Origin of the sequence: uncultured Chitinophaga sp. (assembly GCF_902168175.1) — a bacterium.
In the GTDB taxonomy this organism is placed as follows: Bacteria; Bacteroidota; Bacteroidia; order Chitinophagales; family Chitinophagaceae; genus Chitinophaga.
In genome coordinates, this window is the sequence record NZ_CABHOU010000010.1 from 57672 (window position 1) to 115342 (window position 57671).

Genomic DNA, 57671 nt, shown 5'->3' on the forward strand with positions numbered 1-57671 from the left:
AGGCATAAATCCGGCATCGCATTGCGCTTCCCCAGGATCAACCGCTGGCGACAGGATAAAAAGGCAGATGAGATCAACACGCTTGACGATCTACGGGAGATATTAAAACAATATGGATAAGCTTCGCTATTACAGCCATTTGGCCGATGTTATTAGTACACTAAAATGATGGTTTTTATAGAACAACTATATATAAAGAAAAACAACTCTATATCTGTTTAACTCATCTTTATCCCAAAAAATCCTGTTGCCGTACAAATACATAACTCCCTTTACTATCAATGCTTTCAGCTACCCACCACCCTTACAAACGACGCCTGTACATACCGGGATATTAAAAAAAGACTACCTTTACCAGCAGCAAAAAAACTTCATAACTGAATATGAAGTAAAACCAACCATCAGTACGATTTTTTGAACGCAACAGTTACAAGCAACGGCCAAAACAATTTATAACTGCCAGCAATGGTAGTGTTGCCCAATACATCTGCACGGTTTAATTTCGACACTTTTGGGGAAATGACAATTAAGTATAAAGGATAACCAGGCATGACATTGCTTACAGCACTTTTAATGATAGGAATAGGTTTTCTGATCGGCACCTTTGGTACACTCATTGGCGCGGGCGGAGGATTTATACTTATGCCCCTGCTCCTGCTCATGTACCCCGACATGCCGCCGGACGTTCTTACCAGCATCTCACTCTGCGTGGTGTTCCTCAATGCAGCTTCCGGCTCGGCTGCTTATGCCCGCATGAAGCGTATTGATTACAAATCTGCGATCGTATTTGCGCTGGCTACCCTGCCCGGCTCTATTATAGGTGCCCTGGCCACGGGTTATATTTCAAGGCATGTATTTAATATTATTCTCGGCTGCCTGCTGGTGGTTATCGCCGTTTTCCTGATACTGAAACCGCAGCAGGGTGCTTACGCAACAGGTTTTAACAAGGGTAAACTTACAAGCCGCAACCTTACCGATGCCAGCGGGGAAAAATATCAATTCTCTTTCAATCTCTGGAACGGCATCCTGATCAGCTTTTTCGTTGGTTTCCTCTCCAGTTTACTGGGCATAGGTGGCGGTATTATTCACGTACCCGCACTGGTTAGCCTGCTTAACTTCCCCATACATATTGCCACGGCAACATCGCACGCTATCTTAGCCGTGATGGCACTTAGCAGCACGATCGTACATATGATACAGGGCAGTTTCTGGGAAGGATGGCAAACAGCCCTCTGCATTGGAGCAGGTGTGATTGCCGGCGCACAACTTGGCGCAGGCTTATCTCACAAAGTAAAACCTAAAGGGATTATTATTGCCCTTGCGGGCGCTTTGCTGATTGTGGGCGTGAGGTTGTTGTTTACGAAGTAACTGCCGCTTCTTTTCTCCCAACAAAAAATTGATCTACCAGCCGTTACTGCATCTTTATCACCTTCTTTTCTGCCAACACAAACACCGGCTCGCCGGCCTGTGGCTCTATGGTGAACATACCAGTAAAATGGCTGAAAGCTGGTAGTACTGCATACTGCTGCCCAAAATAAAAACAGGGTAAACGAAGACTCTGCCTGCCATAACCATTCATTCGTACCCCCGGATGAATATGGCCTGATAACACATAGTACGCTTTAGAAGGTGGCGCATCAGCGGCATCATGCACAAAATGAATGTTATGCAGGCGTAAGGAATCGTACTGACGTATCTCCAGATCCTGGTATACGCTTTCACCCATGATATCGTGATTACCGGTAATGAGGTCAAATTGCAACTGGGGAAATTGCCTGCGCCAGAGCTTAAAGTAATTCACTTCGTTATTGGCTACGCTATGGAACATATCGCCAACAATAATGAGCTTTTCCGGGTTGTAACGAACAATAAGCTGTTGCAGGCAGAAAAGGTCCTCCTGCACAATATTCCCTGGTATAGCGATGCCTGCTTTCCTGAAGTGTGCCGATTTACCAAGATGGAGGTCTGAAACGATCAGTGCGCGTTCTTCTTCCCAATACAAACCTTTCCCTGCCGAAACACGCCAATGCTGTTCCCTGAAATGAAACGAAATATCTTCCACGCTGCAAAAATAGGGGAGAATAAAGAGATGAAAAAATGAGGTTTAGTCGGCCTCCAGTTGTAACTGCATTTTTTTGATCCTGTCCTCTAACTTTTCGCTGGTAAGGCTCTCCCGCAGGCTATCTACCTTAATAGGGAAACAGAAAGGGGTAAGCCGCTCAGGTCGTGCAATAACGATATCGCCGGCGTTGATACGTTCCAGCATATCGCGCAGCCTGGCTTCTTCCATCTGGTAAAAGAACGCCTCATTAAATGCCTGCCGCAGCAACAGGTTATAAGGATCAAAATCTTTAAACACGTTAAATATGAGTGATGATGAAGCCTGCAGGTGACGGTTGGTTTTGCTCTTGCCCGGGTAACCGGTAAATATGAGCCCGGCAATAACGGCTATATCACGAAACTTACGCTTTGCCATTTCGGTTGCGTTCACACTGCTCTGCAAATCTATATTCAGATTATCAAGGGAGAACAGCTCCTTTGCATTCGTTTCATCAACCGGTATTGGCTGATCGCTCAGTAACTCAAAACCGTAATCGTTCATTGCAATAGAAAATGTAATCGCGTGCCGCTGACTGATCCGCCAGGCGAGCAATGTAGCCATCACCTCATGCACCAGCCTGCCTTCGAAGGGATATACGAACAGGTGATAGCCATCGCGGGTTTGTATATGCTCCATCAGCAATTCATGCTCCGCAGGGATGTACGATAACTGTTGCTGCAATTCAAACAAAGGGCGCAGCACTTTCAGTTCCAGTTCCTCACTGTTGCCGGCAATGGCTTCCTGGAATTTCCGTCGCAGCATTTTTCCCAGATTGGCTGATAATGGCATTCTCCCTCCCATCCAGCTCGGCACGATGCTTCGTTTTGAATTGGATTTTCTAACAAGCGCTGTCATGTCTTTGATCATGATATATTCGAGGTTACGACCTGCGAGACTGAAGGCGTCGCCAGGCTGCAACCTGCTGATGAACGATTCCTCTATAACGCCGATGTAGCCACCACTGATGAACTTCACCTTCATCATGGCGTCGCTTACGATGGTACCGATATGCAGGCGGTGCCGCATCGCGATGGTACGGTTGCGGCAGATGTAGAAGTTCTCGTCGCGTTCCAGTTTTTTGAATTCATCGTAGCTCTGTAATGCCTCTCCGCCGGTAGTGAGGAATGATAACAGCCATTGCCAGTCGTCTTCTGTTAGTTCCCGGAAACAGAACGTTCCTTTCACTTCTTCCCAGATAACATTTGCATCGAAGCCATCCGACACACCGAGTGTCATCAGGTACTGGAGTAATACATCGTAGGCCAGTATCACCGGCATGCGGCTTTCGATCAGTCCTTCCTTCATCGCAGTTTTAAGCGCAGCTGCCTCTACCAGTTCCAGCGAATGTGTTGGAAGGAACCATATATTGCTTACTGCATCCGGCTGGTGCCCGCTACGGCCTGCCCGTTGCAGGAACCTTGCTACACCTTTCGGGCTGCCTACCTGTATTACCGTATCAACCGGTCGGAAGTCTACTCCCAGATCCAGACTACTGGTACAAACCACTGTCTTTAACGTGCCGGTATGCAACGCTTCCTCCACCCATATGCGCAATTCGGAATCGATAGATCCATGGTGTAATGCGATGATACCCGCCAGCTCCGGACTCTCTTTCAGCAATCCATGATACCATATTTCGGATTGTGAGCGGGTATTGGTAAACAGCAGGGTAGTATTGCTATTTTCAATTACTGGTAATGCCTTTTTTACGAGCCGTATCCCTAAATGTCCTGCCCATGGATACTTCTCTATTTCGTCGGGCAATATGCTATGCAGTGCTACCTTCTTATTTAGCTCGGCCCGTATGATCACACCGGCCCAGGTATCTTTGCCCAGCAATACCTCCAGGGCTTCGTCGAGATTACCTATTGTGGCAGATATACCCCATGTTTGCAGCTTCCTTCCCTGCAGTTCCGTGAGTCCTTTTAAACGGGAGATACCCAGCTCGACCATCACGCCACGTTTGCTTCCGAGCAGTTCGTGCCATTCGTCTACAATTACAGAGCGGAGATTTTTAAGCACATTAGCATGTTCCTTTTGGGCCAGCAGAATGTGTAAGCTTTCCGGGGTAATAAGCAATATCTCCGGCATCTGCCTCTTTTGCTGGGCACGTACCGCCGTAGACGTATCACCGCTGCGAATGCCTACCTGCCAGGGAATGTCCAGTTCATCCAAAGCTTCCTGCATGGCCCGCGCAATGTCTTTAGCCAGCGCCCGCAGCGGCGTAATCCACATCATCTGCAGACCGTTCTTCGTTTTGCTTTTGAATTTAGGCTCCCGGTCTATCCACTCTATTACCACTGCCAGGAAAAGCGAGAACGTTTTACCGAACCCGGTAGGTGCGTTCACCAGGCCCGAATGGCCAAGCAGATATTGCTCCCAGGCATCCTCCTGGAAAGCGAACGGCTTTAACCCTTTTTGGGCCAGCCATTCCCGAACAATCTTACCGCCTTTTGATTTTTGCATGAGATGAAATTACTACAATAATCGCTCCGGTGAGTTTGAGCGGCGAGTTTGACGTTCGGCGCTTCAGTATTGGCTGCCTATTTTTATTATTGAATAAAGGCCCAATGATAACACCTGCACAATTTCGCCACCCCTGGCATCATTACAAGCAGCATGAACAATCCAGTTCTGTCTTCACATCAAATAAACCCTGCATCGCATATAAACACAATAATAGAAATACAACCCTTCCGTCATTCGCAAACGCCAGCCACAAGGTGTCTTTACCGGAGCGGATGATTGCTTCACTCCATTTGAAATGACGGGGAGAAAAATGTCACGCTCACGCAAACACCTTATCCTCAAAATACCCGATCTTCCTCATATACTGAACATCTACCGTTATCACCCCAAACTCTTCCATCACTCTCCCTCTCAGGATATAGAAGCCTCCTTTCCTGAACGGGTAGCGTTCAAGACTGGGCGGGAAATGCACCGTATCCATGTACTGCATACGCCTGTCGAGGAAGGTACCGAAACACATTGGATCGCCTTTGCTGGTGCGAACATATTTGAGGGTAACGAGGTAGCCTAAAAGATTTACCTCGGAGCCGACTTTGCTTTCGAGCGACAATGCACTGTCGTAGCTTTCCTGGTTATGATCGAGTACTTCGAACGGAGACTTTAATGGAAAGCCAATTAGTTCGATTTCATCGAATGCATCTTCGTGCGCATGGTAACTAAGCTGGGGAAGTTTCCAATCGCGGGTGGTATCCTGGAACAAAGGCAGGCGGGTATCGTCCGCTACTTTGTTGCGGAGCAGCATAGAACTTTTCCAGAGCAGTTCTTTCTTTGTTTCGCCGGTGAACTTAAAGGCCCCTACCCGGATCAGGATGTCCAGTTGTTCGGGGGCGGGCGACGTTCGCGCAATAAAGTCCTCCAGCCCCTGGTAGGGACCGTCGGCTTTGCGGCATGACAATACTCTTTCGATCCAGTTTTTCTCCACGCGATCAACATGTATAAAACCGGTGTAAACATCATTGTCTTTAAGGTTAGTAGCATACGCGCCATTGTTTACACATGGAGGATGAATGGCTACGCCCGTCCGTGCCAGTTCCCGGAAGTATAGTTCACGGTCGTAAAACCCACCGAAATTATTGATAACGGCTACCATAAATTCGGCTGGGAAATATGTTTTCAGGAACAGGCTCTGGTAACTTTCTACGGCAAAGCTGGCAGAATGCGCTTTCGAAAAAGAGAAGTTGGCAAAGCTGGAAATCTGCCTCCACACCTCTTCGCTCACTGAGCGCTCGCGGCCGAGGCGGTCACAGTTCTCGAAAAACTGGTCCTGGATTTGTTTGAAGCTTGCCCGTTCGCGATATTTGCCTGCCATAGCGCGTCGTAGCGTATCTGCATCTGCCAGTTCCAGGTCGGCGAAATGATGTGCAACCTTAATCACATCTTCCTGGTACACCATTACACCGTACGTTTCTCCAAGCAACTGCTCCATGACAGGGTGCAGGTACTCAATTTTTTCGGAGTGGTGAAAGTTCCATACATATTGCCGCATCATACCGGCCTGCGCTACCCCGGGCCTGATGATCGAACTAGCCGCCACCAGCGTGATGTAGTTATCGCAACGCAATTTTTGCAATAGCTGTCTCATTGCAGGTGATTCTATGTAAAAACAGCCGATCGTATTCACCTGCCGCAGGTTATCCTTCACGTTTTCATCCTGCATGAAATGTTCCACGTCATCGATATCTACTTCTATCTTTTTGTTTTCCCGTATCAGCTCTATCGCATCGCGGATGTGGCCTAATCCACGCTGACTCAATATATCGAACTTATGCAGGTGTATTGTTTCAGCCATGTGCATATCCAGCTGCGCGGTGCTGAAACCTTTGGGTGGCAGATGGGTAGTGCAATATTGATGAATAGGCGCTTCGCTGATCAGTATACCACCGGCATGTATGCTCAGATGATTAGGGAAACCGTCCAGCATATTGCCGTATCGCAAAATACGTTTCTGGATATTATCTGCCTCCAGCGAAGTGTGATAAGGCACTTCGAGAATACGGTCAATTTCGTATTTAGGCAGACCAAATACCTTTCCCAGTTCGCGTACAATGGCATTCGTCTGGAAAGTGTTCACCGTACCTAACAGCGCGGTATAAGCTGCTCCGTGACGTTCAAATACATATTCAATCACCTCGTTACGGTCGCGCCAGGAGAAATCAATATCGAAGTCCGGCGGACTTTTGCGATGTGGATTAAGGAACCTTTCGAAATACAGATTCAGCTTAATGGGGTCAACGTTCGTGATCTCCAGGCAAAAGGCCACAACCGAGTTCGCACCACTGCCTCTTCCCACGTAAAAGAATCCCCTGCTACGCGCAAAACTGGTGATATCCCATGTAATCAGGAAGTAGGCGTTGAAGTCCATCTTGTCAATGATCTCCAATTCCTTGTTGACACGCCGCACCGCCTCCGCATTATCTGCCCCGTAGCGATGCACCATTCCTTCCAGCGCCTTCTCCCGCAATAACTCCCTGTCCCGTACACGGCAACCGGTAAACGATTTTTTATTGTGCTGCTCATTAAAGTCGAACTCAATATTACAGCAGTCCATTACCCGCAACGTATTACGTACGATCGTCGGATACTCCTTAAAACGTTCCAGCAGTTGCCAGGGAGGAATAAAACCTTCATCCCCGCCAGCGGTTTCTTCCGGCGGCAACTGTGTAATCAGCAGGTTTTTATCTACTGCCCTTAACAACTTATGAAGCTGGTAAGCTTCCGCAGAGTTGTACGTGATGGGTTGTAAAATCACCAGTTTATCTGCAAGCGATTTTACATCTAACCTGAACAATTTGTTCAGTTCCCTCGGCCGTACGCCAATCAATTCCTGCGCCGCCAGTGTTGCCGGGTGTTGCGTACCCCACGCGTAGACCACGAAAGTACCCGGCATCAATGGCGCCCGTTGCGGGAAAGGTTTGTCTTCGTGCAGGTGTTCAGACAAAAAACTATTGATATGCAACCATCCTTCCATATCGCGCGCCAGTAGCAGGTAACAGAAAGTTGACCCGTTGCGGCATTCGGTACCGATGATGGGCTTTATACCGGCATCGTAACAATTCTTTACAAAATCCCAGGTGCCGGTAGTACTGTTGATATTGGTAAGCCCCAGCGTTGTGATCCCCCATTCCTTCGCCAGTGCCACCAGTTGTTTATCCTTGATGGTACCGTAACGCAGACTGAACCATGTTTTACAATTCAGGTACATGCTGTAGCCCCCCTCATAATATATTGCCAGCCAAACTGACTTTTAATACTATCAATGGCCTGGTATAACGCGATCATCTCCTGGGTGTCGTCGAACAGGCTTATCTGGTATTTACCGGCTACGAGATGGCTGAGTCGTACGCCCACTAATCGCACCAGCTGACGACGATCATACAAACGGTTAAATAATTCTGTTACTTTTTCCAGCAGTACATGGTCTGATCCCGTGTAAGGGATCACTGCCTGTTTGGTCACCGTATCAAAATCAGCGTACCGTATTTTAACCGTCACGCAACCTGCCAGTTTATCCTGTTGCCGCAATTCGAATCCCACTTTTTCCGTCATGCGTACTAACTCGCGGTGCAGGAACTGCATATCGATCGTATCCGCAGAAAATGTATTTTCTGTACCCACCGATTTCTGTTCATAAAACGGCACTACCGGGCTCTCATCAATGCCATTTGCCCTGTTCCATAAAGAGATCCCGTTTTTGCCCATCCAGGCCTCCAGTAAACCCGGCGGTATTTCACTCAGCGTTTTCACCGTTTCTACCCCGCGGCGTTTCAGTTGTGCCGCCGTTTCCCTGCCTACCATCGGTAGTTTGTCTACCGCCATCGGCGCAAGGAACGATTTTTCGCCGCCGAACTCAATGGCCATTTGTCCGTTCGGTTTTGCTTCATTAGTAGCCACCTTCGATACCATTTTATTAGAAGCCAGTCCAAAGGATATCGGCAGTTTTGTGAGTTTCATGATCTTCTGCCGCAACTCCGACGTCCACTGTAAGGAACCAAAGTATTTATCCATACCGGTGAGGTCCAGGTAAAACTCGTCTATCGATGATTTCTCATACAAAGGCGCCGATTCCGCGATCAGTCCTGTCACCTCCCTCGATAATTCACTGTAAAAGTCCATATCGCCTGACCGCACTATCGCATCCGGACAAAGACGAAGGGCTGTTTTCATGGGCATGGCAGAATGAATGCCGTAACGCCTCGCTTCATAACTACAGGCTGACACCACTGCACGGTCGCTCATTCCGCCTACCAGCAATGGCTTCCCCTTCAGCCGTTGGTCCTTCAGGCATTCGGCCGACACGAAGAAGCAGTCCAGGTCAAAGTGAGCGATCGATCTATGCTGTAAGGAAATCATGATGCGTCTTTTTCTAGACCGAAAATACTAAATTATTTAGTTCTGCTAAAATAATTAGTAAAATGATTTCATAATTTTCCCCGCTTTTAAAACTTATTTGGCCCCATATATGTAAATAATAGTAGTACCTGCTGATTAAAGCCAACGGAAAGTTTTTCTTCACCTTTAAAGGGCCACATATGAAACATCCGGATTATTTAAAAGAGATCTTACTGCTCGTGTTACTGCTTATACCCATGGTTTACCTGGGTATAATCTGGAACAGGCTGCCTTTTCAGTTAGCTACCAACTACACCGTAGACGGCACGCCGGAGTATGTAGGCTACAAAGGCGAATTTTTACTACTGATGATCTTCCTGTTCTTCACCAACCTTTTACTATACTTCCTTTTCCGTTATATCCCCCGAACAGAAGAAGAAACGAATCATTCGCAGGCCCCGCTGCACGCGGGGGAGTACTACCGTATACGTTTTGCGATACATATATACCTGGCCGTGTTCTCTTGTTTCGTGGTGTTGCTGCTTCAACTGGGTTACCAGCGTGGGGCAGAAAAATGGGCATTTGCGGGAATAGGGGTGCTGATAGCAGTACTTGGTTATTACCTGGGGCGGCTGCGCCCTAATAATTTCGTGGGTGTGCGTACCCCATGGACATTATTAAGCGAGGCCGTATGGACACGTACCCACCAGATGGCCGGGCGTTTATGGATTTGGGTAGGCGCAGTTGTTTTTGTAGCCGGTTTCTTTTTACCGATCATGACCGGTGTATTTCTCGTATTCGTGGCCGTTGTACTATTATCGGCCCTACCCTATATATACTCCTTCAGATTATATAACACCGACAAGGGATAAAAGAAACAGGCGGCCGTTTATAGCGGCCGCCTGTTTCAATATTAAAACTTCTTAAAAAACTACGATAAAGAAGGTAGCCAACCTCTTCCTTTGCCGATCACCATTACTACCAGCAGTACTACTACCAGAAACGAAAGACCGTAAAACACGAGCCCCTTTTTGTGTTTCTGAGCATCAGTGCCGGCCTTTTTAACTTTGGAGCGACCAACGTGCGCCAATACGATAGCTATGATAGCCATGGTAAGATGTTCTACCGACCAGAAACGCAGTTCAGGCGTTTTCATCGCCGCGCCCATATCCGACAATGCGGCTTTAGTGAGTACGCTGGTAGCAAAGTAAAGCACCAGGCCCACCAGCAGTTGCACGTCAAGGAAAATCATGTAAAACAGGCCCGCCTTGTTGTCGGAGGCCGTAAATGGTGTTTTGTTGCTAACGCCTTTCCATGCGCGCAGTACGGCCCAGATACCAGCCAGTACGATCACCCATCTTAAGATGGAGTGAATAAATAATAAAGTAGTATGCATAATCAGATTTGTTATAGTGCAGGCAAAAATAAGTTAAGCAAAAGAATATATTTGGTATTTATAAAAAATATTTGCTAATTTTGTTAGTATCATATTACTAAATTATTTAGGGATGTCTATAGTTTGCCAAAACCTGAAGTATTTGCGTAAGCAAAAAAGCTGGACGCAACAGGAATTCGCCGATAAGCTGAACATCAAACGTTCCCTGCTTGGCGCATATGAAGAAGAGCGCGCAGAGCCCCGTACAGAGGTACTGGAGCTGGTTAGCGATATGTTCCGTGTATCCATCGACGATTTACTTCGTCGCAATCTGAGTTCTCCGAAGGAAACGTTCCTGGAAAAACGTCGTCAGCAAAAGATGGGCAGCAGCCGTCAAAACATCACGTTCGTTCCCGTAAAAGCTGCTGCAGGTTATCTTGCCGGTTTTAACGACGACGAATTTATCGATGAACTCAACAGCTTCACCCTCCCGATGATCGGGGCCGGCGACTACCGTGCGTTCGAAATTGCAGGTGATTCCATGCTGCCTACCCCATCCGGCTCTGTGATCGTTTGTCACAAAGTAGAAGGCTGGGAAGACATCAAGAACAACGAAACCCATATCGTTGTGACTGCCCGTGAAGGTATCGTCTATAAACGCCTGATGAAAAGCAACCGTTCCAAAGGCAAGCTCACCCTGGTATCCGACAACCCCCAGTACGAGCCTTACCCGGTAAGTATGGACGATGTCCTGGAAATCTGGCAGACGGATGCTGTTATTCAAAAGATGGCACAGCAGCAACGCGTAAGCGTCAACCACCTCGCAGGTATCGTTACCCATCTGCAGGAGCAGGTAAGCCAGCTTAAAAAGAAGATGAAAGACTAAACACTTTCAAACCTTCCCCCCGGAGATTATTTATGATTATATTCCTTGTACATGAACGTTGGCGTGAAACCAGCGTTTCATGTACAGCGGGATAATTATTATGGGACCAGCAGCAGGGCGCTACTCAGCCGCCGTTGTGTCACTCCCTTCAGCCGCTGGATCATTTATGGGCGTTTCTTACACTCTTGTCGTAAACACACCCGCAGATACTAAAACATACCTAACCGTCCGCTCATCGGCCGCTCACCCTCCGCTCATGTGCCGCTCAGGTTATATCCACGTTACATCTATCCTCAATGCTAGTACCTACGATTAGTGGGCAAACACTGCTTTCGAGCGTCATTTGCCGGAGCTCGAAGATTCACTCAATGTTACTTGCTATTACGGCGGTGTATACACCATATTGCAAATCTGAAGGTCACCCCCCTTCAGCGACTGAACCCTTTACGGGCGTTTTTACACTCTTGTCGTAAACACACCCGCGGATACTAAAACATACCTAACCGTCCGCTCATCGGCCGCTCACCCTCCGCTCATGTGCCGCTCAGGTTATATCCACGTTTACATCTATCCTCAATGCTAGTACCTACGATTAGTGGGCAAACACTGCTTTCGAGCGTCATTTGCGGGAGCTCGAAGATTCACTCAATGTTACTTGCTATTACGGCGGTGTATACACCATATTGCAAATCTGAAGGTCACTCCCTTCAGCGACTGAACCCTTTATGGGCGTTTTTACACTCTTGTCGTAAACACACCCGCGGATACTAAAACATACCTAACCCTCCGCTCATCGTCCGCTCACCCTCCGCTCATGTGCCGCTCAGGTTATATCCACGTTACATCTATCCTCCATGTTAGTACCTACATGAGAAGCAATGGGCCAAACACATCTTTCGAGCGTCACTTACGGTGCGTGAAGATTCTCACGGTGTACAGCTATTACGGCGGTGTACACACCGTATTGTGAATCTTAAGGTTACTCCCTTCCTCCCTTCAGCGACAGTAACAACATTGTGCAAGCGTTCAGTTATCCCTTTCAGGCAGATGTATACACCGTATTGTAAATCTAACAATCACTTACTGCATCAGCAGTAATTAGATTGAACAATGATCAGCTCTTCTATCACGGAAATGTATACACTTACTTTGAAGCTAACGGCAACTCGTATCAGCGTGCCGGAGCCCGGGAGTAACACCATCAATATTTCCAAACTCCACAATATCCGTCATCTCCTTAAAACAAAAATGCCGCAGCAACAACGTCGCTACGGCATCTTCAAAAATATAGATACTGCTATTCCAGTCCGAATAGACCTTTATTCAGCAGTTGCAGTGTTTTCTCTTTATACTGTCCACCCACGAGGATAGAAATATTGTGCCTGCTGCCGCCGTAAGAAATCATACGTAAAGGCACTTCGTTCAGGCATTCGAACAGTTTCTTAAGGATGGAAGGCGTAGCCGCAACTTCGTTACCAACGATAGACACGATTGCCTGATGGTGGTCTAATTCTACAGTACCGAACGGCTGTAGCTCTTTCAATATCTGATCGAGGTGTTGCTGGTTGTCGATAGTAATAGAAACAGCCACTTCCGAAGTAGTGATCATATCGATTGGTGTACGGTATTTCTCGAACACTTCAAATATCTTGCGGAGGAACCCGTAAGCCAGCAGCATACGGCTCGACTTGATCTTGATAGCGATGATACCATCTTTGGCTGCAATGGCTTTAGCACCGTCGCCGCTTGGCATTTCTGTAATAATTGTTCCTTTAGCCTCCGGCTGCATCGTGTTCAGCAACTTAACAGGGATGTTAAAGTGCTGTGCAGGCCAGATAGACGCAGGATGCAGGATCTTAGCACCGAAGTAGGCCAGTTCCGCCGCTTCGTCGAAAGACAACTGCTCGATCGGGAACGTTTTTTTCACGACACGTGGATCGTTATTGTGCATACCGTCGATATCTGTCCAGATCTGTACCTCAGAAGCCTGGATAGCTGCGCCGATAAGAGAAGCAGAATAGTCGCTGCCGCCACGTTTCAGGTTATCTACTTCGCCTCTTGCGTTACGGCAGATGTAACCCTGAGTAACGAAAATCCCTTTGTTACCATGCTTTTCCAGCAGGTTCGATAACTTCACTTTAATACGTGGAATTTCGGGCTCTTCGTACTCGTCGATGCTCATAAAGTCCAGCGCCGGCACCAGGTGTGCTTCCACACCCGTTTCCTGCATATAAACGCAGAACAGTTTAGTAGACAGCAATTCGCCCTGAGCCAGGATATCTTTATTCAGTGCTTCGTTGAAAGAAATTTTGAGGATGATGTTCAGGAACTCAAAATGCTCGTCAATGATCGCTTTGGCGGCTTCCTGGGTTGCAGGTTGTGTTACCAGGTCGTTGCAAAAAGCACGGTAATGTGCTTCCAGCTTGTCGATCTGCTGCTTCGCCTGCTCCTTCTTACCTTCTGACAATGACTGGCCAATTTCTACCAACGAGTTGGTAGTGCCCGACAAGGCAGACAGTACCACGATTTTCGCGTCCTGATCTGCAGTGATCAACTTTGCTACGGCATGCATACGCTCTGGTTTTCCAACCGAGGTACCGCCAAATTTTAAAATTTTCATTTTTTTATTAGCTGTTCTATATTACTTAGAAATCAAGTTCAAATTTAGCTGCTACTTCTTTCAAATCCTTTACCACTGGTAATAATAATGGTATTCCTTCATGAATACGGCTGGCTGCCATCTCCCTTTCAGGATCACCGGGTATTAATACAGGCTGATCTTCACTTATAGGCGTTGTACTCCGGAAACGACTGATCCAGGTATCCATATGCGATTTAAATTCTTCCGCCGGACGGAAGGCGTCTACGCGCATGGCACCGAAGAAATGCCCGAGCCCTTCACCCACAGGATCGGGGGGCAAAGGTAAAAAACTTACGAATGGCGGTGCCCATGGGCCATAATTTGCTCCGGAAAGCACGGCCGAAAATATATCGACGATCGCGCCCAGGCAATAACCTTTATGACTTCCGTGGTCACGATCGCCTCCTAAGGGCAGCAAAGCCCCGCCAGATTTGAGTTCGTTGGCATTTACGGAGGAGTTACCTGCTTTATCCTGCACCCAGCCGGTTGGAGCTTCCTGCTCCTTGCGCTGCAGTATTTCCAGTTTTCCATTAGCCGCAGTTGTAGTGGCAAAGTCTGCCACAAAAGGAGGCTGCTCACCAGCCGGAATAGCCACTGCTATTGGGTTTGTGCCCAACATACGTTCTTTGGCGAACGTAGGGGCTACCAGTGGACTGGCATTCGTCATGGCCATGCCGATCATATCACGGTCCAGCGCCTTCATGGCGTGGTAACCTGCAATACCGAAATGGTTGGAATGTTTTACACTTACCCAGCCAGAGCCAACGTTGGCTGCTTTATCAATAGCCACCTGCATAGCGAAGGGCGCTACTACCAGTCCAAGCCCGCCATCGCCATCAACAACCGCCGTGCTAGGCGTTTCATGAACAATGCGGATATTAGGCTTGGGGTTAATACGGCCTGCTTCCCAAAGGCGGATGTACCCCGACAAACGGGCTACTCCATGGGAATCGACCCCCCGGAGGTCGGCCGACACCAGTACTTCACTGGCCAGTTCGGCATGCACTTCGGAGCAACCCATTTTAAGGAATACGCTGCGGGTAAATGTTCTGAGATGTTCGTAAGAAAAAAGCTGGTCCATCCGGTTGAATAACGTGTATCTTCTTTACTATAAATATTTGATTATCAAGCCTGTGCCGTTGGCCCACCGAAGTTAAGGGGTATAGAAACCTGCTCTTCATCCTGGATAGCACCATGTGCGCTTTCGTACTTCTTTATATTATCCGCCAAAGCTCTCATGAGCCTTTTAGCGTGCTGCGGCGCAAGAATAATACGTGATTTTACCCTTGCCTTAGGCAATCCCGGCATTATATTCACGAAATCTACCACAAATTCTGTAGGTGAATGGTTGATGATGGCCAGGTTTGCATATGATCCATCTGCCACTTCTTCACTCAATTCAATATTCAGCTGCTGCTCATTTTGATTTTCCATCATGTACAGTTTAAAGAAAGCACAAAAGTAAAAAAGAGACCTCGCATTTGAGGCCTCTTTTTTAGAAAGAGATGCTGATGCATTAAAATAGCACCACAGTTTAAGGCTGAATGGGCATTATTAACATCTTTTTGGCTGAACGGAGGCTGGAGAGAACTACAAAAACCGTTTCCTGCAATGATTTTCGGGCCCGACGTGGCCGTTTGTAAGTAAAACACTTATCAAAGGCCACAAATGATTTAGATTTTGGTTGACGTGTTCAATTTAAGCAAAATTTATTGACATCAAAAAAAATAGTTAAACTTTTGTTAACTACATACTGCCAGTATTATAATATGCAGGCGGTGAGCCTTGTCCGGCCTCTGTATAAAATAGCAGGCCCCCGGATGAAGGCCTGCATTAGATGATTAAATAAGTGTCAATCAAAATCTAAATCATCTATACCATCTTAGTGAAAAAAAAGTTTAGAATTTATCCCAGAACAACTTAACCCCTACTTTATCTGAGCCTACGGAAACGGAGGCCTTATCATAATTAAGGGTATTGATATTTTGCTCTGTTACCGGATAAGTGTACCGTAATGGAATATCGGCAGCAGTGAGCCCACTTGGCACATTAAATACAGGGGCATCGAGCCGGCGCCATTCAGTCCAGGCTTCAAAACCACGGTTGTAATAAGCAAGCCATTTCTGTACAGCGATCTTTACCTTGTAATCACCAGCCGCGGTAGCATACGCCACATTTGGCTGCAACAGGTATGTCGCAGCCGCAGCGTCCGTACCACCCCAGTAAGTCACGGATGCAGTAATTGCACTGTTATAGTGAGCTGCCGCAGTTCCGCCAACGTTAAACCCTCTTTCAACGGCTTCCGCCCTGATGAATTCGACTTCCGCAAAATCGAGCAGCAATCCCTCGAAGGCCGGATCTACAATTTTATCGGAAGCATGCGAGTAGGAGTCGTAAGAATTACCGGAACCGTAAATACCACCGACATAATCAGCGCCCACCGCTGAGAAATAAAATTCTCTGCGCGGATCGTTGCGTGCGTTCATAATATCGATAATCGTATTCGCCGCCACGAAGTCGTTACGATTGCTCTGGATTAGTTCCACCCAAACCGGATTGGTATTAGGAGGAGTAGGTAGAAAATCGAACACCGCGTTGTCCGCATTACTGCTGAAAGCCCCGGCAGCAGCGGCCTCAATCACAGTTTTGGCCTTTTGTGCATCTGCATCAACAATCATAATGCCGAGCCTCAACTTCAGCGAGTTCGCGAACTTTTTCCAGGCATTTACATCGCCGCCATAAATAAGGTCGACATCGTCGTAACTACCGGAAGCACCATCCAGAGCGGCGATGGAAGAATCCAGGCGCAAGAAGAGGTCGGCCACGACCGCGTCCTGTTTATCATATTCCGGCGCACCGACCGTGTAATCAAGCGCCTGCGAATAAGGCACATCTCCGAAAGTACCTACCAGTACCGAAAACGTATAGACCTGCAGGATGTCGGCAATCGCCAGTTCGTTGCGTTGTTCCTTTGGATCGTCGTAAGAACCATCTATGAGGATAAGCCGCTTCGCTTCCTGCAGATCACCCAACACATCGCGATACAGCGTATTCCAGAATGTTTGCGGAATATTACGCGTACCCAGATCGTAACGGCTTTCATCGGTATATGTCGTTTGCGCCCATTGTTGCGATACCAGCCGGAAGATATTACGGTTTACGCTCGGTGTTGTCATGATGTCGGCCAGGTTCTTTTCTGCGTTGGAAAACAACGTGTAAGACGGCACATCAGTCGGGTTTTTCGGGTCGTCGTTGAGATTGGTGATATCTTTGCTGCAGGCAGTCATTGCCACCATCCCTATGAAGATTATAAGCTTTTTCATTGTTGTCAGTTTTAGAATCTCAGTTTCAGGTTAAAGCCAATATTTCTGGTGGTGGGATAACTACCAACCTGGTAACCCTGGTAGTTGCCAGAACCCAGGTTATCTTCCGGATCTGCGTAAGGAAGATTTTTGTGAATGATCCAGAGGTTCCTGCCCAGCACAGAAAGATCAATCCCTTTAATCACTTTGATTCTTGCCATTATTGACTGTGGGAATGTGTAGGTGAGTGATAATTCGCGGAGCTTCACGTAACTGGCATCGTACACAAAAGCTGCAGTTGGATTTCTGCTATAACCCAGCGTACCATAGCCTACCGTTACCCTCTTATCATTTGCTTTACCATCTTCCGTATAACCAGGAAAGATAATTCCCCCATCATCGGCCGCCGCGCTACGTATCGGTTTACCCAACTCGTTATTACCCGCCGTTTCGGCTAACAAACCTGTGGCCAAACCGTAGTACATGTCGAGCGAAAATACATCGCCGCCTTTACGCACATCTACCAGCGCACCCAATGAAATCCCTTTATAACGAATAGTGGTACCAATACCGCCGATCCAATCGGGATTTACGTTACCGATAATCTCGTTAGCGCCTGAAGTTCTTTGATAGAAACCATTGTCATCTACCAGTTTTTGTCCCTTGTCGTTGTATACAAAGTTTCTGCCACGAATGGTTCCATATGGCTCATCCAGTGCGGCATTCAGTGTTACACCGCCAGGGAAAGATGCCAACTGAAGGTTTTTGGAATCTTCGAACAGCGACAACACTTTGTTACGGTTGCGCGACCAGTTCAGGTTCAGTGTCCAGGAGAAGTCGGCTGTTTTGATCGGTGTTGCGTAAGCAGAAATTTCCACGCCTTTGTTCTCCACATCGCCTGCGTTTACGAATTTAGATTCATAGCCCGAAGCCGACGAAATTGTAACCGGGAAAATCTGATCGGTGGAGTTTTGCCTGTAATATGTAACGTCAAATCCGTAGCGGTTGTCGAAGAAAGCCATTTCAAGACCAGCCTCGAAACTCTTTGTACGCTCGGGTTTAAGTTCAGGATTATTTTTTCGTAATGGAAGCGAGAACAATGTTTCGGAACCGAAGCTGGTGGGCTTATCGTAAGTATCCTTTAAGCTTTTTGCCGGAGCGGTATTACCAACCTCCGCATAATTGGCGCGTACTTTACCATAACTCATCCAGGTAGCATCCGGCAGAAATTTCGAGAACAGCAAACCGAGGGAGGCAGATGGATAATAGTACACGTTATTATCGTCTGGTAGTGAGGAAGATTCATCTCTCCTGCCGGTGATATCGAGGAAGAGCAACCCTTTGTAACCCAGTCCCACACTGGCGAAAATACCATCTACACCCAGTTCTGAATAATTTTCTACCGGTGCAGCGATATTATTGAGCGAATTAGCGAGTGAGTACAGGCGATCGATTACCAGCCCTCCATTCGTTTCAGCAAAAACAGACTGGATATTGGTACGCCTTACGTTCACGCCGGCCAGCGCTTTCAGGTTAAAATCTTTAGAAAAATCTTTATTCACGTTCAGCATCAGGTCATAGTTAAACTCCCTGAACGTGCGGTTGTAGCGGGAATAGTTGGAAACATCCACGCTGCCTTTCGCCATTCTTTCCTCCTGCTGCTCGTCGTAGGTATCGAGCGACACGCGCCCCAGCACATCGAGCCAATCGAGGATTTTATAGTTGAGGCTTACATTACCGAACGTACGGAACCGATCATCGTTCTCGTAGTTTTCATAGCGAACAAAGTAGTTGTTGTCCCAGTAAATTGGATTAAGGTTTGTAGGACTGGCGAAGTTCCAGGTAGCGTTCCTGCGATCTGCAAAGTACGCCTGTTTCTGTTCCGCGACGTCCACATTTGTTTGCCACCACTGGCGGAAGTTGGTAGCCATATTCTTCGAATCATAACCGGTACCATATCGGCCATGGCCCTTAACACGGGAGAAGTTAACAGATCCCGTAGCAGTAAGTTTTGGTGTAATGTTGTAAGAGGCGCCCAGGTTAAGAATGTCTTTGTTCACCTTACTGTTCGGCAAAATACCTTTCTCTGTGTTTTTAGTGTACCCGAGTTTGAAGTACCCTTTATCGCTTCCTCCATCCACCATTACACTGTTGTTGGTGCCAAAGGCATCTTCGAAGAAAGTAACCGGGTCGTTCTTTCCGGCTATCCATGGACGGGGTTTTCCATAAGAAGGCATACCAGGCGTGAGGCTTGTCCAGTCATACACCATCAGGTTGGGATCAAACTCTTTACCGAACGAAGCGTCTTCGCTCAAAGGCACGACTAAATCCCTGGTGCCATCGCCGTCCATATCGCGCCAGAGGAAGAAACCATCAGGCGATTCATAAAGCGTGACCGGGTTGTAACCTGCACCGTACTTGTTTTGGTACTTTACAAAAGTACTTTTGTCGATGAATCCCCAGTTAACACCCGAGTTAACTGTAACACCAATTCCTTTCGATCCCTTTTTGGTAGTGATCATTACCACACCATTTGCTGCGCGTGAACCATAAAGTGCCGCAGCGGCCGCACCTTTCAACACGTTCAGCGATTCGATGTCATCTGGATTGATGTCAGCAGCAGCATTACCAAAGTCGTAACCACCGCGGCCTGTAGCCTGGTTAGCATCGTTGGTATTCGAGTTATCTACCGGTACACCATCAACTACAAAAAGCGCCTGGTTGCTGTACAGCAATGATTTGGCACCACGTAGTACAATGTTGGTAGAACCGCCAATGCTGTTGTTCTTCCTGATTTCCAACCCGGAAACTTTACCAGAGAGAGAATTCACAAAATTCGCATCACGGGTTTTGCTGATGTCTTCTCCCCGTACGCTTTGGGCGGAGTAAGGAAGTTCATTCTTTTTTCTTTGAATACCCAGGGCCGTTACCACAACTTCCTGGAGGTTTTTGGAATCGGAAATAAGTGTTACAGAAAGCCGCGGGGAAGTGCCAATAGGAATTTCGATGTTAGTGAATCCAACACTTCGAACTATAAGCACAGCATCTGCGGGAGCAGTGATAGTGAATTGGCCATTCTGATTGGCCGTTGTTCCGGTAGTGGTTCCTTTGATTTGAATGGTAGCAAACGGGATGGGGGCTCCATCTTCTCCGAGTACTGTACCTGAGACCTGGCGTTGTTGAGAAAATACCAGGCCGATACCCACCATGAGCATGGTGAAAAGGAGTAACGCCTTTTTCATAAGAGATTCAGATTTTGGATGATATAAAAAATTCAGATTTTGGATGACTGTACACTCAAGTTAACGAAAAATATTATCCCCAAAAAAAATCTGGTTAAACATTTGTTAAAAGCTTGTTTTTCTCAAAACACTTAATTATTTACCTGTTAATTATCTATGAATAATGTATTTATTTAAATAGTCTAATTTTAAAGATTCAAATTTTCTTGATAGTGCTATCAATTTCAATTATTTAGGATGAGTGGACCGGACAAACTAGATAATTTCGAAAAGTTTTTTTTCTGCGCTTTTGAACGCAAACGATTAAATAAACCGCAGATTTGCAGATTACGATAGCATAGTCGCAACGAGATGAAACATCTCATAAAATGAAATATTTGTGTTTTATAAAAGCAAGCCCAGGCATTTTTTTTGCTCATAACCCGCCCAAACATGGGCGTAGCGGGAAACTCGTTATTGAACGCTGCTTTGCTCAGTTCTACTACACTGCATCATTACTGCGATTAGTATTAATCCTGCATCAACCCCACCGCATCGGCACCTCACTATCGGGTAAAAATATCCAACATCGAATGCTTTATCAATGCAGTAAAACCATACAAAAACAATTTGGGCAGCCGATGACACAAAATTCAGATGGCATTGCCACCTTTTCCAGCATCAACTGATTCCGCGTCTACTTATTGTCAAGGGCACAACGAAACTACAAGTAGACGCACACCCAGTCTATTACGACGTGCAGTTACCACTTAGCAATTAGCTGCCACTGTACGAGCAGCTTGTTACCGGACAACTCCTCCCCAACATCCATCTCCTTTTCTGTGCGATGAAACCGTAACCAGCAATTCACTGATTTGGTTAAACGATATTGCAAATTCAGATAGTACTGCCAACCTCTTCCCGAAAACCTGGACATTGCATAGTCATACAACATGCCGTTTTCGGAAGCATACAATCCATTACCCTCGCCACTTACATCAAAGCGTGTCAATCGCCCGGCCAGCCGAAAACGACTGCCGGGAACTTTCGCCTGGAACTCCTGGTAGGCGAGCCAGCCGTGGTTCTTAGCTAACACTTCTACCTGCTTATTCAATTCCAGCCTTGTTCGCATGGATACCGATTCGTTGACTTTAAAATCGCTGAACCATCGGAAATTATACTTCTTCCATTGATGCAAATACGACATCACTTTATCGTCATCTTTCGCATTTAAAGCCTGTAACGCATAAGTAAAGCGCACGCCTGTTTCTGCCTGTTTTGAAGGACGCCAGAGTAACAGCAGCAAAGCATCTCTTCCAAAAGATGGCGCATCTACCCTATACCGCAACCATGGAAACATATATATGTCGGCATAGACGGAGACTTCGATCCGTGGATTAGGTTTTAATGATATGCCGGTGTAAAAACCCTGTTCATTTGCAGGTTTACTGCCTGCTGCAAATGCATTTGTATACAGCGACTGATAGGCTCTTGCAAACTTCCTGTACACCAGCGACAGATCGATTTTGGGGCTGATGCCTGCCAATATGCCCTGCAACACAGCCAGTTGCCCATGATGATCAACGGCTGCTTCTCCGAAGAAGTGAAAATTGCGCCAACCCTTCGCATAATCTGCACTTAGGTTCACGATACTTTTTCCCATAAAAGAGAATTGGCTGTATGGTTCCAGTTGTTTTTCCAATGGCGGCTGTAGCCGGTGCATGACAATGTTCATACCTGCATGCCCCTGTGCTATCCTATACTTTAAATTCGCCCCGGCAGAGAGTTGCCGGACGTTCCCCATTTTGCTTATCTCTATTGCTGTACGATGATACCCTGTTGTAACAAGTGAACTAATGGCGGAAGTGGTGGTATCACTGCCTGCATCTAATTTCCTCAGGGATGCGAAAGCGGTAAGTTCAACCTGCTTATGCTTCAGGGTAATACCGGCACCACGAAAAAAGAAATGCTCGCCGGCAGATGTATATGGCCGCAATACCTCTCCTTCCCGTTTCACATGCATTACCGCTGCCCCTTTTCCCAACGCCATGGAATGCCATTGGATAAGGCCCTGACCGAGATTTACCACGTAATCACCTATCGCCAGCGCATGGATTTTTTTGTAACGCCCCAAAAACAGATGTGCGCTGTAGAAATCAAATCCTTTTCGCTGTGCGCCATTGAAGAATTGCTCACCGGCATCCTTTTCCGCAGTAATGCCCCAGCTGGCATGACGCGGGAAACTATAGCGGTAACGAAACATTATTTTATCCGCGCTTCCGAGATAGTTAGCCTGTTGCCCCAACACCCTGGAATGTCTTAACAATAATGAATGTTCACCTTTTCGCCAGTAATCGGAAAGCGCAATCTGCCCTTCGTTTCCCACGCGGACATAGGGAAGTAAACGGCGTATTAGCGGCAGTTCAAAACCAGGTACAGCCTGCAGCTCAAAGATGCTTAACAATGCACCCAGCGAATCGCGGTACTGCAGGAAACCTGTTATCTCTAAAGGACTTAACAATCCCAATGCCTGCAACGCCTCTTCGTCCGCACTATTTAAATCGAGCGGACGGCTGATGTAAGCTTGCAATTGCTGCCACCACGCATCATCTTCGCTCTCATTGCCTGCTTCTGCCTGCAACTCCATGTTATTAAGCGTTTCACGATGCAACTCCTCCTGTGCATATAAAGGGAAAGTTATCATCACTCCTAACCATATCAAAATTCCTTTCGCTGCCATACAATCATGATATTTGGAGTGAGACCTAATTGCGGATGATAATTGCCAGTAACACCAGCTCTTATCTTTCCCTTTATTAAACTAATACCTGCATAGTTTAACTGCGGACTGGTAGCCGCACCCAGTAAACAGGAGAAATACTTAACCGGCCTGTATTCCAGCACACACAAGGCTTCCGGCGGACTATCATCCATCTTCCTGAACTCCATTGCTATGTTACATTGTGGCGAAGCAGTGTAACCGGCACCGGCCATGTATATCAATGGTAAATGTTTCGCTGAAGGATACTGAATATGAAAACCCGCCTGGAACTTTTCGGTGAGATGATACATCAATCCTCCATTTATCCTTAGTGAATTTTGTTTCCCATATCCGTATACGTTGATAATCTGGTAACCAAACCCTACACCCAGCCTGATTTTACTGCTTAACACACGACCGTACGACACCCCATACTCTTGCTCATTATATAATTTGCCACCGTAGGCATGAAGCATCAAACCGAAGGCCCCTGCAGGCACGGGCATTACCACAGACATGGTGTAGACGCTTATTTCCTTCAACATAAATTTTTGTTCCGCCAGCAATCCTGCCGTAGTGTGTTTGATTTGCGAAAGTGCTGCCGGTCGGACCGAGGCAGAGAACGGGTTAATGAAAGTATTGTTGTAAACTAAAGGCTGCGCACAGCAGTACCTGCCGAATACCAGGCAAGCGAAGAACAGTAACATGTTTTTCATGAGATAAATAAAGTATACTCTTTTGCAGCGGGCTATCTGCGGGTTAAATACAGATGCGAGAGGTTGGGAAACAAACGCATTTATTAAATGTCCTATCGGCTAAACTGGAGAATCAATTTGAGAAAAATTGATTGGGCTAACAACAATTTACAACTAAATATTCTTTCTATCCAAAATCAATTTTTCACTAAAAAAGACCAAACAATTCAGAATCAATACCAGAGATAATTTCACCGAGGTGTTCATCATTTTCCGGGAACTTATTTTTATCCACATCAATAATCAGCAACGGACCTTCTTTATATTTTTCGATCCAGCTGTTATAATATTCGTTGAGTCTTTTCAGGTAATCGAGGCGGATATTTTCTTCGTATTCACGGCCACGTTTCTGTATTTGCGCTACCAGTGTTGGTACGGAAGCCTGCAGATAAATCAGCAGATCGGGTGGTTTCACCATCGACTTCAGCGTAGAAAAAAAGTTGAAGTAGTTGTCGAAATCGCGTTTGGTCATCAGTCCCATTTCATAAAGGTTAGGCGCAAAGATGTGCGCATCTTCATAAATAGTTCTGTCCTGGATAACCACATCTTTGCCATGCTGAATTTCCACCAGCTGTTTAATACGGCTGTGCAGGAAATAGATCTGCAGGTTAAAAGACCAGCGCGGCATGTCTTCATAAAAGTCGTTGAGGTATGGATTATGTTCTACATCCTCGAACTGCGGCGTCCATCTGTAGTGCTTAGCAAGCATTTCAGTGAGCGTGGTTTTACCGGCACCTATGTTACCGGCGATGGCGATATGCCTGATCTTATTTTTTGCCATGCATCTGGGGGAATAATGATTGAATATATCTGTCTTATCCGTAGTAATTAATACCAATTAACCTGCGGGCCTCCTGCAATGTTTTGCTGGCGCTTTCGCGGGCTTTTTCCGCACCTTGTTTTAATACCTTTTGCAGGTATTCACTATCGTTTTGGATGGCTTTTGCTTTTTCACGAATGGGAGCAATAAAGGCTACCATATCCTCGCCCATCTGTTTTTTCATATCACCATAACGTATATTGGCGCCATTATATGCGTCTTCAAAGAATTTAACCGTATCGGGTGCAGATACCAGCTTCATGAGCAGGAACAGGTTCTCTATATAATCGGGCATCGGTGTATTCTCAGCGGTTGGCCCACTATCCGTTTTTGCCTTCATCACTTTTTTACGTATTAGTTCATCGGTGTCGGCCAGGTAGAGCGTGGACATTTCATTTTCACTCTTACTCATTTTTCCGGCTCCGTCGAGGCTGGGTATTTTTACCAGTGTATCACCATAATTAAAGGCTACAGGCTCCGGGAACAGTTCGCCATAGCGGTTATTGAAACGCTGGGCGAAGTTGCGGCTCATTTCCAGGTGTTGCTCCTGATCTTTACCCACGGGCACTTTTACAGCACGTTGCACCAGGATATCGGCCGTCATCAACACCGGGTATGTTAACAGTCCGGCGTTTACATTGTTCGGGTTCTGACGCACCTTATCTTTAAAAGTAGGCACTTTTTCCAGTTCACCCATGTAAGCCAGCATGTTCAGCAAAAGGTACAATTCGGCAATTTCGGGTACATCACTTTGTGCATAGAGGGTACATTTCTCCGGATCCAGGCCCGAAGCCATATTTTCGGCCAGTACACGGTATACGTTACCTCTCAGATCTTTGGGGTCCGGGTGGGTGGTAAGTGAATGCCAGTCTGCTACGAAGAAATAACAGTTAAACTCCTCCTGCATCCGCAAAAAGTTGCGGATAGCGCCGAAATAATTACCGAGATGCAAATAGCCAGTGGAACGGATGCCACTCACTACAATTTCCTTTGCTGTTGCCATAGTGCCGCAAATTAATAAAAAAAGTAGCATGGCCAGCGACTTTAGAAGAGTATATCTGGGAATCTTAAAGTGAGAGAGGGAACTGCATTAACTTTTGAACAACGAGCAACGAGCTTTCGTAAAGGGTTGGCTAATAATTAATTACTGGCAGCCTTATCATATATTGCATTTATATGAATACCGAAGACATAGCTTTACGTGTGCTGGAAATTGCCTTCACAGCTATTGTTAGTAGCAGCGGTGGATACTTTGCAGGTAAAAATGCTTTCGTAAACAAGGAACGCAACATAACATTCCGTGTGGAGAACTTCCCTGCGATTACCCAACAGCAATAAATCAAGCTTCAAGCCGTTCCTTTGTGGAATTAACATTTCTATACATCTTCCATACCAACAACGTCACCGTTTATCCCTATTTTTGAGGAATAAGCATAATTGTCAATAATATTTAAATCTTTTTCTATTTATTTGATTTATGGAAGTGAATGACGAATTGATACAACAGTTATCGACCCTCGCCAGGCTTGAATTTTCGGCTGATGAACGCAATGGTATCCGCGAGGATTTGCAGCGCATGATAACTTTTGTAGAAAAGCTCGGCGAACTGGACACCAAAGATGTTACCCCCCTGTTGCACATGACTTCTGACGTGAACGTGCTGAGGGAAGATGTGGTAAAACCCGTTATAACCCGCGAAGAAGGCCTTAAAAATGCCCCTTCTGCTAACGACCAATATTTTAAAGTACCCAAAGTAATCAAGAAATAACTATGTCACAGGCAGTTATACACCTCGAAAGCATCAGGAAAAGCTATTTTATCGGCAAAAATGAATTGCCTGTACTGAAAGGCGTTACCCTGGACATTCTTAAAAATGAGTACGTAGCGCTCATGGGACCTTCAGGTTCCGGTAAGTCTACGCTCATGAACATCCTGGGCTGCCTGGATACGCCCACCGGCGGGCGCTACGTGTTAAGCGGCCACGATGTTAGTAAAATGGAAGATGATTCCCTTGCCCGCGTACGTAACAAGGAAATAGGCTTCGTTTTCCAGCAATTTAACCTGATGCCCCGCCTCTCCGCCCTTGAAAACGTTGCCGTACCGCTTATTTATGCCGGTATCAGCAAAAAGGACAGGGACGAAAAAGCAATGGCCATGTTAGAAAAAGTGGGACTGGGCCAGCGTTATAAACACAAACCCAACGAACTATCGGGTGGTCAGTGCCAGCGTGTAGCCATTGCCCGCGCCCTGGTAAACGACCCCTCCCTGATACTGGCGGATGAGCCCACGGGTAACCTGGATACCAAAACCTCCATAGAGATCATGGAAATATTCGGCCGCATTCATGATGGCGGTAACACCGTGGTGCTGGTAACACATGAAGAGGACATTGCCGACCACGCCCTGCGTGTAGTGCGCCTCCGCGACGGCCTTATCGAATCTGACAAGCTGAATAACAGAGCTATTGCCGGCGTACATTAATACTAATAAGACATTATATATTGATAAAGGGGAGCAGCGATGTTCCCCTTTTTATATTAGGTTTGCCAGGTAATACGGTTATTATGGCAATGAAGATTTATACCAAAACAGGAGATAAAGGGAAAACATCCCTCATTGGCGGCACAAAAGTGTCTAAAAGTCACATCCGCATTGAAACATACGGTACGGTGGATGAGCTCAACTCCTACATAGGCCTGGTAAACGACCATACCTCCAACCCCCAGACTAAAACACTGCTAAAAGAAATACAGGACCGCCTTTTCACCATCGGCTCCTCCCTGGCCTGCGACCCGGACAAGGAAACCAAAATGAAGATCCCGGACCTGCATGAGGCCGACATCAAACTACTGGAAGATACCATGGATAAGATGGACAGTCAGTTGGAGCCTATGAAGTTTTTCATACTACCGGGCGGACATGTAGCCGTATCGACCTGCCACATTGCGCGTTGTGTATGCCGCAGGGCCGAGCGCCTGTGCGTAAGCATGCAGGACGAAGAGATGTTTGTAGAACCATTAGTGCTGCAATACCTCAACCGCCTTAGCGATTACCTTTTTATGCTGAGCCGCTGGACAGCCCACGAACTGGGTGTGGCGGAAGTACCATGGAAACCAAGGGTATAATTACTTTTTTAGCCCGGTGATGAGCGTAGAACCCGCTGCCTTACCACGCTTATCGGTCGTTTCCGTTTTCACCACGCCAAAGCCGGGTGCAAACCATTCGGTACCGGTAATGGCGAAAGGAGGCATCTTCATGCCCATCATCTGCATTTGCAGACTACCTGAAAAAGTGATCTTGTAGCAGCTCCAGGTGCCTGCAGGACTGGTTACATCTTCTTTACCTTCCACTTTACGGTCGGTAACCGTGTACTCCATACTCATGGGCGCACCGCTCGCGTCGCCTTCCATTTTAAACTTAGCATCGGGCAGGCTTTGCCCTTCCGCCATTTTTGCGGGATAGTTGATGAAGCTTTCGGAAGATTTCATGCTCGCCTTCGTATCTTTATTAGCGCCAGGCATAGCAGGCATCGCCATCTGCATATCGATATCGATACCATCGCCGTTACAGCGGAATTTGCCTTTACCGGAGTTCATGACCTTTCCTTTTTTGTCGGTCATAGTAGTGGTGAGGGAAGATTGAAGACCGCCGGCCGCGTTACTCACCTCATCTATCTTAATTTTATTAATGGCTGTAACTACCCCTTTGCCATCATAAACCGTCATTTCTACCTCCGCATTATTAAGGAGGAGAAAATAACTTTTACAGTCCTGGGAAACGGCGTACAACGTGGTACAGCAGAGCGCTAAGGCTAGAAGTAACTTTCTCATGTAGATGTATTTTGGGATTTAACTCACCGAATTTACGATATGTTTTCCAGATGCGGCCAGGGTGCGGCCGCTGTTATCTTTCGACGAAAAACAGTAGGTTTGCACAAATTTATTTGAACAGATGAACCTGATAGAAGAATTACGCTGGCGGGGCATGATACAGGATATAATGCCTGGAACGGAGGAACAATTGAAAAAAGAGATGACCTCCGCCTATATCGGCTTTGATCCTACAGCTGATTCACTGCACGTGGGCAGCCTGGTGCCCATTATGCTGCTGGTACACCTGCAGAAGGCCGGCCACAAGCCATACGCCCTTGTTGGCGGCGCTACCGGCATGGTAGGCGACCCTTCTTTTAAAGCAGAAGAAAGGAAAATGCTCGATCTGGACACGCTCCAGATCAACCAGCAGGGAATCAAAGCACAGCTTGAACGCTTCCTGGACTTTGATCCGGCGAAACCTAACGCAGCCGAAATGGTTAACAACTTCGACTGGTTTAAGGATTTCACGTTCCTTGACTTTATCCGCGATGTAGGCAAACACATTACCGTCAACTACATGATGGCAAAGGATTCGGTGAAGAAACGCATTGAAGGCGAAAACGGCATGTCGTTTACCGAATTTACTTACCAGCTTATACAGGGCTACGATTTTTACTGGCTCTATAAAAACAAGAACTGTAAGCTGCAGATGGGCGGTTCCGACCAATGGGGTAACATCGTAACAGGCACGGAACTCGTGCGCCGCAAAGCCGGTGGCGAGGCGTTCGCCTTTACCTGCCCGCTGGTGAAAAAGGCTGATGGTACCAAGTTCGGCAAATCCGAGCAGGGCAACATCTGGCTGGATGCTACCAAAACAACACCTTACCAGTTCTATCAGTTCTGGCTGAAAGCCACCGACGACGATGCTAAAAGCTATATTAAGACCTTCACTTTCATTCCTAAAGAGGAAATTGATGCGTTGATAGCTGAGCATGACAAAGCGCCTGAACAACGCCAGCTGCAGAAACGCCTGGCCAAAGAGGTGACTACCTTTATCCATAGTGCAGATGATTACGAGCAGGCCGAACGCACCACGCAAACCCTGTTCGGTAAAGGCCCATCTTCCGAAGCCCTCAAAACCATGAGCGAAGAAGAGCTGCTGCAACTCATGGATGGTGTTCCCCAGGTAGAAGTAACCACCGCAGATATCGAAGCAGCTAAAGATGTAGTTACCTTCCTGGCCGATGCGAAGGTGTTTCCCAGCAAAGGAGAAGCCCGAAAAATGATCCAGGGTGGCGGTGTTAGCATGAACAATACTAAAGTAACCGCTATCGACGTGAAGATTACAGATGAAGCGCTGATTAATGGAAAATATATCCTCTTCCAAAAAGGAAAGAAGAATAACATCCTTGTAAAAGTGGTTTAAATGAAATTTTTATATTGATGAGAACACCGGTCTATATGGGCCGGTGTTTTTTTATAGGAAGCATTCAACAAAAATGCATAAAGCATATTACAAATCGGGTTAAACATATCACCTCAAACACAAACCATATAACAAATTGGGTTAACCATATCACCTCAAAACATAAAGCATATAGCAAATTTGGTTAAGTATATCATCAAATTCATTAAACCACTCGTCCAAATCATAAAATGGAGAATACGAAGCATTAATCGATGAACCTGGCTGGTTAACTGATTACCCCCGGTTAATATATCAACAAAAACATAACCTCAAAAAAAACGCCTGCCATCTCACGATAGCAGGCATTTCATATCTCTAAACATGTAATTACAAACTATACTTGTGCTTATAGCGCTCGTACAGCTGCTTGTGCTTATTATCTAAACTAATTTCACGGCCCTGAATAAATGCGCGGGTTACGTGGTTGGTTTTCATGTCGAGGATGTCACCGAGGCTTACTACTATATTCGCATCTTTACCTACTTCCAGTGTGCCGGTTTTATCGGCTATACCGAGAATTTTAGCGGCATTGAAAGTAACAGCGCTGAGAGCTTCTTCTTTTGTGAGGCCATACGCACCGGCGGTGCCTGCGTTAAAGGTGAGGTTACGCTGCTGCCAGAAGCCTTCATTACCGATACAAAACAGCACCCCGGCTTTCTGTAACTGGGCAGCGGTTTTGTAAGGCTGGTCCACATCATCGTCCTGCGTTACGGGCAGGGCGTGCGGCTGACCAAGGATAACCGGGATATTGTTTTGCTTCAGCAGGTTGGCCACCATCCAGGAATCTGCGCCACCAACAATTACCACATCCAACCCAAACTCTTTCGCCAAATCCATAGCTACCAGTATTTCCTTTACCAGGTCGCAGTGAATGAACAGCTTTTGCTGTTTGGAGAACAGGCCTTTTATCGATTCATACTTCAGGTTAGTTTCGGCATGTTGACCCAGTTCGTTATATGCCTTTGCTTCGCGGAAGAAAGCCTTTACCCCTTCAATTTCTTCGAGCGCAGCCTTTACCGGGTCGGAGCCGGAAAGCGGCATACCTCCCGGGCCGGCGTACGGATTTGTACGGGCCATCAGGCGGGGCATGAAGAAGTGGAAACCGTTGTCTTTTTTATAAGCAGCGTCTTCCCAGTTCCAGGCGTCGAGCTGTACTACGGAAGAGGTACCGGAAATAAGTCCGCCCTGCGGAGTGGTTTGCGCAAGCAAAATACCATTGGAGCGCAGTGTGTTGATCACTTTTGAATCGGTGTTATACGACACCAGTGAACGTACGGATGGATTAATCTCCCCTACTTCTTCATAATCGTTTGTAGAGCGCACCGCTTCTACTTCGGTAAGACCCAGGTTACTATCGGGCACAATTACACCCGGATAAATGTGCTGGCCCTTTACGTCAAACACCTTTACATCGCCCTGCGGGATGGGTACGTTAGCACCCACGGCAACGATCTTTCCATTTTCAAATGCGATGGTACCATCTTCTACCACCAGCCCGTTGCCTACATGTATAGTGGCATGGGTAAGGTAGATGCGGCCCTTCTGAGCCGGTGCGGGATACACGGTTTCCTGCGCTTTCATTTGGGTGGAAGCGAGGGTGAGTCCCATTATATATAAGAATACTTTTTTCATTGATCTTGTTGTTTGCGTTTAAAATGCAGCTTTGCTGTCGCTCAGGATGTGATGCACGTGACCGGCCTGTAAATCCTCGCAATGGTAAATTTCCTCGCGGGTAGGTGTAGGGCGTTGTGTGGGCGCGCCACTTTTTTTATCACCGAGCATTTTGCGGATCAGGCGACTCCTTTCTTCAGCAATTCGGGTGCGGAGCTTCAGGTCCTGTTCACGGTCGAAATATACGATACCGTCTACGATGGTTTTTTCAGCTACCGCGTAAATACTCAGCGGGTGATTATTCCACAGTACCAGGTCGGCATCTTTACCGGTTTTGATACTGCCCGTTTTATCTGCAACATGCAACAGTTTCGCCGGATTAAGCGTCACCAGTTTCAGCGCATCCTGTTCGTCCATATCGCCGTACGTGATACTTTTAGCGGCTTCGTGGTTCAGGCGGCGGGCCATTTCGGCATCGTCAGAGTTAATGGCTACGGTTAAACCTACGCGCTGCATGATATTGGCGTTATAGGGAATTGCATCCTGCACTTCCATTTTATAAGCCCACCAGTCGGCGAAGGTAGAAGCACCGGCGCCATGTTCTTTCATCTTGTCAGCCACCTTATAACCTTCCAGGATGTGCGTAAACGTGTTAATGCGGAAGTTAAAGCGCTCCGCTGTTTTAAGCAGCATGTTTATTTCGCTCTGCACGTAAGAGTGGCAGGTGATGAAACGTTTTTTGTTCAGGATTTCCACCAGTGCATCCAGTTCCAGGTCGCGGCGTTTGCCTGCGCCTTGCTTCTCGTAGTCTTTAGCACGGGTAAACGCATCTGCCAATAACTGTTCTACGCCCATACGGGTTTGCGGGAAACGGGTAGTTTGCCTATCGCCCCAGTTCGATTGTTTTACATTTTCGCCTAATGCAAATTTGATGAACTGGTCGGAGCCCGCGAACTTCAGATCTTCGGCATTAGCGCCCCATCGCAGCTTTATCAGTTGCGACTGACCGCCAATCGTATTAGCAGATCCGTGCAGCAGGTGCGAAGAAGTAACACCGCCGCTCAGTTGGCGGTAGATATTAACATCATCAGGATTTACCACATCGGCTATACGTACTTCCGAAGTAACCGACTGCGTGCCTTCGTTTACACCGCGTGAAATAGCGATATGCGAGTGCTCGTCGATAATACCGGGTGTAAGGTGTTTACCCGTTCCGTCGATCACCCTGGCACCCGAGCCGGAAAGGTTTTTACCGATCTGCGCGATTTTACCACCGCGCACCAGTACGTCCGTATTTTCAAGTTTACCGTCCTTTTCGTTCGTCCATACCGTTGCGTTTTTGATCAACAGTACTTCCTGCTGCGGAGCCGTTTCCCAGCCATAACCAATAAAGGGATAGTATACCGTTCCGAGTTTCGGAGCGTCTTTCTTTTTCGCGGTATCAGCTTTAGACACAAAAGGTTTTGTGAGGGCGGCCGTCCAGGTAACGGGCTTACCTGCTGTATCCTCCCCTGTTCCGCTCCAGCCGCTAATACCGGCAATGCCGCTCAGGCGTAACTGTTGTTTACTGTCTTTCGTAAGTGGCAGTGTTAATTTCACCAACTGACCGGTGAGGCCGATCTTACCATTCACCGTATCTTTCTGCAATAATGCTACTGCGGGAGCGGTGTTGCTGCCTTTGATCTCCATAGTATATTGCTGGCCTGAAGTAAGCGAAAGTGTATAAGTACCGCGTACATCTCTCCATCCATCTGCCTTTACTTCATATTTATTACCCTGCACCCAGTTCTGGTAGATGATCGTATTTTCCGCGAAGATGGGTCCTGATGTAACGAGGAAGTTAGCCAGTTTACCAGCGTCCAGACTGCCCACTTTATCGTTGATCTTTAATAAAGACGCGGGGGTTTTAGTCAGCGATTCCAACGCTTTCTTTTCCGTCAAACCGTACTCGATCGCTTTACGCACCTGGGCCAGGAATTGTTTTACATCGCGCAGGTCGGAGGTGGTCAAACAAAAATTGATATTCGCTTTTTCGAAAGCTGCAGGTTCTGTAGGTGCCAGTTCCCAGTGTTTCATATCACTGAGCGATACAAATCGGGCATCGTTAGGATCTTCCATATCCATAGCCAGTGGAAAGTTTACCGCCAGGATGAAGCTGGCGTTTGTGCCCGCTATCTCTTTTATACGCTGATATTCGTTGTTGCCCGACTTAATAATATATTGAACACCGAATTCGTCACCAATTTTATCGGCACGTAAAACGTTCCATTTATCATTGGCTTCAAATATCTGTGGATACTGCTGTATGTCGTTCCAGGCTTTGAGGCTGAGGTTCACCCCTTCTTTTGCCGGCGCGGTTTTATACCACTGTGCATCCAGGTAAGACTGGCGCAGGAGGGAAATAGTGCCCATCAGCGAGCCTGGATAATCCTGCGTGGATGTGCCTTTATCAAATGAGTAATGTGCAGAAGCTTTCTCCTTCACAATTACTTTATTCTCCCGGTCGTTGGCGAGTGTTACCACCATACCCGTACCGCGTGCAATACCGTCGGTCTGATGTGTTAGCACCGTACCAAACCCTTGTTCGCGGAGCGCTTTGGCTTTATCTTCATTTACAGTAAACAGGTCGATGGCATTTACTTCACTTTTAATAGCCTGGTTCCAGCCATAAGCGCCTTTTGTACCGGAGAGGAATTGCGGTTCCGCGCCTCTGCGACCGCCGCCGCCAGCACGGGAAGGCGCAGTTATACCATAGTCGCTGTAAATATCAACAAAAGAGGGGTAGATGTATTTGCCCTGGCAATCGATCACCACGGCATCTTTGGGGATGGTTGTCCCGGCACCTGCGGCCACGATTTTACCGTTGCGTACCACCAGCGTGGCATTCTGCAGGGTAGTTTGCGCATCTTTCACCAAAGTGGCATGCGTAAAGGCATAACAACCATCTTTGGGTTCGGCCACACCATTTACGGGGTAGGTTACCTGCGCCTGCGCTGCGGTTGCCATCAACAGGCTACAACATCCCACTGCCAGCCAGGCAAAGGAACGTTGCGCGTGCCCAAATACCAGCCGCGTGTTCTCATAAAATAAAGTTCCGGATTTCATGCAGTTATAATTGTTTATTTAGATTTTGTTTTTCTGTCAACTGGTTGATAAATACGGCATTAACACCTCACAGGTATACGACGGCCACTGTAAAACCGTCTTTCTCTGCCGGGAAAGTCACCGGCCTCTCAACTTATGCACTAGAAGTGTTAAATTTAACAAAACATTGAGCGTATCGCATAACGTTTAAGTATAAATTTTACGAATGGTATTAAAGTTGATGCGATATCAGTACATAATAACGCCTTTTATGAAAAAGATACTCTATCCGGGACTGCTTGTGGTTTTCATGCTTGTTTTATCCTCCCTGCCAGGCCAGGCGCAGGACGCTCCAAAAAACAAAGAACACAAGAGCGCCTCCGCCAAAGCAGACAAGTTAAGTGACAAGATCGACAAGGAACTCAATCTCAGCACAGAACAAAACAAAAAGATCCACGCCATTAACCAGGACATCGGCCTGCGCCGCGACGCGATCAAACGTGATTCTACCATCGACAAAAAACAAAGACTAACAAAAGTAAAAACACTGGATGCCGAGCGCAGCCAGCGCTTTAAAACCGTACTAACCGCCGAACAGTATAAAAAGTGGAATGACTGGGAAATGAAGAAGAAGGAAAAGCTGGAAGCCAAAATGGACAAAAAACAGGATAAAAAACTATCCAAGCAGAAATAAGATACAGGCCGCTTTTACCCAAAGGCGGCTTTTCTTTTTTATCGCTGTAACCTTTTAGCGCCAAACAGGCTCTTTAAATACAGGCTACGGTACTTCCAGGCGCCCGCAACATGCCGACAGATATCCTAAAAGCATCTACACAGGCATATGCGCCTGTTTCACGTAGAAGCTCGCTCCCGCAACATCAACATTAAGTGAAACACTTCTCATAAAACACCGATCAGCATCCTTTTTACCAGGATTTAAAATTTTAGGATGAAGGGTAAACAGCCGGCAAAAGATATTTGTATCTTGGCGCGCAGGGTGTTTATCCTTTATTGTGTAATCTATTTCCTAATTCATTTCCAAATATTGCAATGGAATCAAACAACAATTCTTCCAGGAGGTCCTTCCTGAAAAATTCGCTTGGAGCTTTTGCCGCGTTTACGATCGTGCCAAGGCACGTACTCGGCCGTGGTTATATTGCGCCCAGCGACCAGCTTACCAAAGGTATTATTGGCGTTGGCGCCATGGGACGCGGGCATATTAAATATGCAGGCACCCGCGTAGTAGCGATGTGTGATGTAGATCGTAGCCATCTTAACACCGCCCTCGGCATGGTAGAGAAAGGAGTAAAAGCCTTTTCCGACTACCGCGAACTGATCCAGTTGCCGGAAGTAGACATCGTACACATTGCCACTCCTCCACACTGGCATGGTATTATGGCTGCCGATGCCGCCCGTGCCGGTAAAGACATCTGGTGCGAAAAACCAATGACCCGCACCATTGGTGAAGGTAAAAGGGTGCTGGAAGCAGTGCAACAACACGGCCGCATCTTCCGCCTTAATACCTGGTTCCGTTTCGAAGACCGCTTTTACGGAATGGGCACTACTGTTAAACCCATCCGCAAACTGGTAGAAAGTGGTTTACTGGGATGGCCTTTGAAGATCACAGTAGGCAAACACACCGGCTTTGACTGGAAATTTTACTGGGTAGGAAAAACCAATCTTCCAACACAGCCCGTACCGGCCGATCTGGATTATGATATGTGGTTAGGCCCTGCACCCTTCCGCCCGTACACCTCACATCGCGTACACCAAACCTTCCGTGGTTATTGGGACTACGATGGTGGTGGCCTCGGCGATATGGGACAACACTACCTCGACCCGGTTCAGTACATCTTAGGGAAAGATGATGAAAGCCCTGTATCTGTAGAAGTGGATGCACCTGAACAACATACGGATGCCGTTGGCACCTGGAGGAGAATTACCTACACTTATGCAGATGGTTGCCAGATTGTGCTCGACGGAGAAGGTAAAGACGAAAAAGCAGCGTACATAGAAGGTCCTAATGGTAAACTATACCCAGGTTTTAAATCCACCATCCCCGATCTGGAAAAGAAACTGGCCGCCTTCCCGGATCCGCAGCCACAGGTTACAGATTTTGTGGAAGCAGTTAAAGGACGTAAGAAATTTGCTTTAAATGAAGAAAACGGTCACCGCTCCTGCACCATTGTAAATATGGGTAAAATAGCACTTCAACTCGGCCGTTCCCTGAAATTCGATCCCATAAAGCAGGAGTTTGTGGGCGACGAAGGTGCCAACAGGCTTATAGACCAGCCGATGCGTGGTCCCTGGAGCATTTAAAACATCATCAACGTTACATTCTTTTAGCATTCAACGATCATGAAGAGATTATCCACACTTATTATAGCCGGTTTCGCTGCCTTTAGCAGCGTGCAGGCGCAAGCCCCGGCCGACCAGCGTGCAACGTCCACCCGCATAGCGGATGTGTTGCAACAAATGCCGGCGCCAAACAGCACAAAGTTTAACGCCAGCATGAAAGAAATCGCCGCCCTCGGCGAATCCGGTATAAAGGAAATGGTATCGATGCTGTCACCCGAAGGCAAGGGAGACAATACCAACCTGCAATATGCGATTGGAGGTTATTCTGCTTATGTAATGCAGGCAGGCAAAGAGCAGGAACGCAACATTGCCGTGCGGGCTTATGCCGCCGCCCTGCCCTTACTGGCCAACAATGAGCTGCGCGATTTTTTAATAGATCAACTGCGACTTATTGGTAACAATGACGCCGTGCCAGTACTCACCACCTATCTTAAAACAGAACGCCTTACTGATCCTGCTGCAAGAGCGCTGGTAGTGATTAACACGCCCGATGCGCAAAAGGCAATGGCGGATGCGTTGGGAAGTGCAGATGGTAAAGCAAAGATCACCATTATAGAGGCGCTGGGCGACAGTCGCAATAAAACGGCAGCAGCAAATATTCAGCCCACCGCTACTTCCGCCGATCTGTCACTTCGTAAGGCAAGTCTGTACGCCCTTGCCAATATAGGCGACGAGCGTTCGGCTTCCATACTTCGTGATCAGGCGGCTAAAAGCGGCTATACATTTGATGTTACTAACGCTACCTCTTCGTACCTGCTGTATATTAAAACAGTGGCCGCGAATGGCAATGCAACCCTTGCAGCCAACCTGGCCAGTGAGCTATGGAAGAGCGCTAAAACGGTGTATACACGTACAGCCGCCCTCAAATTATTATCCGATATACAGCCAGACAAAAGCGTGAGTCTTCTGACAGCCGCTGCTACCGATAAAGATGCACAATACCGTGCTGCGGCACTGAAGTTCGCTGCTGCAAACACAAGCGATGCCGCGATCGCGCAGTGGACTAAAACCTATGCAAAAGCAGGCAGCGATGCTAAAGCAGGCATACTTGGCTTACTGGGGACCTCTCAGCACAAAGCCGCCCTGCCTGTTATTACTGCTGCTATAAAAGATAAGGATATCAAAGTAAAACTCGCCGCCATTAAAGCTGCGGGGCTTTCTACCGACGGCAGTACTGTACCGGCATTGCTGGATGTAATAAAGAAAGGTGATAGCAGTACAGTGGAGGCAGCACAAAATGCATTGATGGTGATTAAGGGCGAGCAGTTGGCCGCACAGGTAGCTGCAGCTATTCCGCAAGCATCGCCTGCCGCCCAGACTGCGCTCGTTCAAGTACTTGCTGCCCGCAAAGCCAATAACGAGGCCGCAGCAGTATGGCCTTTGCTGAAGAGTAATAACGGTACTGTTAGCAAAGCAGCGTTCGAAGCATTACCTGCCATTGCCGATAAAGACCAGTTACCACAACTCCTCAACTTACTACCTGTCGCAGATGCGGAAGCGTTGCCACATGTACAATCTGCGATCATCGCTGCGCTTAGCAGCACCAGCCAGGCAGATGCAATTAACATAGTACAGACAGAAATGAAGAAAGCACCTGCCGATAAACAGTCCCGCTATTTCAAAGTACTCTCAGGCATTGGTGGAAATGGCGCATTGATCACGATTAAAGATGCATTTGCCAAAAGCACAGATGTAAACGCGAAAGTGGCAGCTATGGCTGCACTCGCGAACTGGAAAGATGCATCCGCTGCCAGCAGTTTGCTTAACATCGCAAAGGAAAACAAAGACTACACGGATGCTGCTTTAACAAGCTACGCAAAAATGGTGGGCAGTTCTGCTTACACAGCCGATCAGAAGTTCCTGCTACTCCGCGACGGAATGGAAGTGGCTACTACCAATGCACAGCAGGCGGCCATATTGAAAGAAATAGAGAAATGCAAAGTATTCCCGGCACTTGTATTTGCCGGTAAATATTTGGACAAAGAAGGTGTACAGCAGGCCGCCGCCAGTGCGGTGGCGAGTATTGCGCTTTCTAATAAAAACTTCAACGGTGCCGAAGTTCGTTCGCTGCTGGAAAAAGTATTAAAGGTGTTGAAAGGGCAGGATAGCGATTACCAGAAAGAAGCGATCCGTAAACACCTGTCAGAAATGCCGGCAGGCGAAGGCTTAGTAGCCATTTTTAATGGTAAAGACCTCAGCGGCTGGAAAGGGCTCGTTGCTAATCCTGTTGCACGCGGTAAAATGGACACTAAACAACTGGCTGCTGCACAAAAGAAAGCAGATAGCGCTATGTTGAAAGGATGGAGTGTTAAAGACGGCCTGCTGGTATTTAATGGTCATGGCGATAACCTTTGCACCGTTAAAAAGTACGGCGACTTCGAAATGTATGTCGACTGGAAAATTACACCGGAAGGCGATGCAGGCATTTACCTGCGCGGTACACCACAGGTGCAAATTTGGGATACCTCCCGCGTGAGCGTTGGCGCACAGGTAGGTTCAGGCGGTTTATACAACAACCAGAAGAACCCTTCTAAACCTCTAGTGGTAGCCGACAATGCAATTGGCGAATGGAACAACTTCCATATCATTATGAAAGGTGACCGTGTAACTGTTTATCTCAACGGTGTACTGGTGACAGACAACGTGATACTCGAAAACTACTGGGACCGCGGCCTTCCCATCTTCCCTGAAGAGCAGTTGGAACTACAGGCACACGGCACGTACGTGGCCTACCGCGACATTTACGTACGTGAAATTCCACGTCCAAAACCATTTACATTAAGCGAACAGGAAAAGAAAGAAGGTTTCCGCGTATTGTTCGACGGTACCAATATGCATAGCTGGACAGGTAACACAACCGACTATGTGATGGAAGATGGCGATATGGTAATTTACCCTTCCAATGGAGGTAAAGGCAACCTTTATACCAAAGACGAGTTCAGCGACTTCGTTTACCGTTTTGAATTCCAGCTTACACCGGGCGCCAACAACGGTTTGGGTATACGCACTCCATTGGAGGGCGATGCAGCTTATGTAGGCATGGAACTACAGATACTCGATAACGATGCAGACATTTATAAGAACCTGCAGATTTACCAGTACCACGGATCTGTGTATGGTATTATCCCTGCGAAAAGAGGTGCGCTTAAACCAATGGGCGAATGGAATTACCAGGAAGTAGTAGCACAGGGTAACAAAATCAAGATCACCCTGAATGGTACGGTTATCCTGGATGGCGACATTGCAGAAGCCAGCAAAAATAACACAGCAACAGCCGACCACAAACCGCATCCGGGCTTACTTAATAAGAAAGGCCATATAGGTTACCTGGGTCATGGTGCAGTGGTACGTTTTAGAAATATCAGGGTGAAAGAGTTGAAATCGAAATAATAGTTTTAAATTAGTAGTGACCGGGCTCGCCTTTTTTTTGCGGGCCCGGTTTTTTTTTGCCATGTATACACCGGGCCACGCACAAGATCCTTTACAGTAAAGCACTTTAAAAAAGTGAACATGGGCCAAATGATGGTATACACACCGCCACTGCCGCAATGAGCTATTGAATTGTCAAACGCTTGCAATATTCTTAACTTTCAGACATGCACCACGCCATATCCATATTTAACGCTGCCATTAAAGCCGTACAGCCACAACAGTTTATTCCCCGCTGCATGCAATGGAAAGATGGTTTATACATTGATGGGAAGAAGATAGATTTTGCCGGGCGGCTGTTAGTAGTCGCTGTGGGTAAGGCTGCTGCCGCCATGGCATCGGAAACGGAAAAGGTATTAAATGAGCATATAAATGGCGGGCTTGTAGTTACCAAGTATAAACACGCGCTGCCGCTGAAACATTTACAGATCATTGAAGCGGGACACCCGTTACCGGATGAGAACAGCGTGTTAGCTGCGACTAAGGTTAAAGAGCTGTTAGATGATTTACAGGAAAACGACCTGGTGATCGTGCTGATATCCGGAGGCGCCTCTGCTTTGCTAACCGATTTACCGGACGGCGTTACGCTGGAGATACTGAAGGAAATAGCGGACAAACTGATCAAAAGTGGAGCTGACATCGCTGAAATAAATACTGTTCGTAAACACCTTTCGGATTTAAAAGGTGGCGGACTGGCCAAAATGGCTTTCCCAGCCAAACTGTACTCCTTGATCCTTTCCGATGTGGTGGGCAACAATCCCGATGTAATCGGATCGGGACTAACCGTTCCGGATACTTCAACAATGGCAGCAGCGCTTAACATCATGGAGAAACATCAGCTTGCAACTTACCAGCACCTTATTAAGGAAACACCCAAACCCGGCGAAGAAATATTCCACAACAGTCATTATTTACTGGCAGCCACCAACGAAGTAGCGCTGGATGCAGCGAAGCGCGAGGCCGAAAAATTGGGGTATCATACAATCATATTAACCAGCGCCGCCAGCGGTTTGGTGCAAGACCTGAGCATGGAACTAGTGCAGCAGGCTATCCAGTATAAAGGCCCAATGCCCGCCTGCCTGCTCATGGGAGGCGAAAGCACTGTACAGGTTACTGGTAAGGGAAAAGGAGGACGCAACCAGCAATTTGCACTACAGGCAGGCATTGCACTTCAGGGTCATCCTGGCATCACTATTTTATCCGGCGGCACCGACGGTACAGACGGCCCTACCGATGCCGCAGGAGCCATGATGAACACTGTTATTATGCAGGAAGCTGCTGCGTTGAGAAGGGATGCAGCGACCTGTCTTGCCAACAATAACGCCTATCACTTCTTTGAAAATACCAGCGGCCATATCATGACAGGACCAACGCAGACCAATGTAATGGATGTGATGCTCGCCCTTATTAAATCGTAAACTACTTGCGGCCATTAACAGCCTTTTTACGTTTTGGCACTTGGTATTACCAGTTTTGATTCTATTTTTGGGGTTCGAAGCCTTTTTTAAAGCGTTAAACTGTTTTTTAGCATGTTGAGAATGGAACAAACCTGGCGCTGGTTCGGCCCTAAAGACCCTGTTAGCTTGGCAGACATCAGGCAGGCAGGGGCTACCGGCATCGTAACCGCGCTCCACCATATACCTAACGGAACCGTATGGACGAAAGAAGAAATTACCAAACGTAAACAGGATGTGGAAGCGGCCGGCCTTACCTGGTCGGTAGTAGAAAGCATACCGGTACACGAAGACATTAAAACACAAACCGGCAAATTCAAGGAATATATTAAAGTATACCAGCAAAGCATCCGCAACCTGGCGGCTTGCGGTATCAATATAGTTACTTACAACTTCATGCCCGTATTGGACTGGACGCGTACCGACCTGGCCTTTGAGGTGGAAGATGGCTCTAAAGCACTGCGTTTCGACAAAGCAGCTTTTATGGCCTTCGACCTGTTTATGTTGCAACGCCCAGGTGCAGAGAATGATTATCCGGAAGAGGAGATTTCCCGGGCGAAAGAGCTGTTCGACAGTATGGCGGATGAGGACAAACAGAAACTACAGTCTAATATCATCGCCGGCCTGCCTGGCTCTGAGGAAAGCTTTACCCTGCAACAATTCCAGGCTGCACTGGATAAATATAAAGACATCGACGCTATCAAATTAAAACTCCACCTCTTCTACTTCCTGCAACAGATCGTGCCGGTAGCGGAAGAAGTAGGCGTAAAACTGGCTATACATCCCGACGATCCTCCGTTCCCTATCCTTGGTTTGCCAAGGGTGGTAAGCACCGAGCAGGATGCCCGGGAACTGCTGGGTACGATCATCTCCCCTGCTAATGGTCTTTGCTTCTGCACCGGCTCTTATGGCGTGCGTGAAGATAACGACCTGCCAGGTATGGTAGAACGCCTCGGCGAGCATATACACTTTATTCACCTGCGCGCTACTAAACGTGATGCACTGGGCAACTTCTATGAAGCCAACCACCTGGAGGGCGATGTAGATATGTACGCGGTTATAAAAGCCATCGTCCAAACCATGAACAAACGCCAGGTATCCATCCCTATGCGGCCCGATCATGGTCACCAGATGCTGGATGATCTGAATAAAAAGACCAACCCTGGTTATAGCGCTATCGGCCGCCTGCGTGGCCTCGCCGAGTTGCGTGGACTGGAGCTGGGTATCGTAAGAAGTCTAGGTAAATAAATAAACGAGTTATATCAGGAAGCCCGTGAATTAGTGTTCACGGGCTTTCTTATGCCCTTAAAAGAAATGTGGCGATGTATTCCGTTGGCAAGCTTTAAGCGGACTTGCTCTATGGCATTTTTAACTGGGCACAAAGAAGCCCCGGCATAGAAACACCGGGGCCATAAAACACACTACGAAAACAAAAACAAATCCTATTTCCAGAATTGATTGCCGTTCAGATGTAACAACTCCAGGCTAGAGGCCGATAACTGATATTGATATTGAATCTTTGACAACTGAGCTTCCAGTAATGAAGTTTGTGCGTTCTGCAGATCGAGATATGTGATCACCCCGTTCTTGTAACGCGATTGTGCAAGCTGCAGCGCTCTATCCGCCTGTTTCAACAACACATCTGCAGTTTGCAATTTTTCGCGGTTCGTTTGAATATCGGAGTTCTGCTGAGCAATCTCTTTCCTCACATTATCCATTACACCTTCCGTATTCCACTTAGCCACTTCCACCTGCTTACTAGCGATATTCTCCTGAAGTTTGTTTCTTTTACCATTAAATATGGGCACCGCCAGGCTAACACCTGCGTTATAGTTCCATTTCGGTGTATTCACATCTGGCAAAAAGCCATTCTTTACACCTGTTTGCGCATCGAGGTACAGTGAGGGCGTGAAATCTCTTTTTACAGATTTGAGTTCCAGCTCGGCCACTCGTTCTCTTTCCAATGATGTTTTGATAGCAGCATTATTGGTCAGCGCAATAGTATCTGCAACCAGTACCGGCTGTGATTCGGGCCATCTGAAATCGGCTTTGATGCCTGACTGATCTTTAGCACCGGTTAGGTATTGCATATTCGCCACCTGTTTTTCCAGTGCGTTGCGGTAGTCGATTTTACGATTGCGGTAAGTTTCCAGTTTAACCTGGGTGTTCAGCAATTCAAGATCAATCGCATCGCCATTCTTTAATCGTTGCTGCACAATTTTTTCTGTTTCTTCCAGCAGTTTGATGTTTGCATCCTGCACATCAATGTTGTTACGCAGGTAGGCAATGTTAAGGTATACGCCCGCTACCTGGTAAGCCAGTTGTTCCCGGGCCTCGTCGGTTTGCATGTTCAGCAGGTTCTGCTCGCCTCTGGATTTTGAAATTTCGGCACCGGTTTTACCAAAGTCGAGTAACAGCTGGCGGCCACTTACACCTACGTTTACATTCTCTGAAGGAAAAGGCTGAAAAGAGGCGTCGCCCAGACTGAGTTTTGGTGCCGGGTAAAGGTGCGTGTAAGAAGCAACACCATTTACCTGTGGCATACGTTCTGTTTTGGTAAGATCGGTCCTGTCGGCCGCAATACGCTGCTGCGTTGCCAGCGCTTTAATTTGCGCATAGTGTTCGAACGACAGGTTTACCAGCGTTTGCAGATCTGCAGGGGCCTGTTGGGCGTGCAGTGCGGAGTAGCTGGCAAGTATGAGTATAGAAAGAAATATCTTTTTCATTTTTTATTCAGTTTTCGCCCTTCGGCGGATTTAAGGTTAGTGTGCGTGTTCGCTCGCCTCTTTCATGGCAGCGGCGCTTACACTTTTCTTTTTCACGAAGAACATAATCGGCAGGATGCATACGAAGAAGAATCCTACAAAACGGAACGCATCCAGGTAGGTGAGAATGTAGGCGTGTTTTTCAACGGTACTATTCAACATTCCCCATCCTGCCTTCATCGCGTCTATTGCATTTACACCTTTGGCGATTAACGCGTTGGCGTACTGGTTCACTCGCTCTGTAGCTACCGGGTTGTCGGCATTTACATAAGTGCGAAGCTGTTCACGGTGTACGGCAAAGTTGTTGGCTACGTACGTGTTCATATAAGCAATACCGAAAGCGCCACCCAGCTGCCTAAGCATGTTATTGATGGCAATACCCTGTGGCATTTCACGCGGCGTAAGTCCAGACACTGCCTGGTTAGTTAACGGTACGCTTAAGGTAGCAGAACCAAGCCCCCTGAGCAATAAAGGCCAGAAGAAGAAGGCAACACCTGCCTCGGGACTTGCAGTTGACATCCAGAAACAGAAGATCGCGAACATGATAAAACCAGCTGTGATCAGGTATTTCGGAGGCACACCGCGTTGTATCTGTTTACCAACGATGGGCATTGCTATAGCTGCCAGTAAGGCACCCGGTAACAGCGATTCACCTGTAAGTACCGCCGTAAAGCCCATCACACGCTGCATCCAAACCGGGTACACGAACATCGAGCAGTAAATACCCATCCCCATCACGAACGTTAATACCGTTGTTAGGGCCAATGTCCGGTTTTGTAATACCCGGAGGTTTACCGCGGGCGACTTTGTTTTAAGTTCCCACCAGATAAAGCCGATGAATGAAACCGCCGCCACAATAGTAAGTACGGTGATATGCGGAGCCTGGAACCAGTCTTCGGACTGACCTTTTTCAAGAATGTACTGTAAAGAACCTACCCACAACATCAATGTAATGATCCCTATCCAGTCGATGTGGATCGATTTACGATCGATGTTATACTCGTGTTCCTGTTTATCTATGTAGTTAAACACCAGGAAAGCAGCGATAATACCTACGGGCACGTTGATGTCGAATATCAGTGACCAATGGAAGTTCTCTACAATGTAACCACCAAGTGTAGGGCCAATGGTTGGGCCGATAATTACACCCATCCCAAAAATGGCGGATGCCGTTGGCCGTTCACTGATCTCGAACGTATCGAACAGGATGGATTGCGATGTGGATAACAGCGCGCCGCCGCCTATGCCCTGTATAAAACGGTAGGCTACCAGTTCCCATAGGGAGTGGGCGTTACCGCACATGAACGAGGATACAGTGAATATGATGATGGAGAAAAAGTAATAGTTCTTTCGCCCGAAATACGAGGCGAGAAAGCCGGTTAAGGGGATAATGATCACGTTGGCAATAGCGTAGGCGGTCACTATCCAGGAAGCATCTTCAATGGTAGCCCCAAGGTTACCACTGATCTGCGAAAGGGCCACGTTCACAATCGTAGTGTCTATCAGCTCCAGCATGGTTGCTGATATCACCGTTGCAACGATGATCCATTTTTTGAAACCTTTGGGTTTAAGTGACATACTATTAATATTTTATAGCTACTTCTACACTAAGACCGGCACGGAGCTTTTCCGCATATTTGTCTGCATCGTTAAGTTGGATCTTAACGGGCACACGCTGTACGATCTTAACGAAGTTGCCCGTAGCGTTGTCGGGAGGCAACAAAGAGAATTTTGCACCGGTTGCCTGTGATATTTCCACCACTTTACCGGTCAGTTTATCGGCATAACCGTCGATTTCGATTTCGGCTTCCTGGCCCAGTTTAATGTTGGGGAGCTGGGTTTCTTTGAAGTTGGCAATGATATAAAAGCCTTTACCGTCTACCACGGTGAACAGGTTCTGTCCTGCCTGTACGTATTGACCCGGCTCTATCGGCTTTCTACCGATTTTACCATTGGCGGGCGCCAATACATGGGTATAAGAGAGTTTTAATTTTGCCTGATCGATCACTGCTTTTTTGCTGGCAACGATCGCTTCTGCCTGTTTTATCTTGCTGGCCGCTACGTTAATGCCGGCTTTCGACAGTTCAATCTGGTCGAGCGCAGCCTGGTAAGTCTTATCATTTGTAAGACTGTTGGCTTTTGTATCGTCCAGTTGGCGATTGGTGATGGCCTGGTCGTTGAACAGGTTTTGGTCGCGGTGAAGGTCTGCTGTAGATTTATCTTTTTTAACTAAAGATACCTGCGCATTGGTTTGCGACATTTTAAGTGTCGCGGTTGCATTGGTCATAGAAGCCTTTGCTGTTTCGAGGTCGGCCAGGGCCTGTGCGTAACCTGCCTCTGCTTCCTGGAGGGCAATGTTGTACTCCTCATCGTCGATCACTACCAGGGTATCTCCCTTTTTAACGGTCCCAAAATCCTGTATGTTCAGTGATTTAACGTAACCAGAAACCCTGGTAATAACCGGGGCGGCGTGACCTTCTATCTGGGCGTTGTCGGTGGTTTCGTGATGACTGGCGTACATCCATTTATTTACGCCAAACGCTGCACCAGCAATAAGTATCACGATAAATACGATGCGCATAACTAACTTCCCTTTACGAGGATTTGCGCTGGTTGTTGTTTCCATTTTGTTCTGAATTTGTATGTGCGTGTTTACAAGCACAAAGGTAAACCTAGTTTACCAATTCGACAAACAGGTTGACTATATTTTAATTTAATTTTAATTTTGTGGGAGAACGCAACCGATTTTAGTATGTTGCGGGATAAGCGAGCAGTACACCATTAAACAAATTGACATGGAATCTACCCGGGACAAGAAAATACAGAGCATCATTGAACAGCGCTCCAGGAGCCTGATCAGACTGGTGAGCCTGCTGAAAAAGGATATTGAGGTAAGGCTGATGGAGAAGATTCACGCCCTTGGATATGAGAACTTTAAGATGGGCGATATGGTATGCCTGGCGAATGTGTCAGTAGATGGCACCATCAACAATGAACTGGCTAAAAAAGCCCGTATTACGAAGCAGGCGATGAGTAAAGTGGTAAAAAACCTGGAGAATGATGGTTATATCTACACTAAAAAGCACGAAACTGATAACAGGGCCACCGTTATCTTCCTGACCGACCGTGGGAAGGACCTGGCTATTGATGCATTCGGGTGTGTAAAGGAGATCCAGGAATCGTATACCAGTATTATCGGAGAACAAGACGCTGATAAGTTGAAGGAAATACTTACAAAGTTGCTGACAGAACTGGAAATTTTATAAATAACTAATTGATTAGCAATAAAAAGACGTAATAACTACAGCTAATTCCCGTTACACGCCACTTATTTACTCCCGACACTCATTAAATGTAACCTCCCCACTGCGGTATGCGATGTAATACGGCTGGGCGGCTTATGTTTTAAAACAGATCATCCGGCCCGTTTTATTTCCTCCTTCAATGCACGTTCCTCCCGCTTATGACGGAATATATACCACCACGTAAGTCCACCTGCCACAACGGATAATAGTAGTACTTCGAGCCAGTAGTTTAACACTGTCCTGGTTTTTGGAGTCAGTATGGTAATGGCATGATGATGCCCTGCGTATGTAAGTCCTGCCCAATAATAAGGAAGCTTTAATAGTTGATTATCATGCTTTTGTTGCAGCCACGCGGTTTTAGCAGCATGTAATGCACTTAAAGGGCTTTCGGCCGTTTGCAACTGTTGGTAAAAATTTCCGGTGATGGCTGCGGCTGTTTCATCGTGTACATTCCAAAGCCCTGCTACGATCCCGCCGGCTCCCGAAGCCGCAAATTCCCTCGCCAGGCTAATGATCCCTTCTCCCTCGGCCAACATTCCATCGCCCGTGCGGCATGCACTTAACACTACCAGCCTTGGCCTGAAATGCAAACCATACAGTTCGAACAGGAAAAATTGTCCATCGGCCAGTTCCAGTAATGGTAAACCCTGTTCGCCCTGCAATGCAGCATGTGTACCCAGATGTAATACAGAAGCCTGACTGAAGCTGGCCTTGAAGTTGGCCAATGTAGCCTGTTCTTCCCTAAAATATTTACCCCTTGCCGTGCGGCTCACTGCCTCATACTCTTTCTCCACAGCCAGTATTGGAGCGTCATTTTTTGCACTTCGTGCGATGAAGAAACCGGTGACCGAAGCTGGATTGCCCTGCGGTTGCTCTTGCTGCTGCAACCAGGTTTCCAGCGAGTAAGCCAGGCCTGTAGGCGACTGCTTTAACAGAAAGGGCCATCGTTCTATATTGGTGCTAAACTTCTCATCAGTTACCAGGGCATCGAAAGGCAAGTAGCCCAACCAGCCGTCTGGTATAATCAGGCAGCGTTTTGCATTTACGGGCTTTTGCCAGGTCCACTGATAAATATGATAAGCAGCCTGGTAATACTTTTCCGGAGCATTGATCATCGCCTTTGGGCCATTGCGGAACCAGGTTGTTACAAAGGCCTCTATCTCCCGCTGCTTCACCGTACCACTATCCAACCGCCTGATATCCGAAATACCGTTGCGATCGAGGTCGATGATGAAGATGTATTTATTACCTGCAAAGAATTCCTTCACGGCAGTACCTTCCGGTATTTGGGAATAGATGTGTTGAACATGCTGCGGGGCCTGCACGTAAAGCATTGGGTATTTCGTTTTCAATGTTTCCTGCAACAGTGATAACTCGAACGACAACTCCTTTTCTTCTGCATTCAGTTTCCTGCCCTGCAAAGCGGCTTCGCGTTCGTAGTAGGCAATGGCCTGCATCAGCCGGCGTTGCTTTACCAGCATGGGGTCAGCAGACTGCAACCTGCTATATTGCAGGTTTGTCCATAACTCTTCCATCAGCGTTTGCGCTTTGCTCATTTCGGCGATGTCCAGCAGTGTATTGGCGTAGGTTTTATCGCCTGTCTGTGTATACAAATCATAACTCAGCTCCATCGCCGTTTCGGCGCGGCCGCGGCTTTGCTGCTGGTGTAACATGCGGGTGCTGCGACTAAAGAACTCGCGGCGCAACTTTCTTTCAACCGTAAAAGTGAGCAACAGGTATTGTAACGCGAGTGACTTATTGCCTTGCTGTAAAAGGGCACGTGCCTTACCTTCCAGCGCATCTATCAACATAAACTCTCCATATAAGGCTGCGGTGTCGGGTAGATGTGCGGGCACATAACCGGGAAGCAACATCGTCAGGGCTTTATCGAATTGCTGTAGGCCTTTTGTGGACTCGCCTGTTTCTAAATATGTGCTGCCGGTTTTCACCATCAGCCTGGCTCTTTCTCTTTTTCGTCCTCCTTTGTAGTGCTTGTTAAGTATGTTTAAAGCCTGACTGTAAGCTTGTAATGCCTTCTGCGGTTCGTGCGCACGTAATGCAACATTGCCGGCTACCTGGTAAGCAGAACTGAGCCAGTATTGCGTATTCTCTTCAGCCTTTGCCTGTCGCAGCACGACAATTGCTTTTTCTACATGATAGCGGGAGCTGTCGGGCAATTGTGTTTCGTAGTAAATATCTGCCAGTGTTGCATGCAGCAAACCGGCAATACCTGTGCCTGCTGGTGCATGTTGCAAACCCAGTAGTGCATATCGTTTAGCCTCGACATACTGCTCCTGCATCTGCGCGGCTACAGCCAGGTTACTACAGGCACCGGCAATGCCCCGTGCATCTTTACGTTCCTGGGCTATACGTAAACTTTTATCATGAATGAACTGCGCCCTTTCATAATCGCCCAACCGTGTATAGTTGTTACCAAGGGGCATCAGGATGAACTCCATCACATCAGTATCGGGTACTGGATCGTCGTAGTAATAACGGTAAGCTGTTTCGTAAGCCTGGATGGATGGGATAATATGGCCGGTGTAAAGCTGGTAGTAGCCCTGGTAAGTATGCAGATCAAGCCAGGCAAGGCGTTCGTCGTTGTTATGCGGTTGGCGCCAGGCGGCCGACTGGGTGGCCATTAGGAAAGATAGTCGCTCTGCGGGCTGCTTGGCGGCATAATCCATGCGGGTATATAACCATTCTTCGAGGTTATCCAACTTTTGAAAGTTGCTCAGTTCCTTTTCTATGGCAGCACTGTCCTGCGCAGTTGCCGTGCATGTATACACGCAAAACAGAACAGCTATAATTTGCCTTAAATAAGAAAGGATTTGCATTGATGACTCTTTAACCCGCCGGGCGGCAGCAGGTTAAAGATAACTAAAATCTCCAGGTTCCGTACAGGAACAGGCGACTATGGGGCTCCTCGAGATAATGCAGGTAACGTACGCCAAGCGATGGACCTACTCGCGCCATTCCAAGGTTAAGATCGGCGAACAATGCACCGTTAAAGGCCTGAAAATTCTTATGTACGGCACCATCTTTCGTTTCCAGCGACACATTTTTAGGTTCGTTCACACCTGTTTCGGTTAAATGAATCACCCGTCTGTTATACGTTTTGCTAAATGCGGTAACGCTGAACAAAGAGCCCAGGCCTACGCCCACAAAGCGGTTGATATTATAACGTACATGAATAGGCACTACATCGAACAACATCGCTGTTTTCACTTCGTACCGCTCACGGCCCCTGATCACGTATTTATTCTGACCTATAGCAGTATCGCGACCTACGCGTGATACTTCTTTCAACGTTTCGTATTTCTCGCGGAAGTTGAAATAAATCTCTGGCTGTAAGTAAATCCTGTAGGGCGAATAAGGCGAAAGTCCAAAACCTATTACCAGGTCGCGGGGGCCACGCGATGTATCAGCCGGATAACCGATACCGTAACCGGCAATTACTACCGGCGATATACCTGGTGCCCAGCGACCGGTAGAGCGGTTGGTAATAACGGGCTCGTTTTTATCGAACACGATACTTGCCTGGCTTTGGAAAGGCAACTTCTTCAAATCTTTCTGAAAACGTACCCTGTATCGCACAAAGCCTTTCGTGGAGTCGGTATCCTTTACACCATCCTGTTGCACGCCGGGCAGGTAAATATTATTAAATACAAAGAAGATGCTATCCTTGCGCACAATGGTATCGAGACAACTTTGCCTTTCGTAAGCGGAGTCGCACATCACGCATTTCGGAGCGTAATCAACAATTTCCAGCGAGCTGGCATTCAGCCGATCGGGTACGGCAACGCCTATCAATACTTTACTTGCCGGGCCTTTACCGGTGTTTTGAAATTGTACTTTATAGGTGAGTTCTTTACTTTTAGATACGAACCTGTAGTTCATGCGGCGGTTGCGCAGCTGCATGCGGTTAGGGTCGTGCGAGGCAACGATCTGCATCTCCATATCAAACTTCTCCAACGGTAATGATATATCATCGGGAACAAAGATCGTGGTGATGGTGACCATCGCGTTCGTATCCTTGATCATATCGGGAGTGGTTTGGAGAGATAAGAAGATGAACTTCTCCTCCCCTTTTTGAAGATCTTCGAAACGCCATGCCTGCTGCTCACGGAAAAGCGACTGGGTTTGCATCAGCATACCTGAAAAGGCCGTCTTCCTGGCAGGATCTATGGCAATATTGGCCGCAGGGCCATTCATCGCGTATACTTCTTCAGGGGTTATCTCATCGCCGGGCAACATGGCCAGTAAGGAGTCCATACCTGTTTTGCGTTCCTTATTGTAGGCCCGTGCTTCTGCCAGCTCGAAATTATCCTTCTTAAATTGTTTATCATTATAAAAGACCAATAACGACCCGCTGGCCTTTTGCACACCGCTTTCCATGGGATTACGGTAACCGATCACCGCTACCATTTCTTCGCCAGGCTTAGGCATGCGGTTGATCTTCATTTCCACCACACCGCCCTTTTTAAAGAAGCCCGAAGATGGCTCCGCACTGGCTACAGCAGCTTTTGTTTTCACCTTAACTCGGCGGGGTTTGCTGGTAGGCGGGCGACCATCGTCGTAGTTATTCGTGGCCCATAAGCGTAGTTCGTAATCGCCCGTGTCTTTATATACATGCACCGGATCCTTATCAAAACTAAAAGCTCCATCCCCAAACTCCCAGAAGTAAGTATAAAAGGCCTCGGGTGCGCCTGCTATCTGACGCAGGGGACGTAGCAGTGCTTTAAGGCTCGTTTTATTATCATCCTGCGTAACGGCTATTTCTGCAGGCAGCGTATCTACTTTATGCTGCGCATAAGCACCGTGGAATAAACCCGTAAACAAGAAAAGGGATATACTTACGTACAAGCGGTATAGCATGCTGCCTGGGATTTTGAGTAAAATAATACATTTCTGCCATAGTTAGCCCGGCGTAAAATGGGAAAAGTCCGGCATTACACCAGCTTTTCCCTTTATATATCGGCGGCTAACAGGATCTTCAATTGCTCACATTCCTGCGGATGTAGTTCAGCATCAGCAACACCAGGATGCAGGTAAGAAAAGTAAAAGCTACCAGTTCCATATGTGAAAATGTTTGTTTCAATAGTATATCGCCGGGCCTGGCAGAATGTTACCCCCCTTTTTATAAAAAAGTTATTAATATCTTTATTACACAGATGTTTACCGATGTCCATTCCAAAACATAAACACGAAGACCAGCGTTACCTGGATGCGTTAGTGAATAACGATACCCGGGTAATTGGAGAAATATACCATCGCTTTTCGCAGCGGGTGCGGCACTTTGTGCAGCAAAACAACGGCTCTGCCGACGATGCTGCCGATATATTCCAGGAGGCGCTGGTGGATATATATAACCAGGCCCGCTTTAAGGGGCTGGAACTCACCTGCCCGTTTGAACCGTTCCTGCTACTCATATGTAAAAGGAAGTGGCTGAACGAACTGAAGAAAAACAACCGCAGGGGGGTAACAATTGATATAGACGAGCAATCTAATATTGGTGAAGATACTTTCTTCCTGGCCGAACAACTTTGGGCGGATGGGGAAAAGACGAAACTGTTTAAAGCCATGTTTGCACAAATGGGCGAACGCTGCCAGGAAATCATTCGCTGGTCGCTAAGCAACAAACCGCAGGAGGAAGTAGCCGCCGCATTGGGTGTTACCTACGGTTACCTGCGTAAGAAGAAATCGGAGTGTATGGCCGGACTTATCGCTTCCATCAATACTAATCTTTCTAAATGGGGATTGAAATGAATGCTTTTGATCATGAACAAATAGACCGTTATCTCAGCGGCGACCTGAACGGTGAGGAACTGCGGGATTTCGAGCAACGCCTGCTCGAAGATGCCAACCTGCGCAAAGCACTGGGCACACAACGTGAACTGCAGGACACGCTGCACCGCGAACTGTTTCCCGACCAGCGCCAGCAGGCGTTTATGCAAACCCTTGCATCGCATCGCGGTTCAGTAGCCGATCAAACACAAAAACGAAGGGAACAGATACCGCGCTACGTAATAGCAGCTACGGCTATGGCTGCCATGATAGCAGGATTGCTCTTCTTTTCACCATGGCAAAAGGATCTCTACCACCAATACTCCTCTGTAGAAATGGTATCGCCAGCCGAACGTGGCGAACACAATGAAGGCCGCCTGCTTAAAGCGGTTGAGTTGTTTAACGATAAAGAATTCGCATCTGCTATACCCTTACTCGGAGAAGCCCTGACTGGCGACTCAACTAATGCTTACGCCCGCTATTACCGCGGCATTGCATTAATGGAAACCAGCCAGCTGCCCGAAGCCCGCACCGATCTGCAAAAGGTATTCGATGGCAACTCCCTGTTTAAATACGATGCTGCCTTTTACATGGCGCTTACTTATCTGAAGGAAGATGATTTTAACAATAGCCGCGTCTGGCTGCAGAAAATCCCTGAAGATGCAGCGAATTATGAAAAGGCGCAGAAGTTGCTGAACGACTTATAAACGAATGGCTGTACCTGTTGTAATATGGGTACGGCCATTCGTCTTAAATCATTTACTCCCCGGCCACGAGAACCCCAGCCTCTTTAACCCCTGCTGCACTTCTGGCACACTCATAAACAACTTCCACAACAAGCCGCTACGATAATTTTCAATCATCACTACAATAGGCCCCTGATCAATAGCGAGGTACTGTGTATCATACCAGTTATGCGTTTCGCTGAAGGCATCGTAAAAGCCATATGGACCCCATATCTTATCGCCCAGTTTATCATAAAAGTGCCGCATGGCCTGCATGGAATATTCGGGTGTATAAGGGAAAGCAGATAAAGCGGCTGTGGGTGTTATAACCCCAAGATCGTTGGTGGGCGAATGGGCATTGTAGAACTCATGGTTATCGCTGGCGGTGAGTCCCCAGCAATCGGCACTGTAACCTTTAAACTTCTTTGGGTTCTCTATACAATACTGCCGGTTGATCAGCGTATGGTTCTTATTCTGCTCCCAATAATCAGCGTATTGGTCTTTTAAACCACGCGGATCGAGTCCAAGGAAGGAATAATGCGTAAAGAACAGCGGTCCGCCATAATCGAAGCCTAATGGCAGTTTAATGCCGTAAAACGAGCGGCCGTTGTAAAAGAAATTACTCATGGCCCAGCCACGATGGTATGCTGCGGGCTGTATGGGAAAGTTGGGAGATGATGCAGCCAGTACGTAAGCAATAAGGCACTCGTTATACCCTTTGATCTGGTGGTTCATGGCCCATCCGTTATTGGGCGACCAGTGCCAGTACAGCACATCCTGACCGTCGTGGGTGTACCAGTTCCATTCAGCATCGTTCCATAACCAGGTAATTTTATCTCTTATCTCTCTTTCTTTGGGGTTATCTCCTTTAAAGTACTCCCGTACGCATAACAACCCCTGGAACATAAAAGCGCTTTCCACCACATCTCCCCCGTCATCTTTCCTGCTAAAAGGAACGGTTTGACCGGTAGCGCCATTCAACCAGTGTGGCCATATACCATGGTAATGGTTCGCCTTCTGCATAAAGTTCACGATCTTTAACAGCCTGTCCAGCCCCTGCTCTCTTGTAATAAACTTACGCTCTATGCCCACCAGTATCGCCATCACGCCAAAACCCGAGCCGCCCACAGTTACTACTTCTGGTGTAACGGTACGCTCTGGCGCCAGGCCTGATACGGGATGCGCAAACTTCCAGAAGTAATCGAAAGTGCGTTGCTGCACCAGCGTTATAAGGGCCGAATCAGTAAGGTTCTTTGGGCGCTTTTGTGCCTGTATACTGAAAGAAATAAATAACAAACCTGACAACAGAAATATACGCATAAACCTTCTTGTTGATGAAAAAATACCGCCGGCACATTGATATGCAGGCGGTACTAATTTAGTTAAAGAATGGATTTTGTCCCAGCCGTCCGCCACTCAGATCGCGCTGGTCCTGCGGAATGGGAAACAGTTCGTTTTTACCATCGATAAACGCTTTGCCATTTGCACGCATAATAACACCGGCACGGCCCTGACGTACAATATCGAAGAAGCGGTCGAACTCCATCGCCAGTTCTACACGGCGCTCGTCCCAAATCTTAAGGCGCAGCGCATCTTTGGAACCACTGAAGGCGGGAAGCCCCGCTCTGCGCCTTACAATATTCAGTTTGGCAATTGCTTCGGCGCTATTATCTAACTCATTCGCTGCTTCTGCATAAATAAGCAGCACGTCTCCATAACGTAGTACGCGATGGTTCTTCGGCGCACGGTCAGCCACACCGCAATAGGGTTCGGCTGTACGACTATGATAAGCTTTGTAATTATAGCGGTCGTTTTCCACTGAATCGCGGCTGGGTATACGGAAGCCATCCCATAACACGGTACCATTGGGGGCAATGGTGATAATGGTGCCATCTTTTCTTTTATCGCCCGGTTCGTAAGCGTTCACCAAACTTAAAGATGGGTTATTGAAACCAAATCCCAGATCGCTCCATCCTCTTTTACCGCCCGCGCGGGGGCCCTGACAAACAGCGTACAGGTTGATGGCTGCGTTACAGGCGGCATTTACACCGGTTTGCACTTCGAATAAAGATTCGGAGGAATTAGCACCAGCCACGCGCCATATGTTGGCGTAGTTCGATAAGGTATCGTACAATCCTGATGTGATAACGGCATTCGAATATTCCAGCGCCTTCGCCCAGTTTTTACGGTACAGATATACCTTCGCGAGCAGGCCCTGCGCCGCTCCTTTAGTAGCACGGCCTGTAGGTGTTGCGCCCTTCGCCGGCAGGTTATCTGCCGCGAAAGTGAGATCATCAATAATAAACTGGTAAATCGTATCTACGGAAGCGCGTGTCTGAAATTCATCACTGTTCGCTTCAGACGCCTGTGGCACACGATCGATCTTGGGTACACCGCCATAGAAACGTACGAGGTTGAAATAGAAGTACCCGCGAAGGAAACGTACTTCTCCCAGTAACGCATTCTTCTTTGCTGCCTCCAACGGACTTAAAGGAATTTTGTCCAATGCCTGGTTAGCACGCGCAATTGCCTGGTAGTGACCTTTCCACACATTACTCACGATGCCGTTACGGGCGTCCAGCGTAAAGTCGTCTATTTCCTTGGCTGCCTGGTAATCGTCGGGCGAGCTGCCTTTATCGCCATTATCGGAGGCTATCTCGGTCATAACGATGTACTGCAAACTGTTCACATCGGGCTCAAAGCCGCCTATCCACAGGATGTTGTAAACACCGTTCACCAGGTCGGTGGCCGCGCCCGGGTTGTTGCGGATCTCTTCTTCTGTTACAGCGCCCTGTGGCGGAATATCCAGGAATTTATTGCCGCAGGAAGGTAATGCCATTGCACCTGCCGCCAGTAGCGCCATGCTGATATATATCTTTAAACGATTGTTCCTTTTCATGATCATGGGTTTTAAAATGTAACATTCACGCCAAACGCATAAGTCCGGGTGGTGGGATAAGCATTTAATTCAATACCGGATTCCAGTGGACTTGCGGGCAGTTCGGGACTAAAACCAGAGAACCGTTTAACGGTAAACAGGTTTTGCGATGTCAGGTAAAACCGCAGTGTGGTCATCTTCATCCTTTCTAACATGGCTTTTGGAAGTGTATACCCCAGCGTTACGTTGTTAAGGCGAAAAAAGGTGCCCGACTC

43 protein-coding genes (2 of these 43 cut by a window edge) are annotated in these 57671 nt (G+C 47.4%); 18 read left to right on the plus strand and 25 right to left on the minus strand.

The window, feature by feature from the left end:
- Both QZT80_RS01005 and QZT80_RS01010 read left to right on the plus strand, forming a co-directional pair.
- Positions 1 to 120 carry the 3' end of an ATP-dependent DNA ligase gene (locus QZT80_RS01005; RefSeq protein ID WP_295116718.1) on the plus strand. It extends 1479 nt beyond the left edge of the window, so the window shows 120 of its 1599 coding nt (coding positions 1480–1599); the start codon falls outside the window, past its left edge; the stop codon is at positions 118 to 120.
- A 429-nt stretch (positions 121 to 549) separates the two neighbouring features.
- Positions 550 to 1368: a sulfite exporter TauE/SafE family protein gene (locus QZT80_RS01010; protein WP_295116720.1), complete on the plus strand. Its 819-nt coding sequence runs from the start codon at positions 550 to 552 to the stop codon at positions 1366 to 1368.
- 43 nt (positions 1369 to 1411) lie between these two features.
- On the opposite strand, the gene pdeM is transcribed toward QZT80_RS01010, so the two are convergent.
- The 4 genes from pdeM to dinB all read right to left on the minus strand — a co-directional run bounded on the left by pdeM (position 1412) and on the right by dinB (position 8980).
- The gene (gene pdeM / locus QZT80_RS01015) at positions 1412 to 2062 is read right to left on the minus strand and encodes a ligase-associated DNA damage response endonuclease PdeM (protein ID WP_295116722.1); all 651 of its coding nucleotides are present in this window, start codon (positions 2060 to 2062) and stop codon (positions 1412 to 1414) included.
- 42 nt (positions 2063 to 2104) lie between these two features.
- A complete protein-coding gene (locus QZT80_RS01020) occupies positions 2105 to 4567 on the minus strand; it encodes a ligase-associated DNA damage response DEXH box helicase (protein WP_295116723.1) in 2463 nt (820 codons plus the stop codon).
- A gap of 322 nt (positions 4568 to 4889) precedes the next feature.
- Positions 4890 to 7832, minus strand: coding sequence for a DNA polymerase III subunit alpha (locus QZT80_RS01025; protein WP_295116725.1), 2943 nt, complete (start codon positions 7830 to 7832; stop codon positions 4890 to 4892).
- On the minus strand, positions 7823 to 8980 hold the full coding sequence (gene dinB, locus QZT80_RS01030; RefSeq protein WP_295116727.1) for a DNA polymerase IV: 1158 nt from the start codon (positions 8978 to 8980) through the stop codon (positions 7823 to 7825). The genes QZT80_RS01025 and dinB overlap by 10 nt, the downstream gene beginning before the upstream one ends.
- A gap of 179 nt (positions 8981 to 9159) precedes the next feature.
- Between dinB and QZT80_RS01035 the strand changes: the two genes are divergently transcribed.
- Positions 9160 to 9831, plus strand: a complete 672-nt coding sequence (locus QZT80_RS01035; protein ID WP_295116730.1) for an SdpI family protein — start codon at positions 9160 to 9162, stop codon at positions 9829 to 9831.
- Positions 9832 to 9890: 59 nt separating this feature from the next.
- Here QZT80_RS01035 and QZT80_RS01040 read toward each other — a convergent pair whose 3' ends face one another.
- Positions 9891 to 10355 carry a hypothetical protein gene (locus tag QZT80_RS01040; RefSeq protein ID WP_295116732.1) on the minus strand — a complete coding sequence of 155 codons (465 nt, stop codon included), beginning with the start codon at positions 10353 to 10355 and terminating at the stop codon, positions 9891 to 9893.
- Between the two features lie 142 nt (positions 10356 to 10497).
- On the opposite strand from QZT80_RS01040, the gene QZT80_RS01045 reads away from it, so the two are divergent.
- Positions 10498 to 11220 (plus strand): XRE family transcriptional regulator, encoded by a 723-nt coding sequence (locus tag QZT80_RS01045; RefSeq protein WP_295116734.1) that lies wholly within the window; start codon positions 10498 to 10500, stop codon positions 11218 to 11220.
- A gap of 1297 nt (positions 11221 to 12517) precedes the next feature.
- Here QZT80_RS01045 and QZT80_RS01050 read toward each other — a convergent pair.
- From QZT80_RS01050 to QZT80_RS01070, 5 genes are all read right to left on the minus strand, one after another.
- Positions 12518 to 13840 carry an aspartate kinase gene (locus QZT80_RS01050; protein WP_295116736.1) on the minus strand — a complete coding sequence of 441 codons (1323 nt, stop codon included), beginning with the start codon at positions 13838 to 13840 and terminating at the stop codon, positions 12518 to 12520.
- 25 nt (positions 13841 to 13865) lie between these two features.
- On the minus strand, positions 13866 to 14942 hold the full coding sequence (locus QZT80_RS01055; protein ID WP_295116738.1) for an Ldh family oxidoreductase: 1077 nt from the start codon (positions 14940 to 14942) through the stop codon (positions 13866 to 13868).
- A gap of 44 nt (positions 14943 to 14986) precedes the next feature.
- Positions 14987 to 15298 (minus strand): DUF3467 domain-containing protein, encoded by a 312-nt coding sequence (locus QZT80_RS01060; protein ID WP_367112843.1) that lies wholly within the window; start codon positions 15296 to 15298, stop codon positions 14987 to 14989.
- Between the two features lie 461 nt (positions 15299 to 15759).
- Complete coding sequence (locus QZT80_RS01065; protein ID WP_295116740.1) at positions 15760 to 17184, minus strand: SusD/RagB family nutrient-binding outer membrane lipoprotein; 1425 nt, start codon at positions 17182 to 17184, stop codon at positions 15760 to 15762.
- An 11-nt stretch (positions 17185 to 17195) separates the two neighbouring features.
- Positions 17196 to 20405, minus strand: coding sequence for a SusC/RagA family TonB-linked outer membrane protein (locus QZT80_RS01070; protein ID WP_295116742.1), 3210 nt, complete (start codon positions 20403 to 20405; stop codon positions 17196 to 17198).
- Positions 20406 to 20773: 368 nt separating this feature from the next.
- Here QZT80_RS01070 and QZT80_RS01075 point away from each other — a divergent pair, with 368 nt between their 5' ends.
- Entirely contained in the window at positions 20774 to 21073 is a 300-nt protein-coding gene (locus QZT80_RS01075; protein ID WP_295116744.1) for a hypothetical protein, read from the plus strand.
- 74 nt (positions 21074 to 21147) lie between these two features.
- On the opposite strand, the gene QZT80_RS01080 is transcribed toward QZT80_RS01075, so the two are convergent.
- The 4 genes from QZT80_RS01080 to trpS form a co-directional block, all read right to left on the minus strand.
- Positions 21148 to 23124, minus strand: a complete 1977-nt coding sequence (locus QZT80_RS01080; RefSeq protein ID WP_295116745.1) for a hypothetical protein — start codon at positions 23122 to 23124, stop codon at positions 21148 to 21150.
- Positions 23103 to 23861, minus strand: a complete 759-nt coding sequence (locus QZT80_RS01085; protein WP_295116747.1) for a hypothetical protein — start codon at positions 23859 to 23861, stop codon at positions 23103 to 23105. Before QZT80_RS01085 ends, QZT80_RS01080 begins: the two co-directional genes overlap by 22 nt.
- 187 nt (positions 23862 to 24048) lie before the next feature.
- On the minus strand, positions 24049 to 24681 hold the full coding sequence (locus QZT80_RS01090) for a deoxynucleoside kinase (protein ID WP_295116749.1): 633 nt from the start codon (positions 24679 to 24681) through the stop codon (positions 24049 to 24051).
- Between the two features lie 34 nt (positions 24682 to 24715).
- Positions 24716 to 25723: a tryptophan--tRNA ligase gene (gene trpS / locus QZT80_RS01095; RefSeq protein ID WP_295116751.1), complete on the minus strand. Its 1008-nt coding sequence runs from the start codon at positions 25721 to 25723 to the stop codon at positions 24716 to 24718.
- A gap of 173 nt (positions 25724 to 25896) precedes the next feature.
- On the opposite strand from trpS, the gene QZT80_RS01100 reads away from it, so the two are divergent.
- The 4 genes from QZT80_RS01100 (at position 25897) to QZT80_RS01115 (ending at position 27845) form a co-directional block, all read left to right on the plus strand.
- Entirely contained in the window at positions 25897 to 26058 is a 162-nt protein-coding gene (locus QZT80_RS01100; protein WP_295116753.1) for a hypothetical protein, read from the plus strand.
- Between the two features lie 139 nt (positions 26059 to 26197).
- On the plus strand, positions 26198 to 26488 hold the full coding sequence (gene gatC, locus QZT80_RS01105) for an Asp-tRNA(Asn)/Glu-tRNA(Gln) amidotransferase subunit GatC (protein WP_295116755.1): 291 nt from the start codon (positions 26198 to 26200) through the stop codon (positions 26486 to 26488).
- 2 nt (positions 26489 to 26490) lie between these two features.
- The gene (locus tag QZT80_RS01110) at positions 26491 to 27201 is read left to right on the plus strand and encodes an ABC transporter ATP-binding protein (protein WP_295116756.1); all 711 of its coding nucleotides are present in this window, start codon (positions 26491 to 26493) and stop codon (positions 27199 to 27201) included.
- A gap of 83 nt (positions 27202 to 27284) precedes the next feature.
- Positions 27285 to 27845 carry a cob(I)yrinic acid a,c-diamide adenosyltransferase gene (locus QZT80_RS01115; RefSeq protein ID WP_295116758.1) on the plus strand — a complete coding sequence of 187 codons (561 nt, stop codon included), beginning with the start codon at positions 27285 to 27287 and terminating at the stop codon, positions 27843 to 27845.
- Here the strand turns inward: QZT80_RS01115 and QZT80_RS01120 are convergent, their stop codons facing one another.
- Positions 27846 to 28550, minus strand: a complete 705-nt coding sequence (locus QZT80_RS01120) for a hypothetical protein (RefSeq protein ID WP_295116760.1) — start codon at positions 28548 to 28550, stop codon at positions 27846 to 27848.
- Between the two features lie 121 nt (positions 28551 to 28671).
- Between QZT80_RS01120 and tyrS the strand changes: the two genes are divergently transcribed.
- A complete protein-coding gene (tyrS, locus tag QZT80_RS01125; protein WP_295116762.1) occupies positions 28672 to 29958 on the plus strand; it encodes a tyrosine--tRNA ligase in 1287 nt (428 codons plus the stop codon).
- A 369-nt stretch (positions 29959 to 30327) separates the two neighbouring features.
- Here tyrS and QZT80_RS01130 read toward each other — a convergent pair whose 3' ends face one another.
- Together QZT80_RS01130 and QZT80_RS01135 are read right to left on the minus strand one after the other, a co-directional pair.
- Complete coding sequence (locus tag QZT80_RS01130; protein ID WP_295116764.1) at positions 30328 to 31632, minus strand: amidohydrolase family protein; 1305 nt, start codon at positions 31630 to 31632, stop codon at positions 30328 to 30330.
- Between the two features lie 18 nt (positions 31633 to 31650).
- Positions 31651 to 34716 (minus strand): amidohydrolase family protein, encoded by a 3066-nt coding sequence (locus tag QZT80_RS01135; protein ID WP_295116766.1) that lies wholly within the window; start codon positions 34714 to 34716, stop codon positions 31651 to 31653.
- Between the two features lie 250 nt (positions 34717 to 34966).
- Here QZT80_RS01135 and QZT80_RS01140 point away from each other — a divergent pair, with 250 nt between their 5' ends.
- The 5 genes from QZT80_RS01140 to uxuA all read left to right on the plus strand — a co-directional run bounded on the left by QZT80_RS01140 (position 34967) and on the right by uxuA (position 43184).
- On the plus strand, positions 34967 to 35389 hold the full coding sequence (locus tag QZT80_RS01140) for a hypothetical protein (protein WP_295116767.1): 423 nt from the start codon (positions 34967 to 34969) through the stop codon (positions 35387 to 35389).
- A 356-nt stretch (positions 35390 to 35745) separates the two neighbouring features.
- The gene (locus QZT80_RS01145) at positions 35746 to 37014 is read left to right on the plus strand and encodes a Gfo/Idh/MocA family oxidoreductase (protein ID WP_295116769.1); all 1269 of its coding nucleotides are present in this window, start codon (positions 35746 to 35748) and stop codon (positions 37012 to 37014) included.
- A 39-nt stretch (positions 37015 to 37053) separates the two neighbouring features.
- Positions 37054 to 40443 carry a family 16 glycoside hydrolase gene (locus QZT80_RS01150; RefSeq protein WP_295116771.1) on the plus strand — a complete coding sequence of 1130 codons (3390 nt, stop codon included), beginning with the start codon at positions 37054 to 37056 and terminating at the stop codon, positions 40441 to 40443.
- Between the two features lie 206 nt (positions 40444 to 40649).
- Positions 40650 to 41900: a DUF4147 domain-containing protein gene (locus tag QZT80_RS01155; RefSeq protein WP_295116773.1), complete on the plus strand. Its 1251-nt coding sequence runs from the start codon at positions 40650 to 40652 to the stop codon at positions 41898 to 41900.
- Between the two features lie 111 nt (positions 41901 to 42011).
- Positions 42012 to 43184, plus strand: coding sequence for a mannonate dehydratase (gene uxuA, locus QZT80_RS01160; RefSeq protein WP_295116774.1), 1173 nt, complete (start codon positions 42012 to 42014; stop codon positions 43182 to 43184).
- 194 nt (positions 43185 to 43378) lie between these two features.
- Here uxuA and QZT80_RS01165 read toward each other — a convergent pair whose 3' ends face one another.
- Genes QZT80_RS01165 through QZT80_RS01175 form a run of 3 tightly spaced genes read right to left on the minus strand, consistent with a single transcriptional unit; the run spans position 43379 to position 47282 of the window.
- Complete coding sequence (locus tag QZT80_RS01165; RefSeq protein WP_295116776.1) at positions 43379 to 44662, minus strand: TolC family protein; 1284 nt, start codon at positions 44660 to 44662, stop codon at positions 43379 to 43381.
- A gap of 36 nt (positions 44663 to 44698) precedes the next feature.
- Positions 44699 to 46279 (minus strand): DHA2 family efflux MFS transporter permease subunit, encoded by a 1581-nt coding sequence (locus QZT80_RS01170; RefSeq protein ID WP_295116778.1) that lies wholly within the window; start codon positions 46277 to 46279, stop codon positions 44699 to 44701.
- Positions 46280 to 46283: 4 nt separating this feature from the next.
- The gene (locus QZT80_RS01175; RefSeq protein ID WP_295116779.1) at positions 46284 to 47282 is read right to left on the minus strand and encodes an HlyD family secretion protein; all 999 of its coding nucleotides are present in this window, start codon (positions 47280 to 47282) and stop codon (positions 46284 to 46286) included.
- 214 nt (positions 47283 to 47496) lie between these two features.
- On the opposite strand from QZT80_RS01175, the gene QZT80_RS01180 reads away from it, so the two are divergent.
- On the plus strand, positions 47497 to 47967 hold the full coding sequence (locus tag QZT80_RS01180; RefSeq protein ID WP_295116781.1) for a MarR family winged helix-turn-helix transcriptional regulator: 471 nt from the start codon (positions 47497 to 47499) through the stop codon (positions 47965 to 47967).
- 149 nt (positions 47968 to 48116) lie between these two features.
- On the opposite strand, the gene QZT80_RS01185 is transcribed toward QZT80_RS01180, so the two are convergent.
- Together QZT80_RS01185 and QZT80_RS01190 are read right to left on the minus strand one after the other, a co-directional pair.
- Positions 48117 to 50795 (minus strand): CHAT domain-containing protein, encoded by a 2679-nt coding sequence (locus QZT80_RS01185; RefSeq protein WP_295116783.1) that lies wholly within the window; start codon positions 50793 to 50795, stop codon positions 48117 to 48119.
- Positions 50796 to 50886: 91 nt separating this feature from the next.
- Positions 50887 to 52884: a PKD domain-containing protein gene (locus QZT80_RS01190; RefSeq protein ID WP_295116785.1), complete on the minus strand. Its 1998-nt coding sequence runs from the start codon at positions 52882 to 52884 to the stop codon at positions 50887 to 50889.
- Positions 52885 to 53190: 306 nt separating this feature from the next.
- Here QZT80_RS01190 and QZT80_RS01195 point away from each other — a divergent pair, with 306 nt between their 5' ends.
- Positions 53191 to 53775 (plus strand): sigma-70 family RNA polymerase sigma factor, encoded by a 585-nt coding sequence (locus tag QZT80_RS01195; RefSeq protein ID WP_295116787.1) that lies wholly within the window; start codon positions 53191 to 53193, stop codon positions 53773 to 53775.
- Positions 53772 to 54500 (plus strand): hypothetical protein, encoded by a 729-nt coding sequence (locus QZT80_RS01200; RefSeq protein WP_295116789.1) that lies wholly within the window; start codon positions 53772 to 53774, stop codon positions 54498 to 54500. Before QZT80_RS01195 ends, QZT80_RS01200 begins: the two co-directional genes overlap by 4 nt.
- Before the next feature lie 48 nt (positions 54501 to 54548).
- Here QZT80_RS01200 and QZT80_RS01205 read toward each other — a convergent pair whose 3' ends face one another.
- The 3 genes in view from QZT80_RS01205 to QZT80_RS01215 are tightly spaced (at most 58 nt apart) and all read right to left on the minus strand, a layout consistent with a single transcriptional unit that may run on beyond the window.
- Complete coding sequence (locus tag QZT80_RS01205) at positions 54549 to 55838, minus strand: glucoamylase family protein (protein ID WP_295116791.1); 1290 nt, start codon at positions 55836 to 55838, stop codon at positions 54549 to 54551.
- Positions 55839 to 55896: 58 nt separating this feature from the next.
- Positions 55897 to 57417, minus strand: coding sequence for a RagB/SusD family nutrient uptake outer membrane protein (locus tag QZT80_RS01210; RefSeq protein WP_295116793.1), 1521 nt, complete (start codon positions 57415 to 57417; stop codon positions 55897 to 55899).
- A gap of 11 nt (positions 57418 to 57428) precedes the next feature.
- Positions 57429 to 57671, minus strand: the 3' portion of a protein-coding gene (locus QZT80_RS01215; protein ID WP_295116795.1) for a TonB-dependent receptor. 2739 nt of this gene lie beyond the right edge of the window; only the last 243 of its 2982 coding nucleotides appear in the window; the start codon falls outside the window, past its right edge; its stop codon occupies positions 57429 to 57431.

Coding starts and splice junctions, on each gene's coding strand:
- QZT80_RS01075 (WP_295116744.1), top strand. CDS start 20,774: ATGAAATATTTGTGTTTTATAAAAGCAAGCCCAGGCATTTTTTTTGCT.
- QZT80_RS01090 (WP_295116749.1), bottom strand. CDS start 24,681: ATGGCAAAAAATAAGATCAGGCATATCGCCATCGCCGGTAACATAGGT.
- QZT80_RS01140 (WP_295116767.1), top strand. CDS start 34,967: ATGAAAAAGATACTCTATCCGGGACTGCTTGTGGTTTTCATGCTTGTT.
- QZT80_RS01195 (WP_295116787.1), top strand. CDS start 53,191: ATGTCCATTCCAAAACATAAACACGAAGACCAGCGTTACCTGGATGCG.
- QZT80_RS01175 (WP_295116779.1), bottom strand. CDS start 47,282: ATGCGCATCGTATTTATCGTGATACTTATTGCTGGTGCAGCGTTTGGC.
- QZT80_RS01210 (WP_295116793.1), bottom strand. CDS start 57,417: ATGAAAAGGAACAATCGTTTAAAGATATATATCAGCATGGCGCTACTG.
- QZT80_RS01135 (WP_295116766.1), bottom strand. CDS start 34,716: ATGAAATCCGGAACTTTATTTTATGAGAACACGCGGCTGGTATTTGGG.
- QZT80_RS01070 (WP_295116742.1), bottom strand. CDS start 20,405: ATGAAAAAGGCGTTACTCCTTTTCACCATGCTCATGGTGGGTATCGGC.
- QZT80_RS01150 (WP_295116771.1), top strand. CDS start 37,054: ATGAAGAGATTATCCACACTTATTATAGCCGGTTTCGCTGCCTTTAGC.
- uxuA (WP_295116774.1), top strand. CDS start 42,012: ATGTTGAGAATGGAACAAACCTGGCGCTGGTTCGGCCCTAAAGACCCT.
- QZT80_RS01145 (WP_295116769.1), top strand. CDS start 35,746: ATGGAATCAAACAACAATTCTTCCAGGAGGTCCTTCCTGAAAAATTCG.
- QZT80_RS01085 (WP_295116747.1), bottom strand. CDS start 23,861: ATGAAAAACATGTTACTGTTCTTCGCTTGCCTGGTATTCGGCAGGTAC.
- dinB (WP_295116727.1), bottom strand. CDS start 8,980: ATGATTTCCTTACAGCATAGATCGATCGCTCACTTTGACCTGGACTGC.
- trpS (WP_295116751.1), bottom strand. CDS start 25,723: ATGGCAACAGCAAAGGAAATTGTAGTGAGTGGCATCCGTTCCACTGGC.
- QZT80_RS01165 (WP_295116776.1), bottom strand. CDS start 44,662: ATGAAAAAGATATTTCTTTCTATACTCATACTTGCCAGCTACTCCGCA.
- QZT80_RS01120 (WP_295116760.1), bottom strand. CDS start 28,550: ATGAGAAAGTTACTTCTAGCCTTAGCGCTCTGCTGTACCACGTTGTAC.
- QZT80_RS01205 (WP_295116791.1), bottom strand. CDS start 55,838: ATGCGTATATTTCTGTTGTCAGGTTTGTTATTTATTTCTTTCAGTATA.
- QZT80_RS01200 (WP_295116789.1), top strand. CDS start 53,772: ATGAATGCTTTTGATCATGAACAAATAGACCGTTATCTCAGCGGCGAC.
- QZT80_RS01130 (WP_295116764.1), bottom strand. CDS start 31,632: ATGAAAAAAGTATTCTTATATATAATGGGACTCACCCTCGCTTCCACC.
- gatC (WP_295116755.1), top strand. CDS start 26,198: ATGGAAGTGAATGACGAATTGATACAACAGTTATCGACCCTCGCCAGG.
- QZT80_RS01190 (WP_295116785.1), bottom strand. CDS start 52,884: ATGCTATACCGCTTGTACGTAAGTATATCCCTTTTCTTGTTTACGGGT.
- QZT80_RS01155 (WP_295116773.1), top strand. CDS start 40,650: ATGCACCACGCCATATCCATATTTAACGCTGCCATTAAAGCCGTACAG.
- QZT80_RS01060 (WP_367112843.1), bottom strand. CDS start 15,298: ATGATGGAAAATCAAAATGAGCAGCAGCTGAATATTGAATTGAGTGAA.
- tyrS (WP_295116762.1), top strand. CDS start 28,672: ATGAACCTGATAGAAGAATTACGCTGGCGGGGCATGATACAGGATATA.
- QZT80_RS01025 (WP_295116725.1), bottom strand. CDS start 7,832: ATGTACCTGAATTGTAAAACATGGTTCAGTCTGCGTTACGGTACCATC.
- QZT80_RS01110 (WP_295116756.1), top strand. CDS start 26,491: ATGTCACAGGCAGTTATACACCTCGAAAGCATCAGGAAAAGCTATTTT.
- QZT80_RS01050 (WP_295116736.1), bottom strand. CDS start 13,840: ATGAAAATTTTAAAATTTGGCGGTACCTCGGTTGGAAAACCAGAGCGT.
- QZT80_RS01100 (WP_295116753.1), top strand. CDS start 25,897: ATGAATACCGAAGACATAGCTTTACGTGTGCTGGAAATTGCCTTCACA.
- QZT80_RS01020 (WP_295116723.1), bottom strand. CDS start 4,567: ATGCAAAAATCAAAAGGCGGTAAGATTGTTCGGGAATGGCTGGCCCAA.
- QZT80_RS01010 (WP_295116720.1), top strand. CDS start 550: ATGACATTGCTTACAGCACTTTTAATGATAGGAATAGGTTTTCTGATC.
- QZT80_RS01040 (WP_295116732.1), bottom strand. CDS start 10,355: ATGCATACTACTTTATTATTTATTCACTCCATCTTAAGATGGGTGATC.
- QZT80_RS01035 (WP_295116730.1), top strand. CDS start 9,160: ATGAAACATCCGGATTATTTAAAAGAGATCTTACTGCTCGTGTTACTG.
- QZT80_RS01055 (WP_295116738.1), bottom strand. CDS start 14,942: ATGGACCAGCTTTTTTCTTACGAACATCTCAGAACATTTACCCGCAGC.
- QZT80_RS01170 (WP_295116778.1), bottom strand. CDS start 46,279: ATGTCACTTAAACCCAAAGGTTTCAAAAAATGGATCATCGTTGCAACG.
- QZT80_RS01065 (WP_295116740.1), bottom strand. CDS start 17,184: ATGAAAAAGCTTATAATCTTCATAGGGATGGTGGCAATGACTGCCTGC.
- QZT80_RS01080 (WP_295116745.1), bottom strand. CDS start 23,124: ATGGCAGCGAAAGGAATTTTGATATGGTTAGGAGTGATGATAACTTTC.
- QZT80_RS01115 (WP_295116758.1), top strand. CDS start 27,285: ATGGCAATGAAGATTTATACCAAAACAGGAGATAAAGGGAAAACATCC.
- QZT80_RS01180 (WP_295116781.1), top strand. CDS start 47,497: ATGGAATCTACCCGGGACAAGAAAATACAGAGCATCATTGAACAGCGC.